Annotated in this window: 57 protein-coding genes and 1 pseudogene (1 of these 58 running past the window's edge); 26 read left to right on the top strand and 32 right to left on the bottom strand. The window is 41.6% G+C overall.

The window, feature by feature from the left end:
• From C2M25_RS06820 to mnmE, 16 genes are all read right to left on the bottom strand, one after another.
• Positions 1–42, bottom strand: partial view of a F0F1 ATP synthase subunit epsilon gene (locus tag C2M25_RS06820; RefSeq protein WP_063701376.1) — the 5' end (the start) only. It extends 381 nt beyond the left edge of the window; 42 of the gene's 423 nt are visible here — the first part of the coding sequence; the start codon lies at positions 40–42; its stop codon lies off the left edge, out of view.
• A gap of 13 nt (positions 43–55) precedes the next feature.
• Positions 56–1441 (bottom strand): F0F1 ATP synthase subunit beta, encoded by a 1386-nt coding sequence (gene atpD, locus C2M25_RS06815; protein ID WP_063701380.1) that lies wholly within the window; start codon positions 1439–1441, stop codon positions 56–58.
• Between the two features lie 32 nt (positions 1442–1473).
• Positions 1474–2334, bottom strand: a complete 861-nt coding sequence (atpG, locus tag C2M25_RS06810) for a F0F1 ATP synthase subunit gamma (RefSeq protein ID WP_063701383.1) — start codon at positions 2332–2334, stop codon at positions 1474–1476.
• 59 nt (positions 2335–2393) lie between these two features.
• The gene (gene atpA / locus C2M25_RS06805) at positions 2394–3935 is read right to left on the bottom strand and encodes a F0F1 ATP synthase subunit alpha (protein ID WP_063701386.1); all 1542 of its coding nucleotides are present in this window, start codon (positions 3933–3935) and stop codon (positions 2394–2396) included.
• A gap of 14 nt (positions 3936–3949) precedes the next feature.
• On the bottom strand, positions 3950–4483 hold the full coding sequence (gene atpH, locus C2M25_RS06800) for a F0F1 ATP synthase subunit delta (protein WP_063701389.1): 534 nt from the start codon (positions 4481–4483) through the stop codon (positions 3950–3952).
• Between the two features lie 15 nt (positions 4484–4498).
• Entirely contained in the window at positions 4499–4969 is a 471-nt protein-coding gene (gene atpF / locus C2M25_RS06795) for a F0F1 ATP synthase subunit B (RefSeq protein WP_063701392.1), read from the bottom strand.
• 49 nt (positions 4970–5018) lie between these two features.
• Entirely contained in the window at positions 5019–5252 is a 234-nt protein-coding gene (atpE, locus tag C2M25_RS06790; RefSeq protein WP_063701395.1) for a F0F1 ATP synthase subunit C, read from the bottom strand.
• 70 nt (positions 5253–5322) lie between these two features.
• Positions 5323–6165 carry a F0F1 ATP synthase subunit A gene (atpB, locus tag C2M25_RS06785; RefSeq protein ID WP_063701397.1) on the bottom strand — a complete coding sequence of 281 codons (843 nt, stop codon included), beginning with the start codon at positions 6163–6165 and terminating at the stop codon, positions 5323–5325.
• A gap of 15 nt (positions 6166–6180) precedes the next feature.
• Positions 6181–6561, bottom strand: coding sequence for an ATP synthase subunit I (locus C2M25_RS06780; protein ID WP_063701399.1), 381 nt, complete (start codon positions 6559–6561; stop codon positions 6181–6183).
• Between the two features lie 158 nt (positions 6562–6719).
• The gene (locus C2M25_RS06775; protein ID WP_063701401.1) at positions 6720–7631 is read right to left on the bottom strand and encodes a ParB/RepB/Spo0J family partition protein; all 912 of its coding nucleotides are present in this window, start codon (positions 7629–7631) and stop codon (positions 6720–6722) included.
• Positions 7632–7651: 20 nt separating this feature from the next.
• Complete coding sequence (locus C2M25_RS06770) at positions 7652–8437, bottom strand: ParA family protein (RefSeq protein ID WP_063701404.1); 786 nt, start codon at positions 8435–8437, stop codon at positions 7652–7654.
• 13 nt (positions 8438–8450) lie between these two features.
• The gene (rsmG, locus tag C2M25_RS06765; RefSeq protein WP_063701407.1) at positions 8451–9071 is read right to left on the bottom strand and encodes a 16S rRNA (guanine(527)-N(7))-methyltransferase RsmG; all 621 of its coding nucleotides are present in this window, start codon (positions 9069–9071) and stop codon (positions 8451–8453) included.
• 15 nt (positions 9072–9086) lie between these two features.
• On the bottom strand, positions 9087–10976 hold the full coding sequence (gene mnmG, locus C2M25_RS06760; RefSeq protein ID WP_105173826.1) for a tRNA uridine-5-carboxymethylaminomethyl(34) synthesis enzyme MnmG: 1890 nt from the start codon (positions 10974–10976) through the stop codon (positions 9087–9089).
• A 429-nt stretch (positions 10977–11405) separates the two neighbouring features.
• The gene (gene mioC, locus C2M25_RS06755) at positions 11406–11855 is read right to left on the bottom strand and encodes an FMN-binding protein MioC (protein ID WP_105173828.1); all 450 of its coding nucleotides are present in this window, start codon (positions 11853–11855) and stop codon (positions 11406–11408) included.
• Positions 11856–12441: 586 nt separating this feature from the next.
• The gene (locus C2M25_RS06750; RefSeq protein ID WP_063701418.1) at positions 12442–13182 is read right to left on the bottom strand and encodes an isocitrate lyase/PEP mutase family protein; all 741 of its coding nucleotides are present in this window, start codon (positions 13180–13182) and stop codon (positions 12442–12444) included.
• A gap of 147 nt (positions 13183–13329) precedes the next feature.
• Positions 13330–14694: a tRNA uridine-5-carboxymethylaminomethyl(34) synthesis GTPase MnmE gene (gene mnmE, locus C2M25_RS06745; RefSeq protein WP_105173824.1), complete on the bottom strand. Its 1365-nt coding sequence runs from the start codon at positions 14692–14694 to the stop codon at positions 13330–13332.
• Positions 14695–14903: 209 nt separating this feature from the next.
• Between mnmE and C2M25_RS06740 the strand changes: the two genes are divergently transcribed.
• Positions 14904–17048 carry a TonB-dependent siderophore receptor gene (locus C2M25_RS06740; protein ID WP_105180748.1) on the top strand — a complete coding sequence of 715 codons (2145 nt, stop codon included), beginning with the start codon at positions 14904–14906 and terminating at the stop codon, positions 17046–17048.
• Between the two features lie 9 nt (positions 17049–17057).
• Complete coding sequence (locus C2M25_RS06735; RefSeq protein ID WP_105180747.1) at positions 17058–18263, top strand: PepSY-associated TM helix domain-containing protein; 1206 nt, start codon at positions 17058–17060, stop codon at positions 18261–18263.
• Positions 18264–18319: 56 nt separating this feature from the next.
• Here C2M25_RS06735 and yidC read toward each other — a convergent pair whose 3' ends face one another.
• The 4 genes from yidC to rpmH all read right to left on the bottom strand — a co-directional run bounded on the left by yidC (position 18320) and on the right by rpmH (position 20925).
• Positions 18320–19951, bottom strand: coding sequence for a membrane protein insertase YidC (gene yidC / locus C2M25_RS06730; RefSeq protein ID WP_063701430.1), 1632 nt, complete (start codon positions 19949–19951; stop codon positions 18320–18322).
• Positions 19952–19959: 8 nt separating this feature from the next.
• On the bottom strand, positions 19960–20232 hold the full coding sequence (gene yidD, locus C2M25_RS06725; protein ID WP_054563758.1) for a membrane protein insertion efficiency factor YidD: 273 nt from the start codon (positions 20230–20232) through the stop codon (positions 19960–19962).
• A gap of 128 nt (positions 20233–20360) precedes the next feature.
• Entirely contained in the window at positions 20361–20783 is a 423-nt protein-coding gene (gene rnpA / locus C2M25_RS06720) for a ribonuclease P protein component (protein WP_063701433.1), read from the bottom strand.
• Between the two features lie 7 nt (positions 20784–20790).
• Entirely contained in the window at positions 20791–20925 is a 135-nt protein-coding gene (rpmH, locus tag C2M25_RS06715; protein WP_008488847.1) for a 50S ribosomal protein L34, read from the bottom strand.
• A gap of 506 nt (positions 20926–21431) precedes the next feature.
• Here rpmH and dnaA point away from each other — a divergent pair.
• The 7 genes and pseudogenes from dnaA to C2M25_RS06680 all read left to right on the top strand — a co-directional run bounded on the left by dnaA (position 21432) and on the right by C2M25_RS06680 (position 31119).
• On the top strand, positions 21432–22832 hold the full coding sequence (gene dnaA / locus C2M25_RS06710; RefSeq protein ID WP_063701435.1) for a chromosomal replication initiator protein DnaA: 1401 nt from the start codon (positions 21432–21434) through the stop codon (positions 22830–22832).
• A gap of 13 nt (positions 22833–22845) precedes the next feature.
• Positions 22846–23949, top strand: coding sequence for a DNA polymerase III subunit beta (gene dnaN, locus C2M25_RS06705; protein ID WP_063701437.1), 1104 nt, complete (start codon positions 22846–22848; stop codon positions 23947–23949).
• A 6-nt stretch (positions 23950–23955) separates the two neighbouring features.
• Positions 23956–25049 (top strand): annotated as a pseudogene (recF, locus tag C2M25_RS06700) (DNA replication/repair protein RecF).
• 12 nt (positions 25050–25061) lie between these two features.
• Positions 25062–27488, top strand: a complete 2427-nt coding sequence (gene gyrB / locus C2M25_RS06695; protein WP_063701442.1) for a DNA topoisomerase (ATP-hydrolyzing) subunit B — start codon at positions 25062–25064, stop codon at positions 27486–27488.
• Positions 27489–27630: 142 nt separating this feature from the next.
• Positions 27631–28530, top strand: a complete 900-nt coding sequence (gene glyQ, locus C2M25_RS06690) for a glycine--tRNA ligase subunit alpha (RefSeq protein ID WP_054554789.1) — start codon at positions 27631–27633, stop codon at positions 28528–28530.
• Positions 28531–28538: 8 nt separating this feature from the next.
• A complete protein-coding gene (gene glyS / locus C2M25_RS06685) occupies positions 28539–30608 on the top strand; it encodes a glycine--tRNA ligase subunit beta (RefSeq protein ID WP_105180746.1) in 2070 nt (689 codons plus the stop codon).
• A gap of 61 nt (positions 30609–30669) precedes the next feature.
• Entirely contained in the window at positions 30670–31119 is a 450-nt protein-coding gene (locus tag C2M25_RS06680) for a hypothetical protein (protein WP_105180745.1), read from the top strand.
• Between the two features lie 86 nt (positions 31120–31205).
• Here the strand turns inward: C2M25_RS06680 and C2M25_RS06675 are convergent, their stop codons facing one another.
• From C2M25_RS06675 to fadB, 4 genes are all read right to left on the bottom strand, one after another.
• Positions 31206–31730: an REP-associated tyrosine transposase gene (locus C2M25_RS06675; protein WP_105180744.1), complete on the bottom strand. Its 525-nt coding sequence runs from the start codon at positions 31728–31730 to the stop codon at positions 31206–31208.
• Positions 31731–31865: 135 nt separating this feature from the next.
• Positions 31866–32105 (bottom strand): sulfurtransferase TusA, encoded by a 240-nt coding sequence (tusA, locus tag C2M25_RS06670; RefSeq protein ID WP_054554785.1) that lies wholly within the window; start codon positions 32103–32105, stop codon positions 31866–31868.
• 153 nt (positions 32106–32258) lie between these two features.
• A complete protein-coding gene (gene fadA / locus C2M25_RS06665; RefSeq protein WP_105180743.1) occupies positions 32259–33425 on the bottom strand; it encodes an acetyl-CoA C-acyltransferase FadA in 1167 nt (388 codons plus the stop codon).
• 5 nt (positions 33426–33430) lie between these two features.
• Positions 33431–35590 (bottom strand): fatty acid oxidation complex subunit alpha FadB, encoded by a 2160-nt coding sequence (fadB, locus tag C2M25_RS06660; protein ID WP_105173819.1) that lies wholly within the window; start codon positions 35588–35590, stop codon positions 33431–33433.
• A 195-nt stretch (positions 35591–35785) separates the two neighbouring features.
• Between fadB and C2M25_RS06655 the strand changes: the two genes are divergently transcribed.
• From C2M25_RS06655 to C2M25_RS06615, 9 genes are all read left to right on the top strand, one after another.
• Positions 35786–37672, top strand: a complete 1887-nt coding sequence (locus C2M25_RS06655) for a transglycosylase SLT domain-containing protein (protein ID WP_105180742.1) — start codon at positions 35786–35788, stop codon at positions 37670–37672.
• Positions 37673–37764: 92 nt separating this feature from the next.
• The gene (gene pepQ / locus C2M25_RS06650) at positions 37765–39087 is read left to right on the top strand and encodes a Xaa-Pro dipeptidase (RefSeq protein WP_063701454.1); all 1323 of its coding nucleotides are present in this window, start codon (positions 37765–37767) and stop codon (positions 39085–39087) included.
• 57 nt (positions 39088–39144) lie between these two features.
• Positions 39145–39762, top strand: a complete 618-nt coding sequence (locus C2M25_RS06645; protein ID WP_063701456.1) for a YigZ family protein — start codon at positions 39145–39147, stop codon at positions 39760–39762.
• A gap of 95 nt (positions 39763–39857) precedes the next feature.
• Positions 39858–41309, top strand: coding sequence for a TrkH family potassium uptake protein (locus C2M25_RS06640; RefSeq protein WP_063701458.1), 1452 nt, complete (start codon positions 39858–39860; stop codon positions 41307–41309).
• 38 nt (positions 41310–41347) lie between these two features.
• Positions 41348–42004, top strand: a complete 657-nt coding sequence (locus C2M25_RS06635; RefSeq protein WP_063701460.1) for a flagellar brake domain-containing protein — start codon at positions 41348–41350, stop codon at positions 42002–42004.
• Positions 42005–42471: 467 nt separating this feature from the next.
• Positions 42472–42681 (top strand): calmodulin, encoded by a 210-nt coding sequence (locus C2M25_RS06630; protein WP_054563772.1) that lies wholly within the window; start codon positions 42472–42474, stop codon positions 42679–42681.
• A 67-nt stretch (positions 42682–42748) separates the two neighbouring features.
• Positions 42749–42961 (top strand): calmodulin, encoded by a 213-nt coding sequence (locus C2M25_RS06625; protein ID WP_054554776.1) that lies wholly within the window; start codon positions 42749–42751, stop codon positions 42959–42961.
• A gap of 140 nt (positions 42962–43101) precedes the next feature.
• A complete protein-coding gene (locus C2M25_RS06620; protein ID WP_055022185.1) occupies positions 43102–43317 on the top strand; it encodes a calmodulin in 216 nt (71 codons plus the stop codon).
• 87 nt (positions 43318–43404) lie between these two features.
• A complete protein-coding gene (locus tag C2M25_RS06615) occupies positions 43405–43623 on the top strand; it encodes an EF-hand domain-containing protein (RefSeq protein WP_054554774.1) in 219 nt (72 codons plus the stop codon).
• Between the two features lie 70 nt (positions 43624–43693).
• Here C2M25_RS06615 and trkA read toward each other — a convergent pair whose 3' ends face one another.
• From trkA to def, 4 genes are read right to left on the bottom strand one after another with little or no spacing between them, the layout of a single operon-like run.
• Positions 43694–45070 carry a Trk system potassium transporter TrkA gene (gene trkA / locus C2M25_RS06610; RefSeq protein WP_063701464.1) on the bottom strand — a complete coding sequence of 459 codons (1377 nt, stop codon included), beginning with the start codon at positions 45068–45070 and terminating at the stop codon, positions 43694–43696.
• 12 nt (positions 45071–45082) lie between these two features.
• Entirely contained in the window at positions 45083–46369 is a 1287-nt protein-coding gene (gene rsmB, locus C2M25_RS06605) for a 16S rRNA (cytosine(967)-C(5))-methyltransferase RsmB (RefSeq protein ID WP_063701466.1), read from the bottom strand.
• A complete protein-coding gene (gene fmt, locus C2M25_RS06600) occupies positions 46362–47315 on the bottom strand; it encodes a methionyl-tRNA formyltransferase (RefSeq protein ID WP_063701468.1) in 954 nt (317 codons plus the stop codon). Before fmt ends, rsmB begins: the two co-directional genes overlap by 8 nt.
• 23 nt (positions 47316–47338) lie before the next feature.
• A complete protein-coding gene (gene def / locus C2M25_RS06595) occupies positions 47339–47845 on the bottom strand; it encodes a peptide deformylase (protein WP_105180741.1) in 507 nt (168 codons plus the stop codon).
• Positions 47846–47963: 118 nt separating this feature from the next.
• Here def and C2M25_RS06590 point away from each other — a divergent pair, with 118 nt between their 5' ends.
• From C2M25_RS06590 to hemF, 6 genes are all read left to right on the top strand, one after another.
• Complete coding sequence (locus tag C2M25_RS06590; RefSeq protein WP_063701472.1) at positions 47964–49082, top strand: LysM peptidoglycan-binding domain-containing protein; 1119 nt, start codon at positions 47964–47966, stop codon at positions 49080–49082.
• A gap of 30 nt (positions 49083–49112) precedes the next feature.
• Positions 49113–50210: a DNA-processing protein DprA gene (dprA, locus tag C2M25_RS06585; RefSeq protein ID WP_105180740.1), complete on the top strand. Its 1098-nt coding sequence runs from the start codon at positions 49113–49115 to the stop codon at positions 50208–50210.
• On the top strand, positions 50203–50676 hold the full coding sequence (locus C2M25_RS06580; protein WP_054563780.1) for a DUF494 family protein: 474 nt from the start codon (positions 50203–50205) through the stop codon (positions 50674–50676). Before dprA ends, C2M25_RS06580 begins: the two co-directional genes overlap by 8 nt.
• A 71-nt stretch (positions 50677–50747) precedes the next feature.
• Positions 50748–51317: a DNA topoisomerase family protein gene (locus C2M25_RS06575; RefSeq protein WP_063701474.1), complete on the top strand. Its 570-nt coding sequence runs from the start codon at positions 50748–50750 to the stop codon at positions 51315–51317.
• A 34-nt stretch (positions 51318–51351) separates the two neighbouring features.
• Positions 51352–51918, top strand: a complete 567-nt coding sequence (locus C2M25_RS06570; protein WP_062564610.1) for an L-threonylcarbamoyladenylate synthase — start codon at positions 51352–51354, stop codon at positions 51916–51918.
• A gap of 2 nt (positions 51919–51920) precedes the next feature.
• Positions 51921–52871: an oxygen-dependent coproporphyrinogen oxidase gene (gene hemF, locus C2M25_RS06565; RefSeq protein ID WP_105180739.1), complete on the top strand. Its 951-nt coding sequence runs from the start codon at positions 51921–51923 to the stop codon at positions 52869–52871.
• Here the strand turns inward: hemF and C2M25_RS06560 are convergent.
• The 3 genes from C2M25_RS06560 to C2M25_RS06550 all read right to left on the bottom strand — a co-directional run bounded on the left by C2M25_RS06560 (position 52868) and on the right by C2M25_RS06550 (position 55495).
• Complete coding sequence (locus C2M25_RS06560) at positions 52868–53320, bottom strand: hypothetical protein (RefSeq protein WP_054554763.1); 453 nt, start codon at positions 53318–53320, stop codon at positions 52868–52870. The genes hemF and C2M25_RS06560 overlap by 4 nt on opposite strands.
• Before the next feature lie 66 nt (positions 53321–53386).
• The gene (locus tag C2M25_RS06555; RefSeq protein ID WP_105180738.1) at positions 53387–54982 is read right to left on the bottom strand and encodes a methyl-accepting chemotaxis protein; all 1596 of its coding nucleotides are present in this window, start codon (positions 54980–54982) and stop codon (positions 53387–53389) included.
• Positions 54983–55063: 81 nt separating this feature from the next.
• Positions 55064–55495: a group II truncated hemoglobin gene (locus C2M25_RS06550; protein ID WP_054554758.1), complete on the bottom strand. Its 432-nt coding sequence runs from the start codon at positions 55493–55495 to the stop codon at positions 55064–55066.
• Positions 55496–55536: 41 nt separating this feature from the next.
• On the opposite strand from C2M25_RS06550, the gene aroE reads away from it, so the two are divergent.
• Together aroE and C2M25_RS06540 are read left to right on the top strand one after the other, a co-directional pair.
• Positions 55537–56361, top strand: coding sequence for a shikimate dehydrogenase (aroE, locus tag C2M25_RS06545; RefSeq protein WP_105180737.1), 825 nt, complete (start codon positions 55537–55539; stop codon positions 56359–56361).
• Positions 56358–56612 carry a DUF1488 domain-containing protein gene (locus C2M25_RS06540; protein ID WP_105180736.1) on the top strand — a complete coding sequence of 85 codons (255 nt, stop codon included), beginning with the start codon at positions 56358–56360 and terminating at the stop codon, positions 56610–56612. The genes aroE and C2M25_RS06540 overlap by 4 nt, the downstream gene beginning before the upstream one ends.
• Here the strand turns inward: C2M25_RS06540 and C2M25_RS06535 are convergent.
• Entirely contained in the window at positions 56609–57142 is a 534-nt protein-coding gene (locus tag C2M25_RS06535; RefSeq protein WP_063701482.1) for a gamma carbonic anhydrase family protein, read from the bottom strand. The two genes, C2M25_RS06540 and C2M25_RS06535, sit on opposite strands and share 4 nt — an antisense overlap.
• Between the last annotated feature and the right edge of the window lie 529 nt (positions 57143–57671).

Below are 57671 nucleotides of genomic sequence, written 5' to 3'. Positions count from 1 at the left end.
TTCTGCGCTTACTACGTCAAGATGTACAGTCATAGCCGCCATACTACCCTCCTAATTACATGCTTTTGGCTTTTTCTTGAGCTTCTTCAATAGAGCCAACCATGTAGAACGCTTGCTCTGGCATATCATCAAACTCACCGTTTAAGATACCTTTGAAGCCAGCAATTGTGTCTTTAAGTGACACGTATTTACCCGGTGAACCTGTGAATACTTCAGCAACGAAGAACGGCTGAGATAGGAAACGCTGGATTTTACGTGCACGAGATACAACTTGCTTATCTTCATCAGAAAGCTCGTCCATACCTAGGATTGCGATGATGTCTTTAAGTTCTTTATAACGTTGAAGAACTGTTTGAACGCCACGCGCTGTATCGTAGTGCTCTTGACCGATTACTAATGGATCAAGTTGACGTGAAGATGAATCAAGTGGGTCTACCGCTGGGTAGATACCAAGTGAAGCGATATCACGTGAAAGTACTACTGTTGCATCTAAGTGAGCAAACGTTGTTGCTGGAGATGGGTCAGTTAAGTCATCCGCAGGTACGTATACCGCTTGGATTGAAGTGATTGAACCAGTCTTAGTAGATGCGATACGCTCTTGAAGTACACCCATTTCTTCAGCAAGAGTTGGTTGGTAACCTACTGCTGAAGGCATACGACCTAGAAGTGCTGATACTTCTGTACCCGCTAGAGTATAACGGTAGATGTTATCAACGAAGAAAAGAACGTCACGACCTTCGTCACGGAACTTCTCAGCCATAGTAAGACCTGTTAACGCTACGCGTAAACGGTTACCCGGTGGCTCATTCATCTGACCGTATACTAGAGATACTTTGTCTAGTACGTTTGAGTCGTTCATCTCATGGTAGAAATCGTTACCCTCACGAGTACGCTCACCAACACCTGCGAATACTGAGTAACCGCTGTGCTCGATTGCGATGTTACGGATAAGTTCCATCATGTTTACGGTTTTACCTACACCGGCACCACCGAATAGACCAACTTTACCACCTTTAGCGAATGGACATACAAGGTCGATTACCTTGATACCAGTCTCTAAAAGTTCTACTGAATTTGATTGATCTTCGTAAGAAGGTGCTTCACGGTGAATAGACATACGCTCTTCTTCACCAATTGGACCAGCTTCATCAATAGGATTACCTAATACGTCCATGATACGACCTAGTGTCTTCGTACCTACTGGAACGTGGATTGGCTGACCTGTACCTTCTACTGCTGTACCACGACGTAAACCGTCAGTAGTACCAAGTGCGATACCACGTACCACACCGCCACCTAGCTGTTGTTGAACTTCTAAAGTTAAACCTGCTAAGTCGCCATCTGTTACTTTTAGTGCGTCATATACGGCTGGCACGTTGTCTTGTGGAAACTCGATGTCCACAACGGCGCCGATAATTTGGACGACCTTACCTAAACTCATGTCTATTCCTCTCATTAAACTTTGCCGAAGCGTTAAACTGCTGCCGAACCGCCAACAATCTCACTGATTTCTTGTGTGATTGCAGCTTGACGAGCCTTGTTATAAACAAGCTGTAACTCATCCATAAGGTCGCCTGCGTTATCAGTTGCAGCTTTCATTGCAACCATACGGGCAGCCTGTTCAGAGGCAGCGTTCTCAACTACACCTTGGTATACTTGAGACTCAATAAAGCGTACTAACAGAGCTTCTAAAATCGCTTCTGGGTTTGGCTCATATAAGTAATCCCAAGAATGTTGAGATACTTCTTCTTCAGCTTTTGGCAAAGGGAGTAACTGATCGATTGTTGGTTCTTGCTTCATAGTATTAACGAATTTGTTAAATACTACGTATAAGCGGTCAATTTTGCCTTCAGAATATGCATCAAGCATAATTTTTACAGGACCGATAACGTCTTGTACTGAAGGTGTATCTCCTAAGCTCGCTTTTTTAGCGAGTAACTTACCGCCGAAACGTTGGAAAAAGCCAGCTGCTTTGCTACCTAAAGTAGCGAACTCAGCTTCAACGCCTTTTTCTTTCCACGCTTTCACGTCTAGGGCAACTTTTTTGAACTCGTTAGAGTTCAAGCCACCACAAAGACCACGGTCAGTAGAGACAACAATATAACCAACTCGTTTTACTTCACGCTCAACTAAGAACGGGTGAGTAAAATCAAGATTTGCTTGAGCAACACGACCGATTACTTCGCGTAAGTTTTCAGCGTATGGACGGCTTGAAGCCACACGTTCTTGCGCCTTTTTCATTTTAGACGCAGCAACCATTTCCATTGCGCTGGTGATCTTTTGAGTATTCTTGATACTCCCGATCTTGCTTTTAATCTCTTTTCCGCTGGCCATGACTCTCTCTCCGAATCAGGTGGGCTTTAGTTGCCTAAAGCTCACCATTCATAACTAAATTACCAAGTTTGCGTCGACTTGAACTTCTCTAGAAGTTCTTTAAGTTGAGCTTCAATCTCAGCGTTGTAGTTACCAGTTTCATTGATTTGAGCCATTAGCTCTGCGTATGTGCTGTTTGCATAAGAAATTAAGCCAGCTTCAAAGTCACCGATTTTCGCGATTTCGATGTCTTTTAGGTAGCCTTTTTCAGCAGCAAATAGCGACAGAGACATTTCAGCAACAGACATTGGTGCGTACTGTTTCTGCTTCATTAGCTCTGTTACGCGCTCACCATGCTCTAATTGAGCACGTGTTGCATCGTCAAGGTCAGACGCGAACTGCGAGAACGCAGCTAATTCACGGTACTGAGCTAACGCTAGACGGATACCACCACCTAGTTTCTTAACGATTTTAGTTTGCGCTGCACCACCAACACGAGATACCGAGATACCAGCGTTAACAGCTGGACGGATACCTGAGTTGAATAAGTCAGTTTCTAAGAAGATCTGACCGTCGGTGATAGAGATAACGTTTGTCGGTACGAACGCAGAAACGTCGCCGCCTTGAGTTTCAATGATTGGCAATGCCGTCAATGAACCAGTTTTACCTTTCACTTCACCATTAGTGAACTTCTCAACGTAATCAGCGTTTACACGTGATGCACGCTCTAGAAGACGTGAGTGAAGGTAGAATACGTCACCTGGGTATGCTTCACGACCTGGTGGACGCTTAAGTAGTAATGAGATTTGACGGTAAGCAACAGCTTGCTTAGATAAATCATCATATACGATTAGCGCGTCTTCACCACGGTCACGGAAGTATTCACCCATAGTACAACCAGCGAATGGTGCTAGGTACTGAAGTGCCGCAGATTCAGAAGCAGATGCAACAACAACGATTGTGTTTTCAAGTGCACCGTGCTCTTCTAATTTACGTACTACGTTAGCGATTGTAGATGCTTTTTGACCAACTGCAACGTACACACACTTAACGCCTGTACCTTTTTGGTTGATGATTGCATCGATTGCTAATGCAGTTTTACCAGTTTGGCGGTCACCGATAACAAGCTCACGCTGACCACGACCTACTGGGATCATCGCATCGATAGATTTATAACCAGTTTGAACTGGCTCATCTACTGATTGACGTTCGATAACGCCTGGTGCGATTTTTTCTACTGGCTCATAACCATCGTTAGCTAAAGCGCCTTTACCGTCGATAGGAGCACCTAGTGTGTTAACAACACGACCAAGTAGACCACGACCAACAGGAACCTCTAGGATACGACCAGTTGATTGTACTTTTACGCCTTCTTTAAGGTCTGCGTAAGGACCCATTACTACAGCACCTACTGAGTCACGCTCAAGGTTTAGTGCGATAGCGAAACGGTTGCCTGGAAGCTCAATCATCTCACCTTGCATACAGTCAGCAAGACCGTGGATGCGGATGATACCGTCAGTAACAGATACGATAGTACCTTCGTTACGAGCTTCACTTACAACTTCGAACTGCTCAATACGTTGTTTGATCAGATCTGAAATTTCAGTGGAATTAAGTTGCATGCTCTTCTTCCCAATTACGATTGTAGTGTAGTAGCTAGGCGGTTTAATTTACCGCGTACAGTGCCGTCGATTACAGTGTCACCAGCCTTGATTACAAGACCACCAACAATAGTTTCGTCAACACTACAATTCAGCTTAACTTTGCGTGCGAAACGTTTTTCTAATGCCGCTACCAGAGATGCTTGCTGCTCAGCAGTAAGCGTTGTTGCAGAAACTACATCTACGTCGATTAATTTGTCGTAGTCCGCTTTAAATTCAGCGAATAGTTCAGCAACAGCTGGTAGTGCCGTTAAACGTCCATTTTCAGCCATCACTTTTACTAAGTTCTGACCATTTTCGTTGAGTTGCTCTGCACAAACAGAAATAATAATTTCTGATTGCTTTTCAGCAGAGGCACTTCCTGAAAGAAACTGAGCGATTTGCTCGTTCTTTGCCACTTCACCAGCAAAAAACAACATTTCGTTCCAGCTTTCAACAGTACCTTTATCAACGGCAAATTCAAAAGCCGCTTTAGCGTATGGGCGAGCGATTGTAGTCAATTCAGACATGCTCATACCCTCCTATTAAAGCTCAGCGACGAGTTTTTCAACGATGTCACTATGTGCGGCTTCATTGATTTCGCGCTCTAAGATCTTCTCAGCACCGATAACCGCTAATGAAGCAACTTGCTTACGCAATTCTTCTTTAACACGGTTACGCTCAGCTTCGATTTCAGAATGACCTTGAGCAATAATTTTTTCACGCTCTTCGTGACCACGAGTAGTCTCTTCATCAACGATTTGCGTGGCACGCTTTTTAGCTTGCTCGATGATATCAGCAGCTTGTGATTTAGCTTCTTTAAGCTCTTCAGTTGCTTTTTTACGAGCAAGCTCAAGATCTTTTTCAGCTTTATCAGATGCAGCTAAACCATCTTCAATTTTTTTCTGGCGAGCTTCAATAGCACCGTTTAGTGGTGGCCACACGAACTTCATGCAGAACCATACAAAAACAATAAATGCTATTAATTCGCCGAGTAGAGTAAGGTTTAAACTCACAACCACTCCTCCTTAGTCAATTGTTGATCGCGTAAAAGTATTTTCAATATTAAAGTGCGAACAACATGTATAGACCGATACCTACACCGATCATCGCGATAGCATCGATAAGACCCGCTACGATGAACATTTTAACTTGAAGTTGTGGTGCAAGCTCAGGTTGACGAGCCGCTGACTCTAGGAATTTACCACCAAGGTTACCGAAACCGATCGCAGTACCTAAAGCACCAAAACCAATTAGTAAAGCAACAGCGATATATTTAAGGCCGATTACAAGTTCCATTATTGTCTCCAATATAATTTTAAATGATTAAAGTTAAAGTAAAAAAATCTTTATTGAACAAGCGCTACGATTAGTGATCAGTAGATGCCATGCTCAGGTATACAATTGTTAGCATCATAAAGATAAATGCTTGCAATACGATTACGAGAATGTGGAATACAGCCCATACGAAGTGCAGTGGTAATTGGAATAAACCAATTGCGCCGATCAGAATGAAGATAAGCTCACCTGCGTATAAGTTACCAAATAAACGTAGTGCCAATGAAATTGGCTTAGCAAACAAGGTTACTAATTCTAGTAACAAGTTCACTGGAATGAATAAAGCTTGAACTACTGGGTTCTTAGCGCTAAATGGTTGTAATGTAAGTTCTTTTACAAAACCCATTACGCCTTTCACACGAATCGAGTAGAAGATGATTAACGCAAACACACCTAAGCCTAACGCCATTGTTAAGTTAAGGTCAGTGGTTGGTACTACTTTCATGTAAGTGTGTGATTGACCGCTAGAGATTACATCCCAAGACTCACCATTGATCAGCGATGCTGCAATTGGTAAGAAGTCTACTGGAATTAAATCCATTAAGTTCATTAAGAAAACCCATACAAAAATCGTAAGGGCAAGCGGGGCAATTAGTTTGCTTCGACCGTGAAAGGTGTCTTTCACGTTTTGATCAACGAATTCAACGATCATTTCGACAAAGCATTGAAGTTTACCAGGAACACCAATCGTTGCTTTATTCGCAGCACGTTTGAAAATCCATAGGAAAACCAATCCTAAACCGATTGACCATGCAAGGGTATCGACATTAAGTACCATCCACCAATTGTTAGGGTCGTCGGTTAGACGCACCTGACCGTTGGTAAGGTGGTGCTTGATGTAACCCGTAAGAGTTAGCTCTTCACCTGCAGCCATGTTATATCCCAAAAGTTAATGTTTAAAAAAAACCGGTGCAAACAATCCAAAAAACATCACAAGTATAAAGCAGCTGAAAAAAGGTAGATGAACTACCGGAAAAAGCTTAAATACCAGTACAAACAAAACGATTGTAAGCAAAAATTTTAGTCCTTTGCCGCGTTTAAACGAAGCAAACACTTGTTTTACCTTACTTGCACCCATATAACGGAATGCATAGAGGGTAAAAACCAGATTAGGGAGTACTGCGACAACTCCGCCAGCAAGCGCTGACTGACCGGCGTTGGCTCCCCAACCTATAAAAACAATTACTGCAGCTATGAGCGCTACGATACCCTGAAGACAAATTAATCTGAATGCGGCAAGCCTATATGGCTTTGCTAACCTATTAGTCACGTTTTGTTAACCTTTAGAACTATCGTTGTCAGGGTATGAAAACTGGCGAAATTATACTGATTCCTACCAGTTTTGCAACTTGAGTTGAGCCTTTGTAGTGCAAAATCACCACAAATGTCTCTTTTTGGACATGTTATTAATTAATGACGGGAATAGTCTTAATTTATACGGCTTAAAATGCCATCTAACTCATCTAGACTTGTATACGAAATAACCAGCTTGCCTTTACCTTTTTTATTGTAGTTAATTTCGACTTTTGCGCCCAAATTTTCAGCGAGCTTTTGCTCTAACTGTTTGACATCTGGGTCTTTTTCTTGCTGTTCTTTTTTAGGCGCTGGTTCTAAAATAGAACGCACTAACTTTTCGGTTTCACGAACGGTTAAAGCTTTAGCAACTGCGAAACGTGCAGCGTCTGACTGCGCTTCACCTTCAAGTGCTAATAAACAGCGTGCATGGCCCATTTCAATGTCGCCATGCTCTAACAAAATTTTAACATCTTCGTTAAGATTATTCAGACGTAGTAAATTAGTCACAGTGGTACGAGATTTACCTACGGCCTCGGCAACTTGTTGGTGAGTTAATTCAAATTCGTTGAGTAAGCGATTCAGTGCAATCGCTTCTTCCATCGCATTTAGGTCTTCACGTTGAATATTTTCAATTAGCGCGATAGCAACTGCCGCTTCATCAGGCACATCTTTGATAATACACGGCACAGTGTCTAATTTGGCTAATTGAGCAGCACGCCAACGACGTTCACCCGCGATGATTTCATATTTGTCTGCACCAATTTGGCGCACAACAATCGGCTGAATGATACCTTGGGCACGAATTGAGCTCGCTAATTCTTCTAGCGCTTCTTCTGACATGTCTTTACGCGGTTGATATTTACCCGATTGTAAAAACTCAATCGCTAACTTTTGCAGCTCACCTTTACTTTGCTCGGCAACCACATCAGAGACTTGCTCAGTTGCTGCGGTTGCTTGTTGCTGATTATTTGCACTAGGGGCAGGTTTTGATGAACTTAATAAAGCGTCGAGTCCTCGGCCTAAACCGCGTTTTTTAGCAGACATGTTATTTTTTTACCTCGAAGTTAGGCTACTGCTGAAGATGTTTTCTCTTTTCTACGTAACATTTCACCGGCTAGGGCTAAGTATGCTTTAGCACCACTAGATGCACGGTCATAATACATGGCAGGGGCACCAAAACTCGGCGCTTCTGCTAAACGGACATTACGTGGGATAACGGTACGATAAACTTTATCGCCAAAATGTTGTTTAAGTTGTTCAGATACATCATTTGCAAGGCGATTGCGCGGATCATACATGGTGCGCAAAATCCCTTCAATTGTTAACGCTGGATTTACTAACTTAGAAAGTTGCGTAATGGTATCCATTAATGCGGTTAAACCTTCAAGGGCATAATACTCACATTGCATCGGAACTAAAATTGAATCAGCTGCAGCCATCGCATTCACAGTCAACATGTTCAGTGAAGGCGGGCAGTCGATAAAAATGAAGTCATATTGGTCTTGAATTTTTTCTAGCGCATTACGTAAACGCACTTCGCGAGCAAACAATTCCATTAGCTTTACTTCAGCGGCAGTCACATCGCCATTAGCAGCAATTAAGTGATACTCACCTGAGGTCTCTTTATTGATCACCTCTTCGATAGGGGTTTCTTCAATCAATAAATCGTAAATAGTCGCAACATCACCGTATTTATCGACACCGCTACCCATGGTCGCGTTTCCTTGCGGATCAAGATCGATTAATAACACTTTACGCTTCGTCGCGGCCATCGATGCCGCGAGATTCACAGCGGTGGTTGTTTTACCAACACCACCTTTTTGGTTTGCTAATGCGATGACTTTTGCCACAGTGCTCTGATCCCTAGTCTTTAGATAGAATGATTAGATGTCTTTGCGCATCTAACTCAGGTACTTCCAAGCTGATTTTTTCGTCAAACTTAATACCTTTAGGTAATGAGTCTAGTTCTTCGCTCGGAAATACGCCTTTTAAAGCGATAAATTTACCTGAATGATCAATCAAGTGCGCACACCAGTCAACCATATCTTGTAAAGAGGCGAATGCACGACTTAATACACCATCTAATTTAACACTTGGTTGATATTCTTCAACTCTAGACTGCACTGGGGTTACATTTTCAAGGCCAAGTGCATGTTTTACTTGCATCAAAAAGCGCACACGTTTACCTAAACTATCTAACAAAATAAATTGCGTGTCAGGTAAAGCAATGGCTAATACGATACCCGGTAAACCAGGACCTGTACCAACATCAATGTAATGTTTGCCTTTAAGGTGAGGTGCAACAACTAAGCTATCCATAATATGCTTAATCATCATTTCTTCAGGTAAACGAACAGAGGTTAAATTATACGCTTTGTTCCACTTGTCTAATAATTCAACATATTGCACAAGCTGTTGTTGCTGTTTTTCTGTTAGCGCAATATCAGTTTGCGCTAACAGTGACGTTAATTGTTGTTGTAACACTGTATTCCTTACCAACTACGCTGTTTTGCGTAGTAAGCCTTGCTTTTTCAGATAGACTAATAATAGCGAAATAGCAGCAGGGGTGATACCTGAAATACGCGACGCTTGGCCAATTGTGTCTGGACGACTATCCGTAAGCTTAGCTACAACTTCATTTGATAAACCAGAAACAGTTGAATAATCAAAGTCTTTTGGTAAAACAGTTTGCTCATGACGCAGTTGTTTATTGATCTCGTCTTGTTGACGGGCAATATAACCTGCGTACTTAGTGTGGATCTCAACTTGCTCAAGTGCAGCTTGATTATCAAACTCTGAACCTAAGCCATCAATTGCCATTAAGTCGTTATAACGAATTTCAGGACGACGGATCAGATCTTCAAGGCTTGCCTCACGCGTCAATGGGGTCTTAAGTAACGCATTTACTTGTTCTACAGCAACATGATCTTTATGGATCCACGTTTCTTTTAAGCGTTGCGTTTCTTTTTCGATGATTTCCATTTTTTCGTTAAATGCAGCCCAACGAGCATCATCAACTAAGCCTAGTTCACGGCCTTTAGCAGTTAAACGGATGTCGGCATTATCTTCACGAAGTAATAAACGGTATTCAGCACGGCTAGTAAACATACGGTACGGTTCTTTAGTACCTAATGTTGCTAGGTCGTCAATGAGTACACCTGTGTATGCTTCATCACGGCGTGGTGTCCAAGATTCTTTACCTTGTACTTGAAGTGCTGCGTTCATACCCGCAATTAGACCTTGCGCGCCCGCTTCTTCGTAACCAGTTGTACCATTGATTTGACCCGCAAAGAATAAACCGTCAATAAATTTGGTTTCTAATGATTGCTTTAAGTCGCGTGGATCAAAGAAGTCATATTCAATCGCATAACCAGGGCGACAAATATGTGCATTTTCAAAACCAGTGATTGATTGCACAATTTCAAGTTGCACATCAAACGGTAAACTTGTTGAGATACCATTTGGATATAATTCGTATGATGTTAAGCCTTCAGGCTCAACAAAGATTTGATGTTTGTCTTTATCAGCAAAACGTACAATCTTATCTTCAATTGAAGGACAGTAACGTGGACCAATCCCTTCGATAACACCTGAGTACATAGGTGAGCGATGCAGGTTATTGCGGATCACATCATGTGTTTTTTCATTTGTATAAGTGATGTAACACGGGATCTGTTGTGGGTGATCCGATTGTTTACCCATAAACGAGAATACAGGAGTAGGGGTATCACCTGGCTGTTCTTGCATCTTGCTAAAATCAACAGTACGCGCATCAATACGAGGTGGCGTGCCTGTTTTTAAGCGATCAACACGGAACGGTAATTCACGTAAACGCTGTGCAAGAGCAATTGAAGGTGGATCGCCAGCACGACCGCCTTTGTAATTCTCTAAACCAATATGGATCTGGCCACCTAAGAAAGTACCGACTGTAAGTACAACTGAAGGCGCGCTAAAACGAAGACCCATTTGGGTTACAACACCCATTACACGATCACCTTCAACAATCAGATCATCACATGATTGTTGGAAGATCTTTAAATTTTCTTGATGTTGTAATGTATGTTGGATAGCTGCTTTATACAAAGCACGGTCTGCTTGTGCACGTGTAGCACGTACAGCAGGGCCTTTAGATGAGTTTAAAGTACGAAATTGAATACCGCCTTTATCGATAGCCTGAGCCATAGCACCACCAAGTGCATCGATCTCTTTAACTAAATGGCCTTTACCAATACCGCCAATTGCCGGGTTACAAGACATTTGACCAAGGGTATCCATATTATGAGTTAGCAATAGGGTATTCATGCCCATGCGAGCAGAAGCTAATGCAGCTTCAGTACCTGCATGTCCACCACCTACAACAATAACATCAAAACGTTCGTGAAAAATCATTTATGGGATCCTACTTAATCGACCAGCAAAACTTTGTAAAGGGAGCGTATTCTACCTAGAAATTTAGAGAAGATAAATGATTAAACAGTGCTCAAGATCTAAGTGGGTGATCTCTAATAATATAAAGGATCTTTTAAAGAGATCTTTTGTTGTTTTTACTATTAGTACTCAGCAGATCTGTTGATAATGTCTGCTTTGCTATTTAAAACATGATCTTAAAGCAGATCTAAAGGTGTTAATATGATCGGATCTTCCCGCGTACAAGCTTTGATCAAAAGGGCTATTTATTCACAGGGCAATATCGATTGGATCTTATCCAAGGGGTAAACTAGCTTAAAATCGCAGTTAGATCAGTGTTTATCCACAATCCGATCTAAATTATCAGTAAATTGTGGGTAACTTTTATAACGACGATCAATGCTGATCGGCTTAATTGAGTCCTACTGACTCGATCCAGCTTGGTAACCAGGCTAAAGCTGTGTCTTCTGGTAATGCTTCATCAAGAATATTGAGCTCTAAGCGTTCTGCGACGCGGCTTGCGCCTTTACTCGCTAATAACTCATCAAGATTACGGCCTGCATAGTTATAGGTGTCGTAGCTAGTGTCACCTAGACCGATCACACTGTACTTTAATCCTTTAAGATCAGATTGTTGGTTAATAGATTCAACAAATGGCAGTAGGTTCTCAGGGTAGTCTCCCGCACCATATGTCGATGTACACATCAACCAAATAGTATCTTGCTGATCAATATCATCAAACACAGGCTGTTCATGAAGCTGCACTTGGATCCCTTGTTGTTCAAGGGCTTCTGCTAGTTGCTCTGCTACGTATTCAGCAGATCCCATTTGGCTGCCAACAATGATATTTACTGATTGCATGTGTTTGATCATGTAATTAAATAAGTGGCCACATGATAACGAAGTTAGGGTGTGAGTAAAGCGTTGAATTACGATCTGAATAAGTTTTTAAGCTCAAAATACAGGCTTTAATTTAATAATAATTTTAAAGTACTGTTTTTAATGGTTTTTTAAATATCATAATAAATTAAACCCTTTGATCAAGCTGTTAATAAATTTGGGGAAAGTTCTGATCAAGCTAAATATTGGAAAGTGTATAACTTTGCTAAGTTATTGATCTTTAATTGTGTGTAAGCACTTTTATTTTTAGATCAAGGTAAAATTCAGGTTATGATCGTTTTGTGGATAGATCGCTTGTTGATAACGATCGGTTTGCAATTTGCGATCAATAAAACAGATCGAAAAAATGCTAAATAAGTGCCTATAAGAGCTGTTTTAAAGAAAATTAACGGTGAAAAATGGCTGTTGATGACAAATAAATTTAAATTTCTGCGTTTTTTTATGATCAAATCAGCCTTTAGATCTAAAAAAGCCCCAAATGTGGATAACATTTTTAGCTAAATTCGATCTTAAAAGCTGTTTTGATCTGATTTTTTAGCTCGCTAAGTTAATTTTCGATCTGAGTTAAACTGGTTTTTATCGTATTACCGACTAGATCATAGAGAGAATTACCCAGTGAGAAGCGTTTTGCGCCACCAGCAAAAGCCGCTTTTGCTGAGTTAAAATTATTCATTGCCATCACATTTAGTGGCATATCTATCGCGTTTGCTAAGCTGGTTATTTGCTCTATGTTAGTGAGACCGGGTACAAACAGACCATCTGCTCCTGCATCTTGATACGCTTTTGCGCGCTCTAATGTTGCTTGAAAAGGGGATTCACTTAGAAAGTAGGTATCGGTTCTGGCGTTTATAAATAAACGACCGAAGCCATTTTCGTTAAGTACTTTCTTTATCTCACTAATAATAGTGCATTGCTGTTCGATAGATCTTAGTGCGTTAGTGGCTTTGTCTGAGTCTTCTATGTTGATACCAACAACCCCTAATCTTGCTAATGCTAAAACGTTTTGGCTAATTTGCAGCGGATCGTTACTGTAGCCCGACTCTATATCGACAGAGAGTGGAATATGTAAGTGTTCGGTTAAGCTTTTAACCAGCGCTAATTGAGTTTTAAAAGAGATGTTCTCACCATCGGCTAAACCTAAACTGGCTGCAATGCCCCAGCTGGTTGTTGCTACGGCTTTAGCACCCGCAGTTTGAATGAATTGGGCAGAACTTAGATCCCACGCATTAGCGAGTACAAAACCTGTTGGCTGGTGGTGTAATTGGTGAAAGAGTTGATATTTGTCCATGATGTCCTCCGTTTAATGACATCGCTAGACTAATTGAAATTGAATTTAATACTGGCTGGTTTCGGCCCTGAACCGATAATTGAATGCTGGATTAAAAACAAAAAAAGAGTCTTGCGACTCTTTTTTTATAATATTGATGACCGGAATTTATTTACCGATACAGAACGAACTAAAGATTTTCCCTAGTAGGTCATCAGAGGTAAATTCACCCGTTATTTCATTTAAGAACTGTTGAGTTAGGCGTAATTCTTCAGCAAGGATCTCGCCAGCAATATGCATCTCTAATTGCTCTTTACCTGTGTTTAAATGATAAGCTGCATGGTCAAGTGCATCTAAGTGACGACGGCGTGCCATAAAGCCACCTTCAGTAGCACCTTGGAAACCAATACATGCCTTTAAGTGAGTACGAACTAACTCTATACCTTCTGCATTTTTAGCACTTAAACGGATCACCGGATATTGTTCATGTTCATCCATACCGACATTTTCACCGGAAATATCGGCTTTATTTCGGATCACTGTCACGCCCATACCCTCTGGTAGCTTAGCCATAAACTCAGGCCAAATATCATGAGGGTCGGTAGCTGCTGTGTCTGTGCCGTCTAACATAAATAGAACGCGATCGGCTTGGTTGATCTCTTCCCATGCGCGCTCAATACCAATTTGTTCTACTTTATCTGGGCTTTCACGCAGGCCAGCGGTATCAATAATATGTAGTGGCATACCGTCAATGTGAATATGTTCACGTAATACGTCACGTGTTGTACCGGCTATTTCGGTAACGATAGCAGCATCTCGGCCAGCTAATGCATTGAGTAGGCTTGATTTACCAGCGTTAGGGCGACCAGCAATAACAACACGCATACCTTCACGCATGATGCTACCTTGCTTAGCTTGCTGAGTGACATTATCGAGTTGATCAATAATGGCATCGAGATCTGCTGCTACTTTACCGTCTGATAAAAAGTCGATTTCTTCATCAGGAAAATCAATCGCGGCTTCAACATACATACGTAGATGAATGACTTTCTCCACCAGCGTTTCGATGTGCTTAGAGAATTCACCTTGCAATGATTGAAGGGCGCTTTTGGCTGCTTGTTCACTGGTTGCATTGATTAAATCGGCAATTGCCTCTGCTTGGGTTAAATCAAGCTTGTCATTCATAAATGCGCGCTCAGAGAACTCACCTGGCTTTGCTAAACGTACACCGTCAATTTGGCTAATTTCTTTTAATAGCATATCAAGTACGACAGGGCCGCCATGACCTTGTAGTTCTAGTACGTCTTCGCCGGTAAATGAATTTGGCCCTTGAAAGTAAATAGCAATACCTTGGTCAAGCTGTTCACCGCTCAAGCTCTTAAATGGTACATAGTCTGCGTAACGTGTTTTAGGACAACGGCCAATAATCTGTTCTGCCACTGTTTTAGCTAAGCTGCCAGAGACGCGAATAATACCAACCCCACCACGTCCTGGTGCGGTCGCTTGTGCTGCAATTGTGTCTTGATTAATCATGCGATGAAATATTGCCAATAAAAGAATGAATGCTGGCTCTATTGTAACCTATGGCTTAATTTCATGCGAATAGCTGTTTAACGAATGAAGTAGTCGTTAGCTGATATTAGTAATACTTTATTTAGCTTTAATTAATAATAAACGACCATTGCAAATGATAATTATATTCATTAACATGTTGCGCATTATTAACCTTGTCCCTTTTTACTATGCGTCTTTCTGCTGTTTTTATTGCTCTTGCTGCGAGTTTTTCAGGTATTGCTCATTCGCAAACTGAAGTTTCTACTGATCAAAATGATTCTAAAGAGATCGAAAAAATTGAAGTTGTTGGCCGTGCGTTTTCTTTATATCGCCCAACAGAGTCAAGTTTTGCTACTCGTACTAATACACCGTTAGAAAAAATACCTCAGTCAATTCAAATTTTACCGCAGGAGCTGATTAATGATCAGGCTGCTCGCCAAATTACCGATCTTTATAGCAATATTGCTGGTGTTAATGCCTTTAGTTATTCAGGCGTGACATTCCGTGGTTTTCGCCAAGATGAGATTTTATACGATGGCGTAAAGGGCGACCCTTTCAATGGTTTTGCTGTGCCGCAATTATTTAATATCGAACAAGTTGCGGTATTAAAAGGGCCTGCTGGTGCTATATATGGTAGTGGTAATCCGGGCGGTATTATTAACTATGTGACTAAGAAGCCTAAATTCACTAGTGAGCACAGTATTGAAGTTGAAGTGGGGAATGATGACTTCTTCAGTGGCGCATTAGAAAGCACTGGGACTTTAAGTGAATCACTTGATAACCATGCTTATCGCGTTGGCATCTACCGTGATACTGAAAAACCATTTCGTGAAAATACTAGCAGCGATAATACCATTGTTGATCTTGGTTATACGTGGCTTATAAACAATGCAACAGAATTAACCACTCAGTATACCTATATAGAACAAGAATTAGGTGGGGCGCGTTTACGTGGTGTCCCGGCTGATGATAACGGCAATTTTTTAACTGATATAAGCTGGAACCATAACGAGGCAACAGACTTTCAAAATGTAGAAGCGCATGTTTATCAGGCGACTTTAAAACATGATTTTAATGATGTTTGGCGCACAGATGTCACAGCACGTTATTTTGATAACAAAGAAGTGCAAAACTACCATGAACCAAGAGGTCTGGTAGATACTGACGGTGATGGAATTGTTGATTGGAGTCATCGCGAGTTTCGTGATCAAGTCCGTGAGAACGAAGGCTTTAGCTTAACAGCTAATGCAATTGCGGAGTTTGCATTTGCCAACATGCAGCATCAAGTGCTGTTTGGTAGTGATTGGTATGAACATGATTTTGAAAGTGTTTACCGTACAGCTACGCAACAAAGTAAAGGTGGCCCAGTACCAGGACTTGATCTTAACAATCCTGAATATGGTTTAACGTCTGCTGATGACTATGACCTTGATAGTATTACTCCAAGGCTTGGGAAAACAAATAGCACCCGCTTTGGTGCCTACTTACAAGACCAACTTGATATCACCGCTAATTGGAGTGTGACAGCTGGCTTAAGATATGACCGTTTTGAAGATAAAGATCTGTTAAATCAAACCGAGTTTTCTGATAGCGACCTCACTTACCGTATTGGTACCAGCTATAACATTAACAATATGTTCTTCCCTTATGCGTTACATGGCACTGGCTTTGTGCCGCAAAGTGCCAGTAATCAGGAATCAGCAAAGGGCGGCCCATTCTCGCCTGAAACTAGTCGTATCAACGAGTTAGGTTTAAGAACCAAGCTATTAGAAGACACACTTGCTGTTAATATGGCGGCGTATGATATTGTTCGCGAAAACATCCTGCAGCCTAGCTTATTAGGTGATGTTGCCGGTGACGGCGTTGATGATTTAGTTGCTATCGGTGAAGTGCAAAGTAAAGGTTTTGAACTTGAAGTGGTTGGTGACATCACTGAGCGCTGGGTAGTTACTGCAAGCTACGCTTATAATGATACCCGTATTACTAAAGCAAACGACAGTATTACCAATCAAATACCTGATAGTGATAAATTTGCCAACGCACCGCAAAATACTTTAGGCATATGGACACGCTATGAGTTACCTCGCTTATCGTCATCTATTTCTGCTGGTTTAGATTATGTTGATGAACAGCTAAGTTTAGGTGGTCAACGCGTTAAACCTTATACGATTTACAACATGGCGTGGCAAACAACCATTAATAACTGGCAATGGCAGTTATCAGTTAAGAACGTGTTTGATAAAGAATACGCAAGCAGTGGCTTTATCGAGCGAACAGGGCACTTTCCTGGTGAACCACGTCGTGTCTATTTAAGTGCTAAATACAGCTTTTAATGGTGGCGTGTGAACGCTAAAAGTTGGTTTAATTTACATTCTTGGGCAGGACTCTTTTTAGGAGTCCTGCTTTTTGTTACCTGCGTATCGGGGACACTCGCTACGTTAAGTCATGAACTCGAATACTTATCAGACGCAAAATACCGTGCTTTAAGTTCTTCTACCTCTACTAACTACTCAGCTATCGAAAACACCCTTAATAAGTATTATCCGCAAGCTCAGATACTCTATATCCAACGCCATAAACAAGATTACCTTGCCACTGAGGCGGCCCTTAAAGTCGGTGATTCATTTCGTTTTGTTTATTTAGATGCCGCAACTGGCACCTTACTCGGTGAAGGAGAGTGGGCGCGAATATCGCGGTTTTTACGTAACTGGCATATGAACTTGTCGATGGGCTGGACGGGTAAATTAATCGTCACCAGTTTGAGTGTGTTACTCGTTATTTTATTGGTCTCGAGTTTTTATGTGTATCGGCGCTGGTGGCAAGGCTTTATGAAAAAGCCTGCTGCGCTTTGCCTTGATAAGCGCAGTAGTTGGGCTGATTGGCACAAACTGTTTGGGCTTTGGAGTTTATGGTTTATTGCGGTGATGGCCATTACTGGGATTTGGTATTTAGTCGAACATGGGCTGCAAACCGCTAAAGTGCCGCACACAGTTTCTTTACCACAAGCGGTAAGTGACTTTAAAAAACAACGTATTGAAAAGCATCTTTCGCCAATTAGTTTAACTGCAGCATATGAGGCGGCTAAGCAGGCGTTTCCGAGCCTTGATATTCGCTATATCCGCTATCCTAATAAAGCGGATCAGCCTATTGAAGTGCGTGGATATAACGATGATATTTTACTGCGCCTACATGCTAACCGTGTTTATTTAAAACCAAGCTCGGGTGAGTCACTAGGTATACAAAAAGGAGAAGAATTACCGATTGTAGCCCGGATCTCAGATACCGCTGATCCATTGCACTTTGGTAACTTTGCAGGAGTCGGAACTAAACTTATTTGGGGATTGTTTGGTACGTTGATGAGCTTTGTTAGTGCTGCTGGCATCTATATGAATTGGCTTAGAGTTAAACGTAAAACAACGGCTGTAAAGTGGCTTGGAGTATCTGGGGGGATTGCAACCGGTTTGGTGGTTGCTTCGCTACTAATAACGAGTTTGAGTTTTACTGAGCGCAGTGTGCCGAATCGGGTTTATTCTCCGATTCTTGGTTAGCCATTTTCAGACATTAAAAAAGGCGCAGTTAGCGCCTTTTTTGTTGGGTTAAGAGTTTAGCCTCTTACCTTAATACCTTTTTTCTCCATACCGCGGTAGATGATCAGCATCTGTGCGATTGAGATAAGGTTCGATACTAACCAGTAAAGTACTAGGCCAGATGGGAACCACAAGAAGAAAATAGAGAATACAACTGGCATAAAGGTCATCATTTTTTGCTGCATAGGGTCAGTAACCGTCATAGGTTGCAGCTTTTGAGTGATGAACATACTTAAACCAAATAAAACAGGTAATACGTAGTATGGGTCCATTGCTGATAAGTCATTTAGCCATAAAATGAATTCAGCATGACGTAGCTCTGTTGATTCTAAGAATACGTAGAATAATGCTAAGAAGATTGGCATTTGTAGTAACAGCGGGAAACAGCCACCCATAGGGTTTACTTTTTCTTTGCGGTACATTTCCATCATCGCTTGACCGAATTTTTGACGGTCATCACCATACTTCTCTTTTAGCGCAGCCATTTTAGGCTGTAGTGCACGCATCTTCGCCATTGACGTGTATTGTGCTTTAGTAAGCGGGTACATTGCCGTTTTAACGATAACCGTGATTGCAATGATAGCTAGACCCCAGTTACCTAGGATGCTGTGTAACCACTTAAGTAGTACGAATAATGGTTGTGAGATAAACCATAACCAACCATAGTCTACAGTTAGGTCTAAGTCTGGGTGAATTGCTTCTAGTACATCAGACTCTTTCGGGCCCATGTAGTAAGTTGAGCTAAGTGTTGCTTGCGTACCAGCTTGTACGTTAACTGCTTCACCTTTAGTACCAATAATTGCCGCATTACCAGCAACTAACTTGCTGTAAAGGGTATTTTGTTGGTCTTGCTGAGGTACCCAGGCACTTACAAAGTAGTGCTGGATAAATGCAATGTAGCCACCAGCAGTGGTGATGTTAAGGTTTTTATCAGCCATGTCTGAGAAGCTGTACTTTTCGTATGGCTCTTCTTCAGTACCGTATGCTGCACCTAAGTAGTTTTGATCTACTAAGCTACCTTTGTCTTGTACAGTGCGTTTTACTTGCGTGTATAACTGAACTTGAATTGGGTCAGCTGTAACGTTGTTTACTGTGTACTCTAAACCTACAGCGTAGTCGCCTTTTTTGAATATATAGGTTTTAGTAAACGTCACACCTTTGCTGTCAGTAAACTCAAGTGGAACACGCAGCTCATCACCATTTAAAGTGAATGCTTTTTGTGTGGTTTTATAAACCGGACGGCCTTCAACTGTCGCATCTGGGCCATTTAAACCAATTAAGCCGCTTTGTGAGAAGTATTGTTTACCGTCAAACACACCAAGTAGCATGTAAGGAGTATCACTGCCTTTTGTCTCTTCGTACTGAAGTAAGTCTGCTTCAATAATGTCACCACCACGGGTGTCAATTTTAACAGTGAATACATCAGTTGTTACATCGATAACTGAGCGCTTTGCTGTAGTAGCAGCTGGCACTTCACCGTCAGATGATGCTGGAATAAAGTCATCAGATTCTGGTGTAGTTGCGCCTAGTGTTTGTGTTGTGGCACTTGGATCAGCTTTTGGTGCGTTGTAGTCGTTATTCCATTCTTGAAATAATAAAAACGACACAAGCATCAAGCCGATTAATAAAAACGTGCGTTGCGATTCCATAACAGCTCTTATTTCTCGTGTTGGTGGTTAATATGATTTTTTGCCGGTACGGGATCATCCCCACCAGCATGTAAAGGGTGGCATTTTAATATGCGTTTAACAGCTAACCAACTGCCTTTTACACTTCCATGCAAATTAATTGCTTGAATAGCATAACTAGAGCAGGTTGGGTTAAAACGACAATGCGGGCCTAATAGTGGGCTTATCCATTTTTGATAGCCGCGTATTAGCATGACTAAACAGCGCTTTGGAATAGCAACAAGTGGTTTAAGTAACCTCATGATGTGTCAGCCCCTGCGTTAATTTAGTCAATGGATACCATGAATTTAAATTCCTATCGTAGAATTTTAAATGCATGATTAAAAGGTGAGCTAAAGATACCTTAATTAAGCCTGTAATTCTATTGCTATCAGGCTTGTTTATTAGATTTAGCTGATTTATTCGGGCGTTTTTTGAAAGGTGGTGGTTTTGGTGCACCAGGCTTGCAGCGTTCGTTAATTTTTCGCCACAATTTATTAAGTTGTTTTGTTAGCTCGTCGTTTGACTGCTCATCAATACCACTTTTAACCATAAGCACAATATCAATGTTATCGAGTTTGTGTTGATTTAAACGAAAACTTTCGCGAGCAAGTCGTTTGATTCGATTACGTTGGCAGGCTTTTTTAACGCGTTTTTTTGCGACCGTAAGACCTAATCGAGGATTTGTTTGGTCATTGCGTTTAGCTAATAGGGTAAAAAAAGGAGTCGCAGCGCGTGCTGGTTCATTAAAGATTCGAGAGTAATGCGAGGGAGTTAACAGACGTAACTCCCTGCTGAAGCTAAAGTCTTCCACTTATATATTAAGCAGAAAGAACTTTACGGCCTTTAGCACGACGACGAGCTAATACTTTACGGCCATTTGCTGTTGCCATACGAGCACGGAAACCGTGTGTACGTTTGCGTTTTAAAACGCTAGGTTGAAAAGTTCTTTTCATAACAATTCCATCCGATCGGTTAAGGTTAAAACATCCTATGCAGGTCGCGATCCTGGCACAGGTGCCATTGCGAGCGCGAGATATTATAGATGAAGACAGCAAAAGTCAATCATTAAAACGCTGCAGAGGTAGTAATTATAAAGGATCCTTTTACGTGATCATATAGGATCATCATAAATAAGAAGTTTTCCACAGCCTCTGTATAAAAAGTGAATAAAAGCTTGGGAAAAGCCAATTCGATCGTAGAATTTGATCGCGATCTGCGTCTAAATTTGTTATGATCACTGTTCGAGCTTAAAAAATAATTTTCTTTAAAATCAATATTTTAATGTTTTATGTTGGCGAGATCATATTTTTCATAAAAATCAATCTTGTACTTGTGGATAAAGTACCTTCATAATAGTCGGTCTGGGCCAAGAAAGTTGGTCAAAGATTAGCAATAAATGTTTGATTTTCCATCATTAAAGATGAACGGGAATAAAAATTAAATCTCTGGGAGTTTAACTGTGTATCTGTCGGTTTGGCAAAGTTGTTTATATGTATTGCAAGATGAATTGCCTTCACAGCAATTCAGTATGTGGGTAAGACCACTTCAAGCAGAAAGTACCGAAGATACGTTGACTATATATGCACCTAATCGTTTCGTTTTAGATTGGGTGAGAGAAAAGTATTTAAACCGTATTAATGAACTACTCGTTGAAATTTGTGGTGATGAAGCACCAGAGTTACGTTTTGATGTAGGTAGTAAACCCATTTTAAATGCTCAAGCGGCATCAGCTCCGGCTGCATCGGAAACAAGTGCACCAGTGAGTGCGCAACATACTACCGAAAAGCAACAGCCAAAACCTGAAAAAGCAGCGGTAGAGCCTGCTCCAAAATCAGGTTATAAATCAAACATTAAAGAAAATTATACCTTTGATAGCTTTGTTGAAGGTAAATCAAACCAATTAGCAAAAGCCGCAGCGACTCAAGTTGCAGATAACCCAGGTTCGGCATTTAACCCTGTATTTATATATGGTGGTACGGGCTTAGGTAAAACTCACTTATTACACGCTGTTGGTAACGGTATTATGGCTAATAAGCCAGACGCGAAAATTGTCTACATGCACTCAGAGCGATTTGTGCAAGACATGGTTAAAGCACTGCAAAATAATGCCATCGAAGAGTTTAAACGTTATTACCGAAGTGTTGATGCATTGATGATCGATGACATTCAATTTTTCGCTAATAAAGAGCGCTCACAAGAAGAGTTCTTTCATACCTTCAACGCTTTACTTGAAGGAAATCAACAGATTATCTTAACTTCAGACCGCTATCCTAAAGAGATAGAAGGGGTTGAAGATCGCCTTAAATCACGTTTTGGCTGGGGCTTAACCATTGCTATTGAGCCGCCAGAACTTGAAACACGTGTTGCCATTTTGATGAAAAAAGCCCAACAAAGTAAAATCAATTTACCTCACGAAGTGGCCTTTTTTATCGCGAAAAAATTGCGCTCAAATGTACGTGAATTAGAAGGGGCGTTAAACCGTGTTATTGCTAATGCAAACTTTACTGGTCGTCCAATTTCGATCGATTTTGTAAAAGAAGCCCTACGTGATTTACTTGCACTGCAAGATAAACTGGTAACGATAGATAATATTCAACGCACTGTTGCTGAGTATTACCGTATTCGTGTGTCAGATTTACTCTCTAAACGTCGTAGTCGTTCAGTAGCAAGACCACGCCAAGTGGCCATGGCATTATCAAAAGAACTTACAAATCACAGTTTACCTGAGATTGGCGACGCCTTTGGCGGTCGCGATCACACAACAGTATTACACGCTTGTCGTAAAGTTAAATCACTCCGTGATGAAAGCCACGAAGTGAAAGAAGATTATCAAAACTTAATAAGAACCTTGTCATCTTAAGGCCGACTTTATTATGCAAATAACAATATCAAGAGAGCAATTTTTAAAACCTTTAGTTCAAGTGTCTGGTGCGATCGAGCGTAAGCACACCTTACCGATTTTATCGAACGTTCTGTTAGTTGTTGAAAACGGGCAACTTTCGATGACAGGTACTGATCTTGAAATTGAATTAGTAGCGAGTGTGTTTGTTGGTGAAGATACCACTGATACAAAACTAACTTTACCAGCTAAAAAGTTACTCGATATTTGTAAAAGTTTACCTGATGGCTCAGACCTTACATTAAGTAGCCAAGATCATCAGTTACTACTTACCAGTGGTAAAAGCCGTTTCTCTTTGACGACACTTGCGGCTGAGGATTTTCCTAATCTAGAGCAATGGGATGGTGAAGTAGAGTTTCAACTAACACGACTAGAGTTACGTAAGCTTTTAGAAAGCACACATTTCTCTATGGCTAATCAAGACGTACGTTATTACTTAAACGGTATGTCATTTGAAGTTGATAACGCAGACATTAAAACAGTGGCTACAGATGGTCACCGTTTGGCAATTGCACAAAAGCAATTACCACAATCTTTAAATACACAACGTCAGTTAATTATTCCACGTAAAGGTGTGCAAGAAATTATGCGCCTTATGGTGGCTGATGATGAATTAGTTACCATTCAATTTGGTGCTAACCATATTCGTATTATTGATACTGAATTTACGTTTACCAGTAAGCTGGTGGATGGTCGTTTCCCTGACTATCGTCGAGTATTACCGCGTGGTGGTGATAAAATTATTACTGCTAACCGCGAATGGTTGCGCAGTGCTTTTCAGCGTGTGTCTATTTTATCGAATGAAAAATTCCGTGGTGTACGATTAAACCTATCTGAAGGTTTACTAAAAATTACTGCTAACAACCCTGAGCAAGAGCAAGCCGAAGAGGTTGTTGAGGTAATGTATCAGGGCGGCGAACTTGAAATTGGCTTTAACGTTTCTTACGTGCTTGATGTACTAAATACATTAAAAACAGAAGATGTTGTTTTCACACTTGCTGATTCAAATAGCAGTGCGCTAATTGAAGGTGCGGGTGACGAAGAAGCTATGTACGTTGTTATGCCGATGCGCTTATAAGCTTGTATGAGTTTAAGTCATTTAAGCCTCAATAATTTTCGGAATATTGAGGCGCTGACACTTGAGCCGGTTAATGGCATAAACATTATCTATGGCGAAAATGGCAGCGGTAAAACTAGTCTCCTTGAGGCGATTTATTTCCTTTCTCACGGTAAATCATTTCGTACCGCCAAACATAAAAATATCATCCAGCATCAACAAGACAAGTTCGTGATACATGGTCGCAAAGCACTACACGATTTGTCTATTCCGATTGGGATTAGTAAGAACCAAGCGGGTGAAACATCTTTAAAGATTCAGGGAAAAACGAGCCGTAAAATTTCTGAATTAGCCCAGCTAGTACCTGTGCAGGTGATTACGCCAGAAAGCTATTCATTGTTTTTTGGTGGCCCAAAAGAGCGTAGAAAATTTCTCGATTTAGGATTGTTCCACGTGGAACATGACTTTTTTTATTTATGGCAGTCTTTTAATAAAGTACTTAAACAACGTAATGCCTTATTAAGAAGTAAACCAAGAGATTATTTCGAACAGATCAAGTTTTGGGACAAAGAATTTGTTAGACTAGCTGAGCAAATAAATAATTTAAGAATCGCTTATATAAGTAGGTTTAAGCAGCAGTTTTTTGATAAAATGTGTGCAGAATTAACGCTTGTAAGCGATTTAGAAATTAACTTTCATGCGGGCTGGAAAGAGAGTGAAACGCTCTCAGAGGCGCTTGAGCAAAGCTTTGAACGTGATGCCAAACAAGGTTTCACAAGTAAAGGTCCGCATAAAGCTGATTTTAGTTTTAGTGTTTCTGGTAACAGTGTAGAAAATACATTTTCTCGCGGTCAATTGAAGCTCTTGCTTTATGCGTTAAAAGTAACGCAAAATAGCTTAATTGAGTCAGAAACAGATAAGCAATCTATATTGCTAATAGATGACTTACCTTCAGAGTTAGGTGAAGATACAAAAGAAAAAGTGGTCAGCTTTTGACTCATTGCGATTCGCAGCTTTTTATCTCATCAATTTTATCTGAAAGTATTTCTGCTGTGGTGGAACCCATGCAACGAGAACTAAAAATGTTCCACGTGAAACATGGCAACCTAATAACAAGATAAGTGGGATTAACCATGTCTGAGAATTACGATTCGTCGAGTATTAAAGTACTTAAAGGATTAGACGCAGTAAGAAAGCGTCCAGGAATGTATATAGGGGACACCGATGACGGTACAGGCCTACACCACATGGTGTTTGAGGTTGTTGATAACTCTATCGATGAAGCCTTAGCTGGTCATTGTGATGATATTTTTGTAACGATTCACTTAGACGGTTCTGTCTCTGTAAGAGATAACGGTCGTGGTATCCCTACATCTATTCATGAAGAAGAAGGTGTATCAGCGGCTGAAGTTATCATGACGGTACTTCACGCTGGTGGTAAGTTCGATGATAATTCATATAAAGTATCAGGTGGCTTACACGGTGTAGGTGTTTCAGTAGTAAACGCTCTATCTGAAAAACTACAGTTAACAATTCGTCGTGAAGGTAAACTTCATCAGCAAACATATACAATGGGTGTGCCAGATGCACCATTGGCAGTGATTGGTGAAGCAAGTGATACGGGTACTGAATTACGTTTTTGGCCAAGTGGTGAAACATTCACTGACTTAAACTTTCATTACGACATTCTAGCAAAACGTTTACGTGAACTTTCGTTCTTAAACTCAGGTGTAAGCATTATTCTTACAGATGAGCGCGAAGAAACAAAAACAGACCACTTTAAATATGAAGGTGGTATTCAGGCGTTCGTTGAATACTTAAACCGTAATAAAACACCTGTACATAAAAGTGTTTTCCACTTTACCCATGAGCGTGAAGAAGACGGTATCAGTGTTGAAGTATCAATGCAGTGGAATGATGGTTTCCAAGAAAGCATTTACTGTTTCACAAACAACATTCCACAACGTGATGGTGGTACGCACTTAGCTGGTTTTAGAGCTGCATTAACGCGTACGCTAAATAACTACATGGAAAAAGAAGGCTTTAATAAAAAAGCGAAAACAACCAGTAATGCAACGGGTGATGACGCTCGTGAGGGCTTAACGGCTGTTGTCAGTGTTAAAGTTCCTGATCCTAAGTTCTCATCACAAACGAAAGATAAACTAGTATCAAGTGAAGTTAAGTCTGCTGTAGAACAAGCAATGGCAGAAAAGCTAACAGAGTTCTTATTAGAGAACCCGGTTGATGCAAAAACAGTTGTTGGCAAAATTATTGATGCAGCACGTGCTCGTGAAGCTGCACGTAAAGCGCGTGAAATGACTCGCCGTAAAGGTGCAATGGATTTAGCCGGTTTACCGGGTAAATTGGCTGACTGCCAAGAAAAAGATCCAGCACTTTCTGAACTATACATAGTGGAGGGTGACTCTGCAGGTGGTTCAGCTAAGCAGGGTCGTAACCGTAAAAACCAAGCAATTTTGCCACTTAAAGGTAAGATTCTTAACGTAGAAAAAGCACGTTTTGATAAGATGCTTTCTTCTCAAGAAGTAGCAACTCTTATCACCGCGCTAGGTTGTGGTATTGGTCGTGATGAATATGACCCAGAAAAACTACGTTACCATCGTATCATTATCATGACCGATGCGGACGTGGATGGTTCTCACATTCGTACTTTATTGCTGACTTTCTTCTACCGTCAAATGCCAGAGATTGTAGAAAAAGGCTTTATTTATATTGCACAGCCACCACTTTATAAAGTGAAAAAAGGTAAGCAAGAGCGCTACATTAAAGATGACCCCGCGCTAGTTGATTACTTAACGTCATTAGCATTAAACAATGCTGCACTTTATACAAGTGAAGGTGCATCTGCACTTGAAGGTGAAGCGTTAGAAACGATTGTTCACGATTATCAAAGCACTGTTAAAGTAATTGAGCGTTTAAAACGTAAATACCCGAACACTGTAATGGAACGTTTAATCTATCAAAGCGAATTAACTGAAGCTGATTTATCAAATGAAGCAAAAGTTAAAGAGTGGACTAACACCTTAGTTGATGACTTAATTGCACGTGACGAAGATGCAACTATCTTCCACGCAAGCACAGAGCATGATACTGAGCGCAACTTGTATTATCCAGTTGTGAATATCCGTCAGCACGGTGTTGATAAGGCTCATGTATTAAACCATGACTTCATCACATCACGTGACTATAAACGTATTGCTGCAACGGGTGCGAACATCGCTAACCTAATTGAAGCAGGTGCATACATTCAACGCGGTGAAAAAACTCAGCCTGTTGATAACTTTGTGGATGCGTTAGAGTGGTTAATTACTGAATCTAAGCGTGGACTATACATCCAACGCTATAAAGGACTCGGTGAGATGAACCCAGATCAGCTTTGGGAAACCACCATGGACCCAGATGCACGTCGTATGTTGAAAGTGACAATTGAAGATGCTGTTGCAGCTGACCAATTGTTCGCGACATTAATGGGTGACCAAGTTGAACCTCGTCGTGACTTCATTGAAACGAATGCACTACGCGTAGTTAACTTGGACGTATAAAGTTAAAATTGATATTTAAAAAGGAGCCAACTGGCTCCTTTTTTTATTACTGAAAAAGCACAAACTGCTTAAAACCTTACTGCACACAAGGTATACTGAGAGCAATTTTCAGACTAAACGCACCAGATACTATAAGCCAAATATGCAAAAATATGACGTTAAAACCTTCCAAGGTTTGATCCTGGCTTTACAGGACTATTGGGCACAGCAAGGCTGTGTGATTGCTCAACCACTCGATATGGAAGTGGGAGCAGGGACATTTCATCCGTTAACATTCTTAAAGTCGATTGGCCCAGAGCCAATGTCGAGCGCGTATGTTCAACCATGCCGTCGTCCAACTGATGGTCGTTATGGTGAAAACCCAAACCGCTTACAACATTACTACCAATTCCAAGTAGTATTAAAACCATCACCAGAGAACATCCAGGAGCTTTATTTAGGCTCTTTAGCTGCTGTTGGTATCGATACGCTAACTGATGAAGTTCGCTTCGTAGAAGACAACTGGGAGTCGCCAACATTAGGTGCTTGGGGTCTAGGTTGGGAAATCTGGTTAAACGGCATGGAAGTGACTCAGTTTACTTACTTCCAACAAGTAGGTGGCCTAGAGTGTTCACCAGTAACAGGTGAGATCACATATGGTCTTGAGCGTTTAGCAATGTACATTCAGGGCGTAGATAGCATCTATGACCTAGTATGGGCAGACGGTCCTATGGGTCGTGTAACATACGGCGATGTATTCCATCAAAACGAAGTTGAGCAATCTGCTTATAACTTCGAACAAGCAGATGTTGAGTTCTTATTTGCACAGTTTGATCACTGTGAAAAAGAAAGCGAAAAACTAATCGAAGCAGGCTTACCATTACCAGCCTATGAGCAAGTAATGAAAGCATCACATGCATTTAACTTATTAGATGCACGTCACGCTATCTCAGTAACTGAACGTCAACGTTATATCTTACGTGTTCGTGCTTTATCTAAAGCGTGTGCACAAAGTTACTATGATGCCCGTGAAGCACTTGGTTTCCCGCTTTGTAAGGATTAAGAATTAGCATGTCAGCAGAAAATTTATTAGTAGAAATTGGCACAGAAGAGCTGCCACCGAAAGCACTTCGTAAACTTGCTGAGTCATTTGCTGAGAACTTAACAGCAGAACTTGCAAGCTTAGAACTAGCACATCAAGGTGTTAACTGGTACGCGTCTCCACGCCGTTTAGGTTTACGTGTGACTGCGCTTGAAGCAAAGCAAAGTGACAAGGTAGTAGAAAAGCGCGGTCCTGCTGTAGCAGCTGCATTTGATGCCGATGGTAATCCAACTAAAGCAGCAATGGGTTGGGCACGTGGTTGTGGTATCGATGTAAGCGATGCAGAAACGATTGAAACAGATAAAGGTGCTTGGTTATTACATAAAGCACAAGTAGAAGGTCAATCAACAACTGCACTTATGAGCGATGCGGTAAACAAGGCACTTGCTAAATTACCTATCACAAAACCAATGCGTTGGGGTGCGAGTAAAACACAATTTATTCGCCCTGTGCACACAGCGACTATTTTATTTGGTAGCACGCTGATCGAAGGCGAAATCCTTGGTAAGCAAGTTGGCAACCAATTACAAGGTCACCGTTTCCATCATCCAGAAAAAGTAACAATCAACCATGCTGATGATGTGTTTGAGGTGCTTAAATCAGCTTATGTTATTGCTGACTTTGCAGCGCGTAAAGCACAAATTCGCGAACAGATTGAAGCTGCTGCTAGCGCTGTAAATGCAAAAGTAGCGATGGATGAAGACTTACTAGAAGAAGTAACATCTCTAGTTGAATGGCCTGTTACACTAACTGCGACTTTTGAAGAAGCATTCTTAGCTGTTCCTTCAGAAGCACTTATTTATACCATGAAGGACGACCAAAAGTACTTCCCGCTATTAGACCAAGATGGCAACTTACTTAACAAGTTCCTATTTGTTTCTAATATCGAAAGTAAAGATCCAAGCGTGGTCATTGCCGGTAACGAAAAAGTTGTTCGTCCTCGTTTAGCTGATGCGCAGTTCTTCTACGAAACCGATAAGAAGAAAACGCTAGAGAGCCGTTTAGAGTCGCTAGATACCGTTTTATTCCAAAAGCAACTTGGTACGCTGAAAGATAAATCTGAGCGTATTAGTGAACTTGCCGGTTATATTGCTGAGCAATTAGGTGCTGATGCCGAGTTGGCTAAACGTGCAGGCTTGTTAAGCAAAACAGACTTAATGACCGAAATGGTCATGGAGTTTACCGACGTACAAGGTGTAATGGGTATGCATTACGCTCGTCACGACGGTGAAGCTGAAGAAGTAGCACTTGCGCAAAACGAACAATATATGCCACGCTTTGCGGGCGATAACTTACCAACTAATGTGATCAGCTGTGCTGTAGCAATTGCTGATAAGTTTGATACGCTGGTGGGTATTTTTGGTATTGGTCAAGCGCCAAAAGGTGACAAAGACCCATTTGCACTTCGCCGTGCAGCAATTGGTGCATTACGCATCATGGTTGAAAAATCATTACCGCTAGATATCTTAGATCTTGTTGCTAAGTCACAAACGTTATTCGGTGAAAAGCTAACTAACTTAAACGTATCAACAGATGTGTTTGAGTTTATGCTAGGTCGTTTCCGCGCATGGTACCAAGATGAAGGTATCGAAGTTGATGTGATCCAAGCTGTGTTAGCACGTCGTCCAACTAAACCAGTTGATTTCGACCGTCGTGTTAAAGCGGTAAGTCACTTCCGTACATTAGACGCAGCAGAAGCGCTTGCAGCAGCAAATAAACGTGTAAGCAATATCTTGGCTAAAAATGACATCACAACACAAGGTGATGTGAATGAGAGCCTATTAAGCGATGAAGCAGAAAAAGTATTAGCGTCACACGTTGCTAAGTTCGCAACTGAGCTTGCACCTTTATATGCAAATGGCGATTACCAAGAAGCATTATCACAACTTGCGGGTATCCGTGAGAGTGTTGATAACTTCTTTGATAACGTCATGGTAATGGCAGATGATGAAGCGGTTAAACAAAACCGTTTAGCATTATTAAGCCAGCTAAGCCGTCTGTTTTTAGATATTGCTGATATTTCTGTACTTCAGAAGTAAGCAGTAGCCAATTGATAAAAGCCAGCTCTGTGCTGGCTTTTTTGTAGCATAAGGAACAGTAATGAAACGTGTAATTACTTTAGCATTAGCAGGCTTATTAACTGCCTGTTCTAGCCAAATGCAAATGCCAAGCATTGACGATATTCTGCCAAGCAAAGACCTCGACCGTACTATGTATTTACGTGGTGACTTTACTTTGTGGGATGCCGAACCTCAGTATCAATTAGAGCAAGTTGCACCGGGTATATTCCAAACCGAGGTTAAGTTTTCAACGCCTGGTAAGGTTTATGAATTCAAAGTAGCAGATGCTGATTTTAGCGAAGGCTATAACTGTGGTTACAGTGATATGGACCCAGCAGGGCAATCATTAGTTCTAGGCCAAGCCGCCAATGCCGACTGTAATACCATCTACAATTATTTCAGCTTTAAACCCGCTGCAAAAGGTGTGTATGTAGTGAGCTTTGATTACCGCAATAGTAATCAACCAAAAGTGACAGTAACTCGAAAGTAAAGCTCTGTGCTGGTAGGTTGGGTAGAGCGGAGCGAAACCCAACACACTGGTTAGGCTAGCGTTAGAACAAAGCGCCAGCCTTCTCATCAATCTTCATATAGATTAAGTGCGATATCTAACTCATCATCTGAAAAATTAAAAGCAGATGACTTACTCAATTTTCTATAAGACGAAAATGGCCAGTCTCCGACTTGATTCACGTATTTATGTTTCACAGGGTTGAAGTAAATATAATTAATATGGTTCATTAGGTCTTGCTCGTCCTTTATATAATGCTCCCAATACCGTCTCTGCCAAATACCTCGTTCACATTTCTGAATACGGCTAGGCGATTTATGCTCGCAATTATTTAGCTGTCTAGAAAAATTAGACTTAATTAACCGCCACCGTTTTGCATAATCACAATCCCCAGCGGGTAGTTGCCAAATTGCGTGTAAGTGATCTGGAAGAATGACAATGGCAAGCGTTTTAAAAGGATGTGACTTAAACACACTTTTATAAGCTGAGCGTAGCTGAGTGATGTTTGAAGTTAAAAGTGCTGAGTTTCTTTGCGCTATCGCTAGAGTAAAGAAATAGGTGCCACCGGGGACTAGTACTCTTCTGTATCGCATACATTCATCCTTGAATGTTAAATGATAAGAGTAGCTTAATTTCGATTAAAAGTTGAATTTCACGAACTTTAATTTGTTGCCATCATCTTGCGATAACGTTGGGTTTCGCTTCGCTCTAACCAACCTACGAGCTCGTTATAACCCTTTCTTCACCAAGTATCGATACGGTGCTTGTTCTACATCTTTAGCCACAAGTGTGTGATCCATAAAGGTACAAAAGCTTGGGATATCACGGGTGGTTGATGGGTCGTCGGCGATAATAAGTAAAGTTTCGCCATCTTTCATTTTACGTACTGCGCCACGCACCATCATCACAGGTTCTGGACAACGAAGGCCAAGTGCATCTAATTGGTGATCGGGATTATCAAAACTCATGGCTGACCTTTTGGATGAAAGAGACGATTAATAAGCGGCTATTTTAACTTTCTATTGCCGCCAGTTTCAATAAGCGAAAGCAAAGCAAATAAAAAAGGCGCACTGAGCAAATCAGTGCGCCTTTTTATCACCAAGATGTTTGGTGTGAGCTCGTTATTCTACGCGCTCAAATACAGTTGCAATACCTTGGCCTAAACCAATACACATAGTTGCTAGACCGTATTTAGCGTTCTTGTCTTCCATTAGGTGAACAAGCGTTGTGCTAATACGTGAACCAGAACAACCAAGTGGGTGACCAAGTGCAATTGCACCACCATTTAGGTTAACTTTTTCATCTACCACGTCCATCAGACCTAGGTCTTTTAACACAGGTAGAGATTGTGCTGCGAATGCTTCGTTAAGCTCTGCAACATCGATATCGTCAATAGTGATACCTGCTTGTTGAAGTGCTTTTTGCGATGCAGGAACAGGGCCGTAACCCATGATTGATGGATCGCAACCTGCAACAGCCATTGATTTAATACGCGCACGAATTGGTAAACCAAGTTCATTTGCTTTTTCTTCGCTCATTACAAGCATTGCTGACGCGCCGTCAGAAAGTGCAGAAGAAGTACCTGCCGTTACGCTACCTGATGCTGGATTGAATACAGGGCGTAGTTGCGATAAACCTTCTACAGTTGTTTCTGGACGGATTACTTCATCGTCTTCAACTAAGATTAAAGAACCATCTGCATCATGACCTTCCATTGGCAGGATTTCACGACGGAAACGACCTTCAACAGTTGCCGCGTGTGCACGTTGATGTGAACGGTAAGCAAACTCGTCTTGTTGCTGGCGGCTAATGCCGTGCAGCGTTGCAAGGTACTCTGCAGTTAAACCCATTACGCCGGCAGCTTGTGCTACAGACGTTGATAAACCAGGGTGAAAATCATTACCGTGAGTCATAGGTACGTGACCCATGTGCTCAACACCACCAATGATATAGGTATCACCAGCGCCAGTCATAATAGCGCGTGCTGCATCGTGTAATGCCTGCATTGATGAGCCACATAAACGGTTAACCGTTACTGCTGGCACTGAATGCGGAATACCGGCGAGTAGTGCTGCGTTACGAGCAATGTTAAAACCTTGCTCTAAAGTCTGTTGTACACAGCCCCAGTAAATATCATCAATTGATGCTGGATCAACGGCTGGGTTACGGTCTAACAAACCTTTCATTAAGTGAGCACTTAAATCTTCCGCACGCTTGTTTTTGAATACGCCGTTCTTAGAACGACCCATTGGTGTGCGGATACAATCTACGATTACTGGATTATTCATGTTTCTTATCCTTCCACCTTATAGAATACACGGCCTTCTTCGGCCCACTTGCGAGTTTCATCAGATACTTGGTAAATCGCACCTAAATGAGCGTACTTGTCTGCTGTTGCAACAAAGTTCGCTAAACCAGTTTGATCTAAGTAACGGAATGCACCGCCTCTAAATGGAGGGAAACCAATGCCGTAAATTAGCGCCATGTCAGCTTCTTGTGGAGACGCCACGATACCTTCTTGTAAACAAAGTAGTACTTCGTTGATCATAGGGATCATACAACGGTCAATGATTTCTTGTTTATCAAAATCTTTAGGTGCATCAGTGATGGCACTTAGTAACTCAGTTGCTGTAGCATCTTGTGCCTTTTTAAGGCGACCACGGCGGTCTGGTGCATATTGGTAGAAACCAGAACCATTTTTCTGACCAAAACGTTTTTCGTTTGCGAATACAGTAACAGGGTCTTTATCTTGACGAGCCATACGCTCAGGGAAACCATCTGCCATTACACCAGTACAGTGGTAAGCCGTATCGATACCTACAACATCAAGAAGGTAGGCAGGGCCCATAGGCCAACCAAATACATTTTCCATTACTTTATCAACTTTCGCGAAGTCAGCACCTTCAACAACAAGTTTGCTGAAGCCTGCAAAGTAAGGGAATAATACGCGGTTTACAAAGAAACCAGGGCAGTCGTTTACAACGATTGGTGATTTACCAAGTTTTAAAGCGTAATCAACAACCGCATTAATTGTTGCTTCTGATGTTTTTTCACCGCGAATGATTTCTACTAATGGCATTTTTGGCACTGGATTAAAAAAGTGCATACCACAGAAGTTTTCTGGTTTTTCAAGTGCAGATGCTAACTCGTCAATACGAATTGTTGAGGTATTTGAAGTTAGGATAGTGCCCGCTGGTAAGTCTTTTTCAAGACCTGCAAGAACGGCTTGCTTCACTTTAGGGTTTTCAACCACGGCTTCAACAACAATATCAGCACTTTGTAAGTCTGCATCGTTAAGCGTCGGTTTGATCTTGCCTAATGTAGCAACCATCTTTTCCATCGCCATATGGCCACGTTGTACTTTTTTACCAAGTAGCTTAGAAGCTTCGCCCATACCTAAATCAAGTGCATCTTGGTTGATGTCTTTCATGATAATAGGTGTGCCTTTATAAGCAGACTGATAAGCAATACCGCCGCCCATAATACCTGCACCTAATACAGCGGCTTGTTTAATTTCAAGTTCACTGTGCTTAGCTTGCTTCTTCGCTTTACCTTTAATGTATTGGTCAGCTAAGAAAATACCTGTTTGTGCTGCTGCTTCGCTTGTTGCTGCTAATTTAGCAAAGTTAGCGTTTTCAATCGCCATTGCTTCAGCGCGTTCACAATTTGCAGCTGCTTTAATTGTTCTTACTGCCATAACGGGTGCTGGGTAATGACCTTTTGTCTGACCCATTACCATACCTTCCGCCATCGCAAAGCTCATGCCTTGCTCAACACGGTTCATTTTCAGTGGCTGTAATTTTACTTGTCGTTTTGCTTGCCAATCTAGCTTGCCAGCAATTGCTTGTTCAAGTGTTGATATGCTTGACTCTAAAAGTTTGTCAGCACTAACTACCGCGTCAAGCGCACCAACTTTAAGTGCATCCGCAGCACGGTTTTCTTTGCCAGTGGTGATCCACGTCATCGCATTATCAGCGCCAATCAGGCGCGGAAGGCGAACAGTGCCACCAAAACCAGGCATAATGCCTAATTTAACTTCAGGTAGGCCAATTTTAGCATCAGTACTACCAACGCGATAATCGGTAGCAAGTGCCCACTCACATCCACCACCAAGCGCCATGCCGTTTACAGCACTTAACGTTGGGAAAGGTAAATCTTCAATAGCGTCAAAAACGTCAGTTGCATTTTTGATCCATGCAACAAGTTCTTCTTGAGGTTTAGTGAATGTAGGTAAAAATTCGAAAATGTCGGCGCCGATAATGAAATGATCTTTATCGCTGGTGAACACCATGCCTTTGATATCTGAGTTTGTTGCCAATTCTTTTAATGCTAAAGCGCAATCTTGCAAGGTTTGCTGCGAAAGTTTGTTTACTGAACCGTCGGCACAGAACTTAAACTCGGCGATGTTGTCCTTGATGAAAGCAACTTCAAATGAATCGCTTTTATATAACATTATTATTCTCCCTAGTTAATTAACTAAGACTGGTACGATGAGTTTGCATTTCAATCAGTGTGCTTGCTTTAAAATGAAAATGCAACGAAAAATTTACTGCGCTTTATCGCGATTGGTTAAAATATAGCTGGTTTGGTGCTAAGGTGTAGGAGAAGTTTTTTGTTATTAATTCTTTAATTTTTGTTAAAGGTCATCATGAAAAAACAACTCTTTGGTTGGACAGCTGCCGCATTAATTTTTCCTTTTTTTGCAGCTGAAGCCAACGATAAACATGACGCTTTTTTAAAAGCAGAAAAAAAGGCGCGTTACGGTGATTATCAAGACATGAAAAATGCAATTAACGGGCTCGATCACCCGTTAAAGCCTTATGTCGAAAAGGCGTTTTGGCAACGTAATCCAAGCTTAAATCACCAAACAGAGATCGAAAACTTTCTCAATATTTATCAAAATACACCGCTTGAGTGGCCGGTGCGTAAAGCCTGGCTTGAATACTTGAAAAAGTACAACAAGAAAGCGGCTTATATTCGTAACTATCGCGAAACGAGCAACAACGAATTGACCTGTCCTTATTTAAGTTTTCAATTAGACTTAGGGGCACCTGAAAAAGCCATCATGAACCAAGTTAGTGATTTGTGGGTGGTAGGAAAATCACAACCTAAAGAGTGTGATAAGTTGTTTTCACTCTGGAAGAAGAAGGGTTACCAAACGCAAGATCGTATTTGGCAACGTATTAGCTTAGCGGCAGAGGGCGGCACATCAAGCTTAATTCCTTATTTAAAAACGTTATTGCCTCAAAGCGAGCAATATTTAGCTGACTTATATTTAACAGTTCGCAAAGACCCAAGTGCAGCAGCCGGGCTTTATCGTTATAAGAAAAAGTCGGCTAAAGAGGGGCAAATTGCCCTTTACGGTGTGAAGCGTTTAGTGTGGCGAGATAATGACCTTGCATTACGTGCATGGGAAAAGCTCGAAACCATGTTTAATTACACAGACGAGCAAAAAGCAGATGTTTATTATAGTTTTGCGTTGTCGCTTGCATCTAATGGTCATCAACAAGCGCGTTTTTGGCTGAATAAAGTGCCTAAAGACCGTCAAACGAGCAAGCTAATGCAGTGGCAGTTAGCAAATATGCTTGAAAGACAAGATTGGTCAGGCATTGTGGCGTTTTTTACTGGTAAAGAAAATCTCAGCCTTGGTCAGCAATATTGGTTAGCGTATAGCTTAAACCAGCGCGGTGAAGTAGAGCGCGCGCGTGCTATTTGGCAAACAGTAGCAAAAGAGCGTGATTATTATGGCTTTTTAGCTTCAGCACGATTAGGTATTCCGGTTAGTTTAAACAATAAAGATATCAGCATTAGCAATCAATTAAAGTTAGAAGTAGCCAATGCTCCAGGCTTTAAACGTGCTCGTGCTTTATATGAACTTGAGCGTTTTACCTCAGCGCGCCGTGAATGGAATTACCTAACAGACACCTCAACTAAAGAGGAAAAGCTCGCAGCCTCAATTTTAGCGGCTGATCTCGATTGGTACGACAGCACTATCTACACCTTAGCGCAGATAAAAGAGTGGGATTATGTCGACTTACGCTTCCCATTTGCGTTTAAAGATGTGTTTGCCACGTATAGTAGTCGCAGCCATATTGATGTTGCATGGAGCATCGCTATTTCGCGTAGAGAAAGTTCTTTTGCACCTGATGCTCGCTCTCATGCTAATGCGCATGGTTTAATGCAGCTACTACCAAGCACAGCCAAATATATGAATAAGAGTACGGTAACACGTAAGCAGCTGTATCAGCCACGTACTAATATTCGACTTGGTACCGAGTATCTACAGTATTTGAAAAAGAAAAATCATGGCAATGAGATCCTGGCTACAGCCTCATATAATGCAGGTTATCATCGTATTAAACGCTGGTTACCTGAACAGCCAATGCCTGCCGAGCTGTGGATCGAATTAATTCCTTTCACAGAAACACGTAACTACGTTAAAAACGTGTTTGCTTACAGACAGGTATACCATACTCGACTCGGTCGCGACGGCAATGTATTAGCACCCGTGTTAGATATGTCGATGGGTGGTTAAGCTTCACTGCATGTACTATCCCCTCAGTTGGGGGATGGTGCTGGACTATGATAGACTGCTAACAAGTTAAATTTACTAAAGATGGGTTTACTATGGATAAATTAGCGGTGTTATACGCCGAACATATTGCAACCTTGCAACAACGTACTCGCACAATTACAGAGCGCGAAGGTTTAGAAGGGTTAGTAATTCACTCAGGTCAGGCTAAGCGTCAGTTTTTAGATGACATGTATTATCCGTTTAAAGTGAATCCGCAATTTAAAGCGTGGTTACCAGTGATCGACAACCCTCATTGTTGGATTGTGGTTGATGGTGTATCTAAACCTAAACTTATTTTTTATCGTCCAGTGGATTTTTGGCATAAAGTGCCTGATGAGCCGCGTGATTTTTGGGCTGAGTATTTTGATATTGAATTATTAGTACAGCCAGATCAGGTCGAAAAATTGCTTCCTTATGACAAAGCAAATTACGCCTACATTGGTGAGTATTTAGAAGTAGCGCAAGCGCTGGGCTTTAGCATTATGAATCCAGAGCCAGTGATGAACTACTTGCACTTTCACCGTGCTTATAAAACACAGTATGAGCTTGAATGTTTACGCCAAGCAAACCGTATTGCGGTAGAGGGCCATAAAGCAGCACGTGACACATTTTTTGCTGGTGGCTCAGAGTTTGATATTCAACAAGCTTATCTTATGGCTACCCGTCAAAGCGAAAACGAGATGCCTTACGGCAATATCGTTGCGCTCAATGAAAACTGTGCAATTTTACACTACACTCATTTTGAGCCAAAAGCGCCGCAAACACATCGCTCTTTCTTGATTGATGCTGGTGCAAACTTTAACGGCTATGCTGCTGATATTACACGTACTTATGACTTCAAAAAGTCGGGCGAATTTAGCGATCTAATTAAGGTCATGACTGAGCATCAAATTGCTTTAGGAAAAGCATTAAAGCCTGGCTTGTTATATGGTGAATTACATTTAGATTGCCACCAACGTGTAGCGCAAGTGCTTAGCGACTTTAATATTGTGAAATTACCAGCCGCTGAAATTGTTGAACGTGGTATTAGTTCAACCTTCTTCCCGCATGGTCTTGGCCATCACTTAGGTTTACAAGTTCATGATATGGGTGGTTTTATGGCTGATGATAAAGGTACTCATCAGGCGCCACCTGAAGGCCATCCGTTCCTTCGCTGTACGCGTTTAATCGAAAAGAACCAAGTATTTACTATTGAACCTGGTTTATACTTCATCGACTCGTTATTAGGCGACCTTGCGCAAACAGACAACAAACAGTTCATTAACTGGGAAAAGGTTGAAGCGCTTAAGCCATTTGGCGGTATCCGTATTGAAGATAACATCATCGTTCATGAAGATAGCCTAGAAAACATGACCCGTGATCTACACTTAGATTAATGGTGAAGGTTAGTGAATATCGGGGCCAATAGGCCCCATTTTTTTAGATAAGCAATTATGTCTGAATACCAATACCCGGCTGAACCGGTTTTTTACCAAGAAGAAATTAAAAAAAGCACGTTTATTGTGCATATTGCCCACACGCCAGATCTAACCTCGGCGAAAGCCTTTATCAAAGAAATCCAAGAGAAATACAGTGATGCTCGTCATAATTGCTGGGCTCATGTTGCAGGAAACCCTGGTGGTAGTCATGTGTATGGTTTTTCTGATGATGGTGAACCCAATGGCACAGCAGGTAAACCCATGCTTAATGTATTAACAGGCTCTGGTATTGGTGAAATAACAGCGGTGGTAACTCGTTATTTTGGCGGTATTAAACTCGGCACTGGTGGGCTTGTGCGGGCTTACGGCGGTAGTTTAAATAATGCCATGCGTGAGCTTAAAACCATTACCAAGGTACCGAGTGTTGAACTGGTAGGTCAAAGTGATTACAGCGCACAGGGTGCAATTGAACAATTATTAAAAAGCCAGTATCAAGTGCTTAATATCGATAAACAGTTTGCAGAGAATATTGCCTGGAAAATTGAGATCGATAGTCGACAAGCCGAGCAAGCTATTCATGATGTTCATGAATTGACTCACGGTGCAGTGAGCCTAAAAGTCAGAAAAGTTTGAAATGTAAAAATAATACATTCCGTTTACTTACAATTAAGCCTGTAAGACAATAAACTGTATTAGCTAAACAATTAATAAGAAAGCGATACGCCTAGATGCAATTTCGTACCATAATAAAAATTCTCGGCCAGCTGGTGGCGTTATTTAGTATCACTATGGTGCCTCCGGCGCTGGTGTCTTTGATCTACAAAGACGGTGGTGGTGTGCCATTCGTTCTCGCTTTTATCTTTAGTGTTGTGATTGGTTTAGCGGCTTATTATCCAAACCGTCATGAGCATGGTGACCTTAAAGCCCGAGAAGGCTTCTTGATTGTGGTCTTGTTCTGGCTGGTACTAGGCACCTTCGCTGCGGTGCCTTTAGTGTTCTTACAAGAGCCTAATCTTTCCTTAGCTGACTCCGTATTTGAGGCCTTTTCAGGGCTTACAACGACAGGGGCTACCGTACTTACGGGCATAGAATATCTACCTAAATCAGTGCTTTTTTATCGCCAGCAATTGCAATGGTTAGGCGGTATGGGGATCATCGTACTCGCGGTCGCGGTACTGCCCATGCTAGGTGTCGGTGGTATGCAGCTATACCGTGCAGAAACGCCTGGTCCGGTTAAAGACTCGAAAATGACGCCGCGTATTGCCGATACCGCAAAGCACCTTTGGTATATCTATGTATCACTTACGATAGCTTGTACGCTTGCGTACTGGGCTGCAGGGATGGATTGGTTTGATGCAATCTGTCATTCATTCTCAACAATTGCGATTGGTGGCTTTTCTACTTACGACGCATCAATGGGGCAGTTTGATAGCCCATTAATTAACTTTATCTGTGTCGTGTTCTTATTAATTGCTGCTATTAACTTTTCGCTTCACTATGCTGCGGTATCGTCGCGCAGTCTTCGTGTTTATTTACGCGACCCTGAATTTAAAGTGTTTTTATTGATTCAATTAGCATTGGTCATTGTTTGTTTTACTGTACTGTCTTCAAATAATATTTATGCCGATGGTGATGAGACTCTCGACCAAGCTATGTTCCAAGCGGTATCAATGAGTACCACTGCGGGCTTTGCGACTGACAACTTCTCAGCATGGCCACTATTCCTACCTATTTTACTTATTTTTTCAAGCTTTATTGGCGGCTGTGCCGGCTCTACCGGTGGTGGTATGAAGGTTGTACGGGTGTTCTTACTTTACTTGCAAGGTATTCGTGAGCTTAATCGTCTTGTGCACCCGAGGGCTATTTACTCAATTAAATTAGGCCGAAAAGCACTCCCAGATAAAGTTGTAGAAGCCGTTTGGGGCTTCTTCTCGGCGTATGCTTTGGTGTTTGTCATTATCATGTTGGCGCTGATGGGCACCGGTATGGATAACATCAGTGCATTCTCGGCAACGGCAGCATGTTTAAATAATTTAGGTCCAGGTTTAGGTGAAGTAGCTGCTCATTACGGGGCGATTTCTGATACGGCAAAATGGCTACTTACTATTGCGATGGTATTTGGTCGTTTAGAAATATTCACCTTATTAGTGTTGTTTACGCCAACCTTCTGGCGAGGCTAACCATAGCAAGGTGATTATCTAGAAGTGGAGGCATTACTGTGCCAAAAACTCAAAAACAACGTAATCTTGAGAAGCTCACCTGTATCCCTGCAGGTAGCTTGGTGGATGTTGAAATTACCACACCAACCGACAGTAAACGCGTAAAAACAGAATTCATAGGATTGATGAATGATCAGTACATCATAATCAATTATCCATCCACAAAGCGTTTAGCGAATGGCAGTGATTTCATCAAAGATGGGGTGATGGTTGTTATACGGGCTGTACTTGAAGCGGGCGGTGGGCAAGTGATTGCTTTTCGTCAGCAAATAAACGCCTTGGCATCGCATCCGCATCGCTTAATATTTCTCGACTTTCCTCAGCAAGTACAGCTGTTTAGTTTGCGTAGTGAAGCGCGTATTCCTACGTTATTCCCGGCAAATTTAGTGATTGCAGAGCAAAAACTGGCTGGGCTAATTAAAGATATTTCACTCACAGGGGTTCAGTTTGATATTAATAGCAATGAGGATTTAAGCGCTTTGAAAGGGCAAAGTGGCCAAATCACACTGAGCAAACGAGAGTTTAATGGCACAGTATGCAGCGTACGCAAAAGAGCGGGTGGTTTTATGCTCGGTGTGCAGCTTGATACCAGTGAAGATGAAATGAAAGCGTTTATGAAAGAGCACCTAATTGACCTTTCAGTATTGGATAGCTAATGCCAATTCGCCATTTTGCAACAAAATGGCTATTTTCCTCGATTTAAACCTATAGATATCAAAATTAATTTATAAACAAACCAAAATAACCAATTAAATCAATGTTTTATTTGTTAAATTAATTTCGATTTTTTTCTTTAAGTTTTGTTGTTCAGATAGAGTTTATTTTCAAATTCCTAATTTCTCTGTTTTTTAATCCAAATAAATCACTATTGTCTCCATTTTATACTTCATAAGTCATTGATTTTAAAAGAAGCGTAAAACCAACCATTGAGCTTGTTGCAAAACAGCAACAAATAAATCGGGCTATTCTCCCGTAATTCTCGATATTTAAATTCAATACACTGATTTTATTATTTTTTTTAACTTTGGCACCGAAGTTGAAATAGTCTTAACGAACACAGAGAAAACTGATTCAGGAACATATCCTTTATCACAGTTGAGACAACATTGAAGGAATAGTGATTATGAAAACGTTACACAAAACTTTAGCACTTGTAGCTCTTGCAACTTCATCAGCAGCGTTTGCCGCTGACTTTGACACACTGGATGTTAATGGCGATGGCGCTATCAGCAAAAGCGAAGCATCAGTAAGCGAAACGTTAATGAGCCAATTTAAAGAGCTTGATACAGACGGCAACGGTGAGCTGTCTAAACAAGAGTACTCAAAAGCTTAATTTCATTGTAAGGACACACTGAAAAGGACTTCTAACTCAAGACAACACATTTTGAAGGAATGACATTATGAACACAGTAAATAAAACACTAGCACTTATGGCCCTAGTATCTTCATCAGCAGCGTTTGCGATGAGTGATTTCGATACCTTAGATGTTGATGGCAATGGTGTTATCAGCCAAAGCGAAGCATCGGTAGATGCAGAGCTTATGAGCAAATTCAGTGAATTAGACACTGACGGTAACGGTGAGTTATCGAAACAAGAATTTTCAAAAGCTTAATGTGATTAAGCAAAACCAGTTTATTTAGCTGATTAGTTCTGAGCTGCCAAAGACAGCCTAAATGGATAAGGGAGTCCATGACAAAGGACAACACTGGAAGTGTGATCAGCTAACACTCTTAAAATTGAAGGAATATGATTATGAAAACAGTAAATAAAACATTAGCTTTAATCGCACTTGCATCTTCTTCAGCAGCTTTTGCAGCAACTGATTTTGACACCTTAGACGTAGACGGTAACGGCGTGGTTAGCAAAAGTGAAGCAGCCGTTGACGCAAAAATTATGTCGCAGTTTAAAACATTAGACGTGAATGGTGACGGCGTCCTTACTGAAGCAGAGTTTTCTGAAGCCGAATAACTGAATTAGTACGTAGTTATACCAATTTCCACTAAACAGGGATCTCAGAAACGGATTTCACTCTTTTCAAATTTTGAGGTAGTTATTATGAAACAGTTAAGCACAACAATCGCAATTTTAGCACTAGCAACATCATCAGCAGCCTTTGCACAAGGCGTAAGCTTTGCAACGTTCGATACCGACGGTGATGGTGTGATCAGTAAAGAAGAAGCGTCTGCAAATATGCAGCTTGAAAAGTTATTTCCAGAGCTAGATAGCGATGGTAATGGCGAACTTTCAAAAGAAGAATTCGCTCAAATTCAATAGAATCTTTTAGAAAAGTTAGGTACTTTCACTTCAAGAGTCGTAAAGCAGCTGTCATGGCTGCTTTTTTCGTTTACAAGAAGATAGCACTTACTTGGAATAGTTTTTCTACAACCGTAATATGCTTTTTATCAATCAAGAACATGATGACATGGTCACCCGACTGAATAATGGTATCGTCATGGGCAATCAGTACATCATCGTTACGCACAATTGCACCAATGGTTGTTCCAGCTGGTAGCTTAATATCAGCAATAGCTCGGCCAACAACTTTAGAAGTATGCTCATCACCGTGAGCGACAGCCTCAATGGCTTCTGCTGCGCCCTTACGTAATGAATAAACGTTAACAATGTCACCACGACGTACGTGTGTTAGCAGCGCCGAGATAGTGGCTTGCTGAGGTGAAATAGCAATATCAATTTCACCGCCTTGTACTAGGTCAACATAAGCGCCACGCTGAATAAGCACCATGGTTTTTTGTGCGCCCATACGCTTTGCCAGCATCGCAGACATAATGTTTGCTTCATCGTCGTTAGTCACTGCGATGAATACATCCACTTGTTCAATATGTTCTTCAGATAACAGCTCTTGATCTGAGGCATCGCCACAAAACACAACCGTGTTATCAAGCATTTCAGAGAGCTGTGCTGCGCGCTCTTTATTGCGCTCAAGCAGCTTAACGCTGTGGTTTTTCTCAAGTGAACGCGCAAGGCCTGCACCGATATTACCACCACCCGCAATCATGATCTTTTTGTATGAACGTTCGAGCTTTTGCAGCTCATTCATGACTGCTCGAATATGCTTTGTTGCAGCGATAAAGAACACTTCATCGTCCGCTTCGATAACGGTTGTGCCAAGCGGTTTAATCGCTTTACCTTGACGATAAATAGCCGCTACCCGGGTTTCGACATTCGGGATGTGCTCTTTCAAGGCTGAAAGCGCATAACCCACCAGCAAACCACCGTAATAGGCTTTCACCGCAACCAGCGATAACATACCATCGGCAAATTGTAATACCTGTAAAGCACCCGGATAGTCGATTAAGCGACGAATATACTTAGTTACCAGCGCTTCTGGAGCTATGTAGTGGTCAACAGGTAAGTCATCGTTATGAAATAACTTTTCACGGTACTTTAAGTATTGTTCTGAGCGAATACGGGCAATTTTAGTTGGCGTGTTAAAAATACTATAAGCTACTTGGCAAGCAACCATGTTCACTTCATCTGAACTGGTTACGGCAATAATCATATCGGCGTCTTCTGCGCCTGCGCGACGCAATACATCTGGATGCGCACTGTGGCCAGTAACACCTTGTAAGTCGTACTTATCTTGTAGCTCTCGCAAACGGTTACCGTCGATATCGACAACGGTGATCTCATTTTGCTCACCTACGAGGTTTTCTGCCAGTGTGCCACCAACTTGTCCGGCACCGAGTATGATTATTTTCATAGCTTGTTCTTATTAGTGTTTTTTAACTAGCTTTGCATAATAGAAACCGTCACTTTCACCAGGTAGTAATTGCAGACCAGGTAACGTAGGGGTGTCGTTTTCATGCAAAGGTATGTGTTCAGCACTTGGATTATTGGCAAGAAACTTGGCAACTTGTTGCTGGTTCTCTTGCGGTAATACAGAGCAGGTCGCATAAACTAACGTACCACCTGGCTTAAGTAGAGGCCAGATGCTATTTAGGATATCGCCTTGTAAATTAGCCAGATCTTCAATATCAGATGCACGACGTAACCATTTAATGTCAGGGTGACGACGGATCACGCCAGTAGCTGAACAAGGCACATCAAGCAAGATACGGTCGAATTGCTGCTCATCCCACCAGATATGAGGTTGTGAAGCATCGGCACATTGTAAATCGGCAGCTAAACCAATACGCACTAAGTTTTGTTTAACACGTTCTAGGCGCTCGCTGTCGCTATCAAGTGCTAATACGTCGGCATCGGCAAGCTCTAGGATATGGCACGTTTTACCACCTGGCGCTGCACACGCATCTAAAATGACATCATCATTTTGAGGATCTAAAAAGCGTGCTGCTAATTGTGCCGCTGCATCTTGAACTGAGCAGGCACCGGTATCAAATTCTGGTAATGCGTATACATCACACGGTTTAGCTAGTTTAATACCATCAGGAAAATCAGCATTAAGGGTATGCTCAATATCATTTGCTTTAAGCATTTCGCTGTATTCTTGGGTGCTGTATTGCGCTTGGTTTACACGTAACCACATAGGTGCTTGTAGCTGATTCGCTTCAAGAATTTCTTGCCAGTTACCAGGATAAGCTGCAGTAATTTGTTTGATAAACCAACCTGGGTGGTTAAATTTGCAAACAGGAATTTGCTTTGCTTTTTCTTCAAGCTCAGCTTGTTCACGTTGGAAACTGCGTAAAATCGCGTTGATCAGGCCTTTTAAACCCAGTGCACGCATTTGCTGAAGCGCATTAACTGTTTCGCTGATTGCTGCATGAGGCGGTACACGCATATGCTGAAGTTGGTAAATACCCACATACAATAAAAACTGGAAAATACGGCGTTTGCCTTTTAGTGGTTGATCTAAAAGTTGCTGGCAATAATTTTCTAGGCTAGGTAAATAGCGCAGCACACCGTAGCAAATTTGTTGTAGTAAGGCTTTATCTTTCGGCGATAATCCTTGGCTTGCAAAAGGCAGCTCTTGATTCAACGACGCGCCTTTATCGACCACGTTGTAAAGGGTTTCAGCAGCAAGTGCTCTTACATTACTCATTGCTTTGACCTAATACTGAGCCAGGTTCAACCCAATCACTGCGACCATTTAAAAAGTCACTCACTGCCATTGGTTTTTTACCTTGTGGTTGAAGAAGGGTGATTTTAAGTGCATCTTGCCCACAGCCAACGGTAATACCTTGCTTATCAGCAGCAATGATTTTACCGGCTTGTGCAGTTTGCGATACAACCTCTGCTTGCCAAATTTTTACCGTTTGTCCTGCCATTTCAGTAAAGCAAACAGGCCATGGATTAAAAGCGCGGATATTACGCTCAATTTGCGCAGCATCCATTGACCAATCAATGTTTGCTTCGTCTTTTGATAGCTTTTTAGCGTAATTTGCCAGTGCATCATCTTGCTTTTCTGGGGTGATTTCACCTGCAGCAAGACGATTGATAGTATTGATCAGTGCATCAGGACCCAATGCAGCTAGCTTATCGTATAAAGAGCTACTGGTTTCTGTGCTATCAATCGGGCAACGGCTGATATGCAGCATATCGCCGGTATCTAAACCTTCATCCATTTGCATTATTGTTACACCGGTCTCATTGTCACCAGCCCAAATAGCACGTTGGATCGGTGCAGCACCACGCCAGCGCGGTAAAATTGAGCCATGCACGTTTAAGCAGCCTAAGCGCGGTGCATCTAAAATTGCTTTTGGTAACAGTAAGCCGTACGCCACCACAATCATAATATCGGCGTTCAAGCTGGTAAGCTCTGCAAGTGCGTCATCTGATTTTAGTGATTGCGGTTGATAAACTGGTAAGTCATGAGCAAGTGCAAGTTCTTTAACTTCACTGGCTTTTAGCTTTTTACCGCGGCCCGCTGGGCGGTCTGGTTGGCTATATACACCAACAACGTCGTGCTCTGAGTCAATCAGTGCTTGTAAATGGCGCGCAGCGAAGTCCGGCGTACCAGCAAAAATAATGCGTAATGGTTGTGTCACAGATATTCCTATTGATTAACTAATTATTTAGCAGCCAGCTTTGCTTCTTTCTCAAGCTTTTTACGGATACGTTGGCGCTTTAAAGGCGATAGATAATCAATAAATAGGGTGCCTTTAAGGTGATCAAGCTCATGCTGAATACAAATTGCTAATAGCTCGTCAGCGTCTAGGCTGAATTCTTCACCATTTTCATTAAGCGCTTTAACCGTGACAGTTTCTGCGCGGTCAACTTTTGCGTATGAGTAAGGAACAGATAAACAGCCTTCTTCACTCACCGTTGAGCCATCTTTTTTGGTGATTTCTGGGTTGATTAATACTAACGGTTGGTCGCGCTCTTCAGATACGTCGATCACCACAATTCGCTGGTGGATATCTACTTGCGTCGCTGCTAAGCCGATACCGTTTTCGTCATACATAGTTTCAAGCATGTCTTTGACGATTTGACGAATGTCATCGTTTACTTCTGGTACTTCTTTCGCGATTGTACGTAAACGCTCATCCGGAAATCTTAAAACTTCTAACCTAGCCATAGTTACCTTTTACACTTGTGATTCATTTAGGGTATTGTATGCTCTTATTTTAGCCATTCGTGTTCACCTTTAACAGGTTTTGGTCGATAATAATCTAAAAACAACTCAAGGAAGCCAAATGAGATACCCACTAGTTGCGGCTTTGTTAGCCATTAGCAGTGCTTTTCCGGTAGCTGCTGATGTTTTAACAATAAAAAAAGATGCACCAAAACAATACGTTGTCAAAAAAGGCGACACGCTTTGGGATATCTCGGGCGTATATCTTGACGAACCTTGGCAATGGCCTGATTTGTGGCAGATGAACCCACAAATTGCGAATCCGCATTTAATATACCCGGGTGATGCGCTCACTTTAATTTACGATAAAGACGGAAATCCTCGTTTAGTTAAAAATGCGCGTTATAAAAAACTCTCTCCTGAAGGGCGAATTACACCAAAAGGTAAGCAGGCTGTGCCGACGTTGCCTTTGGAATTGTTACGTCCATATTTGAGTTATGAACAAGCGATTAGCGCCGATATTATTGCAGAAAAACCGTATATTCTCGGTGCCAGTGTTAATACCAAAATGAATACTATGGGTCATACGCTTTACGTTAAAGGTGATTTAACACTTAACGAGGCTTATGGCGTGTACCGTAAAGGAAACGACCTTGTCGATCCAAATACCAATGAAGTACTGGCGAATAAAGCTGAATTAGTAGCGATTGTTCGTTCATTTAGAAGCGGTGATGTGGCAAATGGCGTGCCTGCCTCAGTGAAAGTTGAGCTGGTAAAACAAGAAATTAAGCCGCATGACTTTTTAATGCCTGCGATGGAAGGGCAAATGTTGCCAGCCTATTTCACTATGAAACGCCCTGAAACGGCTTTAGATGGCACTATTATCGCTTCAGCTAATGAAATGCGTGAATTTAGTACCATGGATATTGTTGTACTAAACTTAGGTTCAGACCAAGTGAAACCGGGTTTTGTACTCGATATTCAGCGTCAATCACCTGAAGTGTATGACGGCCGAAATGGTCCTCGTTATCGCGAAGATTCTAACAGTCTTGAGAAGTTTATGACTGATGCAAATGATGTGTTAGGAATTGAAAGCGATGAAGACAGTAATGTATGGCACATGCCAAAGGAAAAAGTCGGTGAGTTAATGGTGTTTAAGGTATATGACAACGTTAGCTATGCATTGATTGTGAAGAATCAGCACCCGATCCGAGTTGGAGATTATGCAGTTATAAACTAACTCACAATTTGGGCGCTCTAAGGAGGGAGCATGACACAGGTTTCAGGCAAGCTATCCCATTGGCTTGCCTTTTATTTATGTAAAGGGCTTGGGATAAAGAGCCTTATTGCATTAAGTCAAAAACAGCCATTGGATAAGCTATTTTCGTTATCCAGTTTAGAGCTTCAGCAGCTGGGCTTATCACAAAGCCAAGCCGATAACTTAGTTAATACCGACTGGCAATTAGTCGCCCACTACCAAGCATTAATAGCAAGACTTAAAATCAAAGTCATAAGTTATTTTGATAGCAACTATCCGCCCTTACTTAAGCAAATAGCCAGCGCACCTATTTTATTGTTTTGTTTAGGTAACACTGAGCTATTACTGTCACCACAAATAGCAATTGTCGGTAGTCGTAATGCCACTCCTACAGGTCTTGAAATAGCCGCTGAATTTGCTCATCAATTATCTGTTGTAGGCATGACAGTCACATCGGGTATGGCTATGGGAATTGATGGCGCAGCCCATAAAGGCGCATTAGCTGGATCAGGCAAGACCATTGCCGTACTAGGTACGGGTATCGATATTGCTTATCCCAAACGCCATAGTTTGCTCATTAAACAAGTTGCAGAGCGGGGCTTATTGGTTTCAGAGTTCTTGCCTGGCACCGCTGCTAATGCCGCTAATTTTCCGCGCCGAAACCGTATTATCTCTGGATTATCATTAGGTGTGTTGATTGTCGAAGCGCAAATTAAAAGCGGTTCTTTGGTTACCGTACGCTATGCACTTGAGCAAAATAAAGACGTGTTTGCTGTGCCGGGTTCGATAAAAAGCCCACTTTCAGAGGCAAGTCATTTTTTAATTAAGCAAGGCGCTAAATTGACAGAAAATATTAGTGATATTCTTGATGAAGTGAGCTTTTTCTGTGAAAACAGTCTATATAGTATAGAACAGCCTATAGCAGATGAACCCGACTGCCCAGTGTTCAAAAGTATAGGGTATGAGGTAACAAGTGTTGACCAAATTACACAGCGCAGCCAATTACCTGTAGACGAAGTACAAGCTCGGTTACTCGACCTAGAGCTCGCAGATAAAATCGAACGAGTACTAGATGGTTATATAAGACTTGGAGGACATAAACATGTTTGACATCCTCATGTATCTTTTTGAAAACTATATCCATAGTGAAGCTGAAATCTTTACTGAAGAGAACGAACTTACCGATGAGTTAGTTCGTGCTGGCTTCAATAAACCTGAAATCTACAAAGCCCTTGATTGGCTAGAGCAACTTGCTGACTTACAACAAAGCGATATCTACCCGTACCTTAATGCCCAACCACAACATGCCATGCGTATTTACACTGATAGTGAATGCCAAATGTTAAGTGTTGAGTGTCGCGGCTTTTTAATGTTTATCGAGCAAATTGGTGTGATTAACACTGTAACCCGCGAAATGGTGATAGATAGACTTTGCGCTCTTGATAAACCATTTATTTCTTTGGAAGATCTAAAGTGGGTGGTGCTTATGGTGTTATTTAATGTACCCGGGTCAGAGCAAGCTTATGCACAAATGGAAGACTTAATATTTGACGAGCCAGCCGATGTGTTACATTAATTCGACTTTGCTTGTATCTTTGTTGAGTTTGGGTATATTAGGCGAAAATTAGCCAACCCCACAGGAATCTTATGAGTAAAATCGACCATTCTCTTTTTTCTGCAGATAAACATGCACTCGAAAAAGAGTATGAGGTTTGCCCTAAATGCGGTTCTGAATTGGTTATGCGCAACTCAAAGTCAGGGCCGTTTTTAGGCTGTGCCAGTTACCCTAAGTGTGATTACATCCGCCCATTAGCTCATCATGATAGCCAACAAATAAAGGTGCTCGAAGACAGTGCCTGCCCAGAGTGTGGCAAGCCATTGGTAATTAAAAATGGCCGCTACGGCATGTTTATTGGGTGTACTGGCTATCCCGAGTGCCACTATATTGCACATGATGAAGAACCTGACGATGCCCCCCAATTACCTGCTTGCCCGAAATGCAAAAAAGGCCAGCTGGTTGCGCGTAGTAATAAGTTTGGCAAAACCTTTTATTCTTGTGATGGCTATCCGCGTTGTAAATATACGCTTAATCATAAACCTGTGGCGACCGAGTGTCCTGCCTGTCAGTGGCCAATTATGACCGAAAAGAAAACTGCCTCAGGTGTTGTGTTACAATGCCCGCAGAAGTCGTGTATGCATAAGTTAGTCGAATCTTAATGCACTTGTAATTTGTTTATTTAGGAGAGTTTCTTTGTCTGATCCTGTTGCACAACCAGCCAATGCAATTGACGCTTTGCAGCAAGGCGGTGTGATTGTTTACCCAACCGAAGCTGTTTTTGGTCTTGGTTGCGATCCTGATAACCAAGCTGCGGTTGAAAAGCTTTTAGCCATCAAACAACGCCCTGTAGAAAAAGGCTTAATTTTAATTGCTGACAATTATGGCCAGTTATTAAAGTATGTAGATGATGCCAAAATCCCCATGGATAAGCGTGCTGATATCTTCTCACAATGGCCAGGTGCTATCACTTGGGTGATGCCAGCAGCAAAAGAAACGCCAAAGTGGTTAACGGGTCAGTTTGATACTATTGCAGTGCGTGTAACTGATCACCCAACAGTAAAAGCCCTGTGTCAGCAATTTGGTAAACCGTTGGTTTCAACAAGTGCAAACTTAACCGGTCAAGAAACGGTAATGACTATCGCTCAAGCAAAAAGCGAATTTGCTGATACGGTAGATTTTTATGTTGATGAGCCGCTGGGCGGCAACAGCCAACCAAGTGTGATCAAAGACGCTGCGACCGGCAAAGTATTTAGAGGATAAACATGCAAAGCGAGCTACTCGAACAAGTTAAAGCCTATTTAATGGCCTTACAAGATACAATTTGTCAGGGCCTTGAAAGTGCCGATGGTAAAGCAAAATTTGTTGAAGATAATTGGCAACGTGCAGAAGGCGGTGGTGGACGTACGCGTGTTATCCAAGGTGGTAATGTCATCGAACAGGGTGGGGTAAATTACTCGCATGTATTTGGCGCGTCAATGCCAGCATCTGCAACAGCGCATCGCCCTGAGCTCGCAGGTCGTAGTTTTCATGCATGTGGTGTGTCATTAGTGATCCATCCGAATAATCCACATATTCCAACGAGTCACGCCAATGTCCGTTTCTTCATTGCCGAAAAAGAAGGTGAAGAGCCAATTTGGTGGTTTGGCGGTGGTTTTGATTTAACACCTTACTACCCTGTTTTTGAAGATGTACAACATTGGCATCAAGTGGCAAGCGATCTGTGTCAGCCATTCGGTGCAGCAGTTTACGACAAATATAAAAACTGGTGTGATGAATACTTTTATTTAAAACACCGTGGTGAAACGCGTGGTGTTGGTGGCTTATTCTTTGATGATTTAAATGAGCTCGGCTTTGAACAAAGCTTTGCCTTTATGCAGGCGGTAGGAAATGGCTATTTAGATGCTTACCTTCCTATTATTGAGCGCCGTAAAGACACGCCGACAACCGAACAGCAACGCGATTTCCAACTGTATCGTCGTGGTCGTTATGTTGAGTTTAATCTTGTTTGGGACCGTGGCACATTATTTGGCTTACAAACCGGCGGACGTACTGAGTCAATTTTAATGTCGATGCCACCATTAGCACGTTGGGAGTATAACTATGTACCTGCTGCAGATAGCCCAGAAGCTAAGCTGTATCAGTACTATTTACGTCCGCAAGATTGGTTAAACAGCAAAGAATCAGATTTAGTTGCACGCCAGTGGCAGCTTTAATCAAGTATTGAAACCACTCTAATCAACATTGTGTTGTCACCCTCAACGAGGGTGGCGACACTGTCACTGTTAGGCAGCTCTGCCAAGACACTAAATAGCACTTCTGCTTTTAATATCTCTAACTTATCAGATGGTGTATCAATGGGGGCACTAACCTGAGTTAAGCATTGACTAATATCACAGGCATAGAAATCAAGTTTCACCTCAAAATATTCAGGGTGCTGAATAAGCTTATCAAAACCATCAACAATGCTTTGTTCATGTTTATCGCTCTGTGAGGTTTTATCTTGACTGATAAGAGATTGAGCAATCTGTTGAATATCATCCTGATAAATATATTGATCAATCGTGCTTAGTTGATCAGCAGTATCATTCACGCTGTGCTGATAGGTAAATAGTAACGCCGCAATAATTCCAATGCAGACTAAAAGAGTTGTTATAAATTTCATTTAAACATCCTTATTTACTATGAAATGCATATAACAACTCTAGCAGTTGCACGAAAAGCGCGCAATTTAGCTTAATTTAAAGCGTCTTACTTGCTCATCAAGTGAACGAGCTAACGACAACAGCTCTTCACTGACTTTTTGGTTTTCATGGGCATCAACCAATGAGTGCTCGGCATTGTCACTAATTGCTATAACGCTTTGATTAATTTCTTCAGCCGCGAGGTTTTGCTGTTCGGTGGCATCAGCGATTTGCACGTTAAGTTGGTTTATTTCGCTCATTTGTGAAGAAATATCACGCAGAGCTTTAGCAACTTGCTTAACTTGAACTGCTCTTTCGTCTGCTTCTTCACAAGAGTTATTCATCGTATTAACGGTTTGTGCAGCTTCAGCTTGTAGTTTATCGATAGTGCGGCGAATTTCGTCGGTTGAGTCATGGGTGCGTGTTGCTAAAGTACGTACTTCATCGGCTACCACAGCAAAGCCTCGGCCAGCTTCACCAGCACGAGCTGCCTCAATCGCAGCATTAAGTGCAAGTAAGTTAGTTTGCTCGGCAATGCTACTGATCACCTCGAGTACTTTGCCAACGTCTAACGTTTGCGTTTGTAGTTGACTTACTTGCTCAGCTGCTGCTCTAACATCTGCCGCAAGTTGATTAATACTTTGCTCAGTGTGCTCAGCAACATGTAAGCTTTGCTGCGCAAGTTGATTACTATGCTCAGATTTCTCAGACGCAAAATGGGTGGTGTTTTTAACTTCGCTTGATGAGCTTTCTAATTCGTTGATAGCGGCAGCGACCGAATCTGTCCCTTGCTTTTGCTTTAAAATCGCTTGCTCGGTGGCATCCGCTGAGGCATAAATGCTTTCGGCAGAGTGGATCAATACCTTAGAAGAATGGGAGACTTGGGCAATATTATCTTTAAACGCGCCTATCATGTGATTAAAGCTGGTGGCGAGAGAGCTAAGCTCGTCATTATTATTGTCGTCTATCGTGAGGCTTAAATCTTTATTGGTGGTTGCCAAGTGCATAGTATGGCTAATGACTTTTAAGCGTTTGATGAATATTTTTCTAAACAGCACAGCCAGTAGTGAAAATGCAGTAATGAAAATAGCCGTTAGTAGTAGCGTGTTCATTAAGGTGTTTTGCGATACTTCTTGCTCAATATCAGCCAACGAATAACTAATTTTCACTACACCTAACACATCGCCTTCTTGTGCTTGATGGCAGCCTAAGCAGTTTGTTCCTTTATAGTCACTGCGAGCAAACATAGGCTTAAGATAAGTCATCGTACTATTTTGATTATCAATAAATAGTGCTTCAGTGCCTGTTAGTGCTTTTCGCTCAGCATCGTTAGTCGCAACTTGGTTGGCATTTCCTGGCCCATAAATTTTATTAACGATTGGACTACGAATGATATGAGCATCTGCAATATTAGGATGGCTTCTTAATTTAGTACTCAGAATTTCGCGATTAGCCATGGTGCCAGTTAGCATCATGGTATTAATAGAGTCAAAATAATTATCGGCAAGCAGTTTTATGTTACTTTCAACGGTATCTTGCGCTAATTCATGCTGCTGCTGGGCGCTGCTGAATATACTGGCAAACAGCACCAATACGCCTGTCAGAGCCAACAAGGCATAAATTTTAAATTGGATAGACTTCATTTGACGACGCTTTTTCTAAATTAAGGAAAATTTATTATCTTTATTTAGAAAAAGCGTACATTGATATAGCGCAAAGCTTCGTTAGTTTTGATTGATCATATGGCTGGCGAGTTGCGATAACGATTGTCTTAACCCTTCACGCAGGAGTGGGTTATCAATCTCGATATCAAGCGTTTTATTCATACAATGCATCCATTGGTCACGTAGGTCTTGATCAATAGGGAAAGGCATGTGACGCTTTCTTAGCATTGGGTGACCATATTTTTCAACGAATAGGTCAGGGCCGCCCAGCCAGCCAGATAAAAACTCAAAGAATACTTGGCGAATTCTATCTAAAGGCTGAGGATGCATATCATATAATGGTTTGGCGTATTCATCTGTGGCCATTATGTCGTAAAATCGATTTGCAATTGCTCGAGCTCCTGCTTCACCGCCAATAATTTCGTAAGGTGTTTTTTCTGGGGTAGGCGTTTCAGGCGTTGGTTTCGATTTAGAAAAAAGTCGTTTAATCATAATATTAATAAAGCTCTACAGGGCGAAGAGGTTGCTTCACTATGGACAAATACGCGGTTTTTGGAAATCCAATAAAACATTCGAAATCACCCGCAATACACGCACAATTTGCTGCATCATTAAACGAGCAAATACAATACAGCGCCATTTTAGCACCAACAGATGCATTTGAAAAAACTGTCGCTGAGTTTTTCGCTGCGGGTGGTAAAGGGGCTAATGTCACCTTGCCATTTAAAGAGCAAGCGTTTGCCATGGTCGATGAACTTACAGAGCAAGCGAAAATAGCCGGAGCAGTAAACACGATTAAACAACTCGAAGATGGTAGCCTAATGGGGGATAACACCGATGGTGTAGGGCTTGTTAAAGATCTTTTAGCCAATAATGTCACCTTAAAAGGGCAGCGAGTACTTCTTATTGGCGCCGGTGGTGCGGCGCGAGGCGTCATTCAGCCATTATTGAATGAGCAAATCGAAAGTTTAACAATAGCCAACCGTACCGCCGAAAAAGCAAAGGCGCTAGCAAGTCATTTTAATGGTGAAATTGATGTGCAGGGCTTTGCTTTAAATGATATCCCAGCAAACAACTATGATGTGGTAATTAATTCAACCTCAAGTAGCGTAACGGGAGACCTGCCTGGTATAGCTGAAGAGCACGTTGCTAAGTGTCAGTGCGCTTACGATATGTTTTACGCAAATGACGATACCGCATTTATCAGTTGGGTAAAGTTGATTAACCCAACATGTTTAACACTTGATGGTTGTGGCATGCTAGTTGGTCAAGCAGCGCAAGCTTATTTTGTATGGCGCAATAAAATGCCAGAAATCATTCCCGTTGTTAGCGCGCTTAAAGCAGGAGAAATTGCGTGAATCAAGCTATCCAATTTATAGACAGACTCGAATTTAAGCCAGAAGAAAAGCAGTTGGTGTTTTTTGCCCAAGTAAGTGGCTTGATGGTGGAGTGTGTTATTGATACCAGCAAATATGATTTTGCTGATCAAAGCAGTGCGGTTAATTACTTTGAATCTTATCGTTTCGATTACGAAGAACTCGCCGAGCAACTGATCGAAGATGAGCAGTATAACTCGGCAGGACAAGTCGAATTAACCGAGGTGTTTTAGCCCTCAGCTAAGTATTCATCTTTAAGCTGAACATAATTATCAGCAGAGACTTTTAAAAAGGCGCGCTCTTGCTCTGTTAAAGGGCGAGCCTGTTTAACAGGGCTACCGACATAAAGGTAACCAGACTCTAAACGCTTGTTAGGTGGTACTAATGAACCACCACCAATGATCACATCATCTTCAACAATTGCGTTGTCCATCACAATCGCACCCATCCCAACAAGTATACGATTACCAAGTTGACAGCCGTGTAACATAACTTTATGACCGACAGTGACGTCATCACCAATAATAAGAGGGTAACCATCGGGGTTTGACTTAGAAGCTCGGGTTAAATGTAAAACACTGCCGTCTTGAATGTTTGTACGTTCACCAATACGTATATAGTTAACATCACCTCGCGCAGCAACAAGAGGCCATACACTTGAATCTTTACCAAGCGTAATATCACCGACTAAAACCGATGACTCATCAATATAAACACTATTATCGTATGTCGGAGTGATCCCTTTATAAGAACGGATAGTCATAAATTCACCTTTTAATTTAAAAATGCGCTCAGTCTAGTGTAACAGCGAAGCAAATAAATACACCAAAACAGAGCTAAATTGACTGCTAAACAGCCAGTTTTAGGGTGTTTAGTTCAAAAGCTGAGCGAACAGTACGTTTTTTTAAATTTTATTGAAAAAAGTGCTTGCGTAAAAAATCCATCTCCCTATAATGCGACCCCACTGACACGGCGGGCAGCAACGAAAGGCGCTGAACAACGTAGCAGAGAGTTAAGTGAAACTTCGGTTTCAAATAATCGAAAGAAAGTTTGAAATTAAGTGTTGACTCGAAAATTTAAGGATGTATTATACGCATCCCTAGCGACAACGTCGCAACGTTCTTTAACAATATAAAGCAATCATCTGTGTGGGCACTCGTACAGGTTGAGTTCTAACAGCGAAGCTTAGTTTACTAAGTGACGCAAACAAATTTAGAGTCTCAAATGTAACTGAGTGACTTCATAGTCAATTCGATATCGAAAGATATCAAAATCAGAATTCATTGAGCATG

This window comes from Pseudoalteromonas sp. T1lg21 (genome assembly GCF_002964625.1).
GTDB classification, from domain to species: Bacteria; Pseudomonadota; Gammaproteobacteria; order Enterobacterales; family Alteromonadaceae; genus Pseudoalteromonas; species Pseudoalteromonas gelatinilytica.
Note: the sequence above shows the minus strand (reverse complement) of the source record. Positions and strands in the feature narration are given on the sequence as shown.

Bases quoted from the DNA above. Each gene is read 5' to 3' on its own strand.
- atpE (WP_063701395.1), bottom strand. From the start codon at position 5,252: ATGGAACTTGTAATCGGCCTTAAATATATCGCTGTTGCTTTACTAATT.
- atpD (WP_063701380.1), bottom strand. From the start codon at position 1,441: ATGAGTTTAGGTAAGGTCGTCCAAATTATCGGCGCCGTTGTGGACATC.
- hemF (WP_105180739.1), top strand. From the start codon at position 51,921: ATGCAAAGCGAGCTACTCGAACAAGTTAAAGCCTATTTAATGGCCTTA.
- tusA (WP_054554785.1), bottom strand. From the start codon at position 32,105: ATGAGTTTTGATAATCCCGATCACCAATTAGATGCACTTGGCCTTCGT.
- trkA (WP_063701464.1), bottom strand. From the start codon at position 45,070: ATGAAAATAATCATACTCGGTGCCGGACAAGTTGGTGGCACACTGGCA.
- dprA (WP_105180740.1), top strand. From the start codon at position 49,113: ATGACACAGGTTTCAGGCAAGCTATCCCATTGGCTTGCCTTTTATTTA.
- C2M25_RS06630 (WP_054563772.1), top strand. From the start codon at position 42,472: ATGAAAACGTTACACAAAACTTTAGCACTTGTAGCTCTTGCAACTTCA.
- C2M25_RS06740 (WP_105180748.1), top strand. From the start codon at position 14,904: ATGCGTCTTTCTGCTGTTTTTATTGCTCTTGCTGCGAGTTTTTCAGGT.
- atpA (WP_063701386.1), bottom strand. From the start codon at position 3,935: ATGCAACTTAATTCCACTGAAATTTCAGATCTGATCAAACAACGTATT.
- mnmG (WP_105173826.1), bottom strand. From the start codon at position 10,976: ATGATTTTTCACGAACGTTTTGATGTTATTGTTGTAGGTGGTGGACAT.
- aroE (WP_105180737.1), top strand. From the start codon at position 55,537: ATGGACAAATACGCGGTTTTTGGAAATCCAATAAAACATTCGAAATCA.
- rpmH (WP_008488847.1), bottom strand. From the start codon at position 20,925: ATGAAAAGAACTTTTCAACCTAGCGTTTTAAAACGCAAACGTACACAC.
- C2M25_RS06580 (WP_054563780.1), top strand. From the start codon at position 50,203: ATGTTTGACATCCTCATGTATCTTTTTGAAAACTATATCCATAGTGAA.
- C2M25_RS06590 (WP_063701472.1), top strand. From the start codon at position 47,964: ATGAGATACCCACTAGTTGCGGCTTTGTTAGCCATTAGCAGTGCTTTT.
- atpH (WP_063701389.1), bottom strand. From the start codon at position 4,483: ATGTCTGAATTGACTACAATCGCTCGCCCATACGCTAAAGCGGCTTTT.
- yidC (WP_063701430.1), bottom strand. From the start codon at position 19,951: ATGGAATCGCAACGCACGTTTTTATTAATCGGCTTGATGCTTGTGTCG.
- C2M25_RS06575 (WP_063701474.1), top strand. From the start codon at position 50,748: ATGAGTAAAATCGACCATTCTCTTTTTTCTGCAGATAAACATGCACTC.
- yidD (WP_054563758.1), bottom strand. From the start codon at position 20,232: ATGAGGTTACTTAAACCACTTGTTGCTATTCCAAAGCGCTGTTTAGTC.
- fadB (WP_105173819.1), bottom strand. From the start codon at position 35,590: ATGTTATATAAAAGCGATTCATTTGAAGTTGCTTTCATCAAGGACAAC.
- atpB (WP_063701397.1), bottom strand. From the start codon at position 6,165: ATGGCTGCAGGTGAAGAGCTAACTCTTACGGGTTACATCAAGCACCAC.
- atpG (WP_063701383.1), bottom strand. From the start codon at position 2,334: ATGGCCAGCGGAAAAGAGATTAAAAGCAAGATCGGGAGTATCAAGAAT.
- C2M25_RS06655 (WP_105180742.1), top strand. From the start codon at position 35,786: ATGAAAAAACAACTCTTTGGTTGGACAGCTGCCGCATTAATTTTTCCT.
- glyQ (WP_054554789.1), top strand. From the start codon at position 27,631: ATGCAAAAATATGACGTTAAAACCTTCCAAGGTTTGATCCTGGCTTTA.
- C2M25_RS06750 (WP_063701418.1), bottom strand. From the start codon at position 13,182: ATGGACAAATATCAACTCTTTCACCAATTACACCACCAGCCAACAGGT.
- C2M25_RS06555 (WP_105180738.1), bottom strand. From the start codon at position 54,982: ATGAAGTCTATCCAATTTAAAATTTATGCCTTGTTGGCTCTGACAGGC.
- C2M25_RS06645 (WP_063701456.1), top strand. From the start codon at position 39,145: ATGTCTGAATACCAATACCCGGCTGAACCGGTTTTTTACCAAGAAGAA.
- C2M25_RS06680 (WP_105180745.1), top strand. From the start codon at position 30,670: ATGAAACGTGTAATTACTTTAGCATTAGCAGGCTTATTAACTGCCTGT.
- C2M25_RS06620 (WP_055022185.1), top strand. From the start codon at position 43,102: ATGAAAACAGTAAATAAAACATTAGCTTTAATCGCACTTGCATCTTCT.
- gyrB (WP_063701442.1), top strand. From the start codon at position 25,062: ATGTCTGAGAATTACGATTCGTCGAGTATTAAAGTACTTAAAGGATTA.
- pepQ (WP_063701454.1), top strand. From the start codon at position 37,765: ATGGATAAATTAGCGGTGTTATACGCCGAACATATTGCAACCTTGCAA.
- fadA (WP_105180743.1), bottom strand. From the start codon at position 33,425: ATGAATAATCCAGTAATCGTAGATTGTATCCGCACACCAATGGGTCGT.
- C2M25_RS06535 (WP_063701482.1), bottom strand. From the start codon at position 57,142: ATGACTATCCGTTCTTATAAAGGGATCACTCCGACATACGATAATAGT.
- C2M25_RS06640 (WP_063701458.1), top strand. From the start codon at position 39,858: ATGCAATTTCGTACCATAATAAAAATTCTCGGCCAGCTGGTGGCGTTA.
- rsmB (WP_063701466.1), bottom strand. From the start codon at position 46,369: ATGAGTAATGTAAGAGCACTTGCTGCTGAAACCCTTTACAACGTGGTC.
- C2M25_RS06675 (WP_105180744.1), bottom strand. From the start codon at position 31,730: ATGCGATACAGAAGAGTACTAGTCCCCGGTGGCACCTATTTCTTTACT.
- def (WP_105180741.1), bottom strand. From the start codon at position 47,845: ATGGCTAGGTTAGAAGTTTTAAGATTTCCGGATGAGCGTTTACGTACA.
- C2M25_RS06560 (WP_054554763.1), bottom strand. From the start codon at position 53,320: ATGAAATTTATAACAACTCTTTTAGTCTGCATTGGAATTATTGCGGCG.
- glyS (WP_105180746.1), top strand. From the start codon at position 28,539: ATGTCAGCAGAAAATTTATTAGTAGAAATTGGCACAGAAGAGCTGCCA.
- C2M25_RS06775 (WP_063701401.1), bottom strand. From the start codon at position 7,631: ATGTCTGCTAAAAAACGCGGTTTAGGCCGAGGACTCGACGCTTTATTA.
- C2M25_RS06615 (WP_054554774.1), top strand. From the start codon at position 43,405: ATGAAACAGTTAAGCACAACAATCGCAATTTTAGCACTAGCAACATCA.
- mioC (WP_105173828.1), bottom strand. From the start codon at position 11,855: ATGCAATCAGTAAATATCATTGTTGGCAGCCAAATGGGATCTGCTGAA.
- C2M25_RS06625 (WP_054554776.1), top strand. From the start codon at position 42,749: ATGAACACAGTAAATAAAACACTAGCACTTATGGCCCTAGTATCTTCA.
- dnaN (WP_063701437.1), top strand. From the start codon at position 22,846: ATGCAAATAACAATATCAAGAGAGCAATTTTTAAAACCTTTAGTTCAA.
- C2M25_RS06550 (WP_054554758.1), bottom strand. From the start codon at position 55,495: ATGATTAAACGACTTTTTTCTAAATCGAAACCAACGCCTGAAACGCCT.
- mnmE (WP_105173824.1), bottom strand. From the start codon at position 14,694: ATGATTAATCAAGACACAATTGCAGCACAAGCGACCGCACCAGGACGT.